The sequence below is a fragment of the Pseudescherichia sp. genome, assembly GCF_031987975.1.
Taxonomy (GTDB): domain Bacteria; phylum Pseudomonadota; class Gammaproteobacteria; order Enterobacterales; family Enterobacteriaceae; genus Pseudescherichia.
This window is the reverse complement of record NZ_DALZYX010000005.1, coordinates 342068-396068: the sequence shown is the minus strand read 5'-3', so window position 1 is coordinate 396068 and position 54001 is coordinate 342068. Positions and strand designations below refer to the sequence as shown.

The window sequence follows — 54001 nt, the reverse complement described above, 5'->3', positions numbered from 1 at the left end:
TATACACACTTTCCAGGCGTGCTCCTTCAGCCACTCGGACACCTCACCATATTGTCTTCCCAGCATCGCTGGGACGGCGCTAATGTAGGGAAATCCGCTCCCACCGTCAATCCTCTTTTTCAATAATTTAGCGCGTTTAGACAAACTTCAAGCAACGTGCTTTCTAAATATCCAGGAACTGTTTTTTTTATCATCAGTAACCTTTATCCCTGAGCGCAGAACAAATTTGTTATCCTCATCAATAGATAACAATTCAACGAAACCAAAGCACGATCGCATCTGGAGTCAGTATGGATATCATCTTCTATCACCCGTCATTCGATACGCAATTTTGGCTGGATAAACTTTCCCAGGCACTTCCCCATTCACGGGTCCGTGAATGGAAGCCAGGCGATAACGAACCCGCCGACTATGCGCTGGTCTGGCATCCTCCGGTAGAAATGTTGCAGGGCCGTAAACTGAAAGCGGTCTTTGCTCTCGGCGCAGGCGTGGACTCCATTCTTAGCCAGCTTAACGCCAACCCGGATATGCTGCCGGAATCCATCCCGCTGTTCCGCCTCGAGGACACCGGCATGGCATTGCAGATGCAGGAGTATGCCGTGAGCCAGGTATTGCACTGGTTCCGACGCTTTGATGATTACCAGGCGCAAAAACAACAGGCCCGCTGGCAGGAGCTGGAGGAGTACCAACGCGAAGACTTTACCATCGGCATCCTTGGCGCAGGCGTGCTGGGGTCGAAAGTAGCTGAAAGCCTTCAGGCATGGGGCTTCCCGCTGCGCTGCTGGAGCCGTAGCCGCAAATCCTGGCCCGGAGTTGAGAGCTTTGCCGGCGAAGCCGAGCTGGGGAATTTCCTGAAAGGAACCCGCGTCTTGATTAACCTCTTGCCTAATACCCCAGAGACCCAGGGCATTATTAATCTACCGCTGCTGAACCAGCTGGTGGATAACGCTTATCTGCTCAACCTTGCCCGCGGCGTGCATGTTGTTGAAGAAGATCTTCTTAAAGCGCTTGATTGCGGCAAAGTGAAAGGAGCCATGCTGGACGTCTTTAGCAAAGAGCCGCTTCCGGCCAGCAGCCCGCTATGGGCGCATCCGCAGGTTGCAATGACCCCACACATTGCTGCCGTGACGCGCCCGAATGAGGCTATCGACTATATTGCCAGGACCATAACAAAGCTGGAGCAGGGCGAGCCGGTAACTGGACAGGTTGACCGGACCCGCGGCTACTAGCACTGGGTTTTCATTAAAAAGGGTAATAATTCCTGTTATCCTTGAGCATTATTAACTGAGGAGAGCGTCATGTACCCCGTTGACCTGCACATGCATACCGTTGCCAGCACCCACGCTTACAGCACCCTCCACGACTATATTGCGATTGCCAAAAGCAAAGGCCTTAAGCTTTTTGCTATCACCGACCACGGCCCCGATATGGCCGATGCGCCGCACTACTGGCACTTCGTGAATATGCGTATCTGGCCGCGGCTGGTGGATGGGGTAGGGATCCTGCGCGGTATTGAGGCCAACATTAAAAATATCGCCGGTGAGATTGACTGCACCGGGCCGATGCTGCCCGCGCTGGATCTGATTATCGCCGGCTTTCATGAACCTGTGTTCGCCCCGCAGGATCAAGACACCCATACCGCAGCAATGATTGCTACTATGGCCAGCGGTAACGTGCATATCATCAGCCACCCGGGAAATCCAAAATATCCTGTGGATATTCCGGCGATTGCCGCAGCGGCGGCGAAGTATGATGTTGCACTGGAGATCAATAACTCCTCTTTCCTCCACTCGCGCAAGGGCAGCGAGGCGAACTGCCGGGCTATCGCCGCCGCCGTGCGTGATGCCGGGGGCTGGGTAGCATTAGGATCCGACTCGCACACCGCCTTTTCGCTGGGTGATTTTACCGAGTGCCGCAAGGTGCTGGATGACGTCGGTTTTCCCGAAGATCGGATCCTTAACGTCTCGCCGCGCCGCCTGTTAAACTTCCTGGAATCGCGCGGAATGCCGCCGATTGCCGAGTTTGCTGAACTTTAATTTTTTAACGGAACCCATAATGAACGAGTTTTCAATCCTCTGCCGCGTGCTTGGCTCACTCTACTACCGCCAGCCTGAGGATCCGCTTTTAGCCCCGCTCTATACGCTGATTCGCGAGGGCAAGCTGGCAGCAAACTGGCCGCTGGAGCAGGATGAGCTGCTGGCCCGTCTGCAAAAGAGCGTTGACGATCCCGCTCTGGTGACGGATTACCACAATCTGTTCATCGGCGACGAGTGCAGCGTTGCGCCATATCGCCATGCGTGGCAGGAGGGGGCAAACGAGGCAGAGGTCAGAGCATTTTTGGCCGCCCGGGGTATGCCGCTGACCGATGTGCCAGCGGATCACTTTGGTACTCTGCTGCTGGCTGCCTCCTGGCTGGAAGATAATGCAGCGGAGGATGAGAGCGAGGCCCTGGAGACCCTGTTTGCTGATTACCTGCTGCCATGGTGCGGGACATTCCTTGGTAAAGTCGAAGCCCATGCGGTAACACCCTTCTGGCGCACCATGGCGTCGCTCACCCGGGACGCTATCGCAGCCATGTGGGATGAGCTTGAGGAAGGAACCGCAGAATAGCGTGATATAAATCACAATATTCATGCAACAATAATCGCCAGATTACAAATAACGTGCGGGCGATCTCACTTCAATGGCACGCTTCTGCTAAGATGCGCGCCATGAACATACTCTTCTCAATTGCATTAACGACCGGCATTCTCTCAGGTCTCTGGGGCTGGGTTGCCGTCTCATTGGGCCTGCTGAGCTGGGCCGGTTTCCTCGGCTGTACGGCCTATTTTGCCTGTCCGCAGGGTGGGGTGAAAGGGCTGTTAATTTCCGCCTTTACGGTAATGAGCGGCGTAGCCTGGGCAGAGGTGATTATCTACGGCAGCGCGTTAAGTCCGCATTTGAGCATCGTTAGCTATCTGCTCACTGGCGTTGTGGCCTTCCTGATGTGCATCCAGGCGAAGAGTCTATTACTCTCCTTTGTTCCTGGCACCTTTATTGGTGCCTGTGCTACCTTTGCCGGGCAGGGCGACTGGCGAACTGTCGTTCCGTCGCTGGCCGTCGGCTTACTGTTTGGCTATGCCATGAAGAACAGCGGCCTGTGGCTGGCCAGCTGGCGCGAAAGAGCGGCCAACGCCAGCGCAAAAAAAAGCGTGGCGGAGTAGTCCGCCACGCTTCGATAGTGCTCAGGAGCAATTACGACTCTGGCGGCGTCGCCATATGGCGGTATTTCACCAGAATCGGATCTTCGCTCTCCGCCTTGTTTTGCAGATCCCACAGCCCGCGATCGATACCATCGTTAATTAGGTAAATCACCCCGGTTTCAATCGCTGACATCAGACACAGCATGACGGGTTCGTTCGCAGTAAAGCCGACCTCACCCTCCAACAGACGCTGGTAGTCAATGAAGCGGAACACCCCGGCCTGCACCTCATAGGAGAGGATCGTCTTGCTGGTGTTGACCGACGACAGGATCTCTCCGGTACTCACATTGACCACGCGCAGGTTAACCGCGACCTGGTCAAGCTGGTACTGGGTGTCGGCCCCGATGCCAAAGTAACGCGCACCCACTCCACCGGACTTCACGTTGCTCTCATAGCCGATAATCGAGCCTTCGACCATCACGTTAGCCGCAGTCAGCGACTGAAGCGGGAAGCGGTTATTAACCGCCACCGTGCCGTTCTCCTGCGCCGCACGAATGATCTTCCGCTCGTTAAGCAGGTTCTGCAGCCCCTGGCGCTCAAGCGGAATAAACCAGCGTGAATCCTTCAGCGCCGTGACAAGCATAGAGGTGGCGCTCTGCGGGACTGCGGTAGAGAAGTTACTCGCCGGATAGGCTTTAAACTGTCCGGTTTCATCCTGAATATTATAAACAGAGACAAATATCTTACCGGTTGGCATCGGCAGATGGGTTAAATCTTGATAACTTTGGGCCCGAGGCATTAATGTTGGTTTGGCTGCTTCTTTCGGTGGTGCCGTTAAGCATCCGCTGAGTAAACAGACAGCCAGCATGGTGAGTAAGCGCTGCATAATTATTATTCCTGTAAAAACGGTAGCTGTGCTTTAAAAGTCGGTTGAACCACTCTGTAAACCCGACACCTCTATAGTGGATGTTTTCCCGGTTTTGCGATCTGTTACGTTGAGCTGAAGCTGCCCGTCGTTATTAGCGATATCAACAATAAAATCACTGGTGATCATTCTTCCCGGCTTGCCAGTATTAATGTTGGTCAGTAATCCTCCCAATACCTGGGACTGAATTGCCTGGGTAAAGTTATCCAGTGCAGAAGGTGTTTCTATTCCGTAAGTATCGTCATAATCCGGATCTTTATAGGAGTTTTGCGCCTGGGCGCTATTTAATAAAAACGCGCCGTTATTGGGGTTGCCACCAAAATTAGGGTTGCGAAACTGGAAGGTCATATTTCCAGCCCATATTGACGGCGAGACAAGCAAAAGCGTGACTATGGCACAGGCAATACGCATGTGAGCCTCCGAAAGAAATTTATCGTGTTTTAGAATTCATCTCGCGCTAAATCGCCAGTACCAAGCAAAGCTTGATCGATCTGCCGGCGATCCAGTGCTTCCTGGGTTTGCGCTATCGCGGCGTTGACGTTGTTGTCAAAGTCGCGTTTAGTAGGAAATAAAAATGTCTGGAATACCACGTCTTGATTGACCGTAATGGTTATCCAACTTCCCCACCGTGCGCTGGGACGTTCATTGATGCTCAGGTTCCCTGTATAACTGCTTTCCCATTTATCACTAAAAGCACGATAAAAATCGTGTCCAACAGAAGAGACCGTACGATCGGTCAGCAATCCGGGAACTTCCACTTCGACAGCGCGCAGGTTCCCGGCAGCCAGCAGAAGACCTGCGGCTGCAAACCATGCAACGAACCGTTTCATGGGATTATCGCCTGAGGTTGTCGTTAGCCCAGGAGACCGCCTGTGTACGATTTTTTACAGATATCTTCTTGAAAAGATTGTAGAGATGGGTTTTTACTGTGTTTTCGCTAATAAACAGCGAACGGGCAATCTCGTTATTCGAGGCACCAATTCGCAGCTTATTTAGGATCTCCTTCTCCCGGTGCGTGAGCAGCGCGGCTTCGGAGCTGTTGTAACGGTAGTTACCGGAGTGGGTAATGAGGTAGCTGGCAAGCTTCTGAGAGAAGTAGCACTCCCCACGCTGCACGCTAAGCAGACCGTCAACGACCCGGGACTGATCTTCCGTCACGTAGAAAACGCCGTTGATGTGTGGCCAGCTCTCTATGTCACGGAACGGGTATTCATCTGGCGTATTGAGCAGTAACAGCTTCACTGCGTTGTTTTTCCTACCTAAATTGTCCTGCCAGTAATGGATCAGCTTTTTATCCGCCTCCATCATGTCGAACAGAATCACGCTTCCGGGCGATATATCATCCAGAGAGCGTTGAATATTATGCACTTTCCCGGACAGAGAGAGGGATTGTTTCAGATGCTGCAGCAAAGCAGCAGCTTGTAAGGAAGGTTTAGTAATCAAGAGAATAGATTGACTTTGAAAACTCTGGACTTCGTTAAACATAATAAACCCCGCTTGTTGGTACACCTGTCTTTTTCCCCAGGTCTTACTGGGGTATCCAGAAGTACTGACAGATGTTGCACTGCTGTGTGTAATCAATAAGAGTGAGCCCTAAGGGCAAAATTTAACAAAACTCAAACATACTGCTGATTTCAATCTAGCCATTACCAATCTTAAATCAAGTGTTAAACATGTAACAAAATGTAAAAGTAAATTTTAAAATGTAATTTAGACGAAATTTTGATGTTTAAATTTCATGGAAAAGTTGTACAAGTTAATACTTTTGCATCACATTTAAAAATCATACAAATTATTTTAACTTATTGTTATTAAAGCAAATATATCTTGAAATTAAACATTTTGATTTTTTTATGCAGTTAAATTTTATGAGTGGGCGTTATCAAAGGCACGCAGAGGGAGAAGAAAGTTGCTTTGGTGATCGCAAAACCACAAAATTTTTATGTATACCTGCATATGGCTGCTACCGGGGCATAACTCAGTTCCGGTTGTTATAACGCTCAAACCTGTACCAAACTTCCGTCGCAAAATTTATTGTATGCATCATTCGACTATTTTTTAGGACGTTAGCACTTTAAGGTGAACATATAGATAAAAATACCACCGCTGGGTGAGATATTATTGATATTTGCCGCTACATACTCTTTTCCGTAACGCAGCGTTAACGGATGTAAAAATACGTTAATTGCAGTGGAGCATAATATTCATCAGTGAGAATAATCCAGGTCCAGGTGACAACATGAAAAACAGAATGTTGATTATGGTGTTAACAATGCTGGGTGCGCCTGGGATAGCCGCCGCGTCAGGTTATGATCTGGCTGTATCGGAATATAACTTCGCGGTAAATGAATTGAGTAAAACGTCTTACAATCAGGCTGCGATAATTGGCCAGGACGGTACCAATAATAGCGCCCAGCTACGTCAGGATGGATCTAAAATGCACGCTGTTATCTCCCAGGAAGGGGCAAATAACCGGGCAAAGATTGATCAGGCAGGAGCCTATAACTTTGCGTATATCGATCAGTCAGGCAGTGCTAATGACGCGAGTATAACGCAGGGTGCATATGGTAATACCGCAATGATTATCCAGAAAGGTTCGGGTAACAAAGCGAATATTACGCAGTATGGTACGCAAAAAACGGCAGTTGTAGTGCAGAGGCAATCACAAATGGCTATTCGCGTTATTCAACGCTAAATCCATTGTGAATCAAATATATCAATCCGATGGGAGTTTACCATGAAATTCATTAAAGTGGCAGCATTGGCAGCGATCGTTATTTCAGGCAGCGCTTTCGCAGGTTCCGTTGGTCAATATGGTGGCGGCAGCTACGGCGGCCCGAATTCTGAATTAAGCATTTTCCAGTACGGCAGCAATAACTCCGCGCTGGCTCTGCAGACCGATGCTCGTGACTCCGATCTGACCGTGACTCAGCATGGCTCACGTAACGCCGCAGACGTAGGCCAGGGTTCTGATGACAGCTCTATCACCCTGTCACAGAACGGTTCTCGTAACAACGCCACTATCGACCAGTGGAATAGCCGCCACTCTGATATCGACGTACGCCAGTACGGTACTGCTAACGGCGCGCTGGTTAACCAGACCGCGTCTCAGTCTTACGTTGAAGTACGTCAGGTTGGCTACGGCAACAACGCAACGGCTAACCAGTACTAATCATATCTGGTACGAAAAAACAGGGCTTCGGCCCTGTTTTTTTATCAGGAGGCCGCTATGCACCCCTTGCTTTTAGTTACCGCCCTTGCCAGCCAGATTACGTTTCTGACCGAGCGTCAGGAGGATATCTATACCATTACGCCACAGGTTGTCCTGTCCCAGCCCTGCGTATGCCAGATCCAGATCCTCACCGTCCACGCAGGCGTAAGCGGGCAGAGTAATACCCAACAGCGAAAGACCCTGACCCTGCAAGCTAACCAGCCAACAAAACTTGCACGCCTGAGTATGAATATCTCGCCAAAAGATACTGTCAAAGTGGTTGTTACGGTCACGGACGGCGATGCCCTGCATCTCGTGCAGCAGTGGCCAGCTGAGCAATAACGCAGCAATATCCGGTGTAAAATCAATCTGCTGTACCGCTATACCGTCTGGCCGAACGCCGTGTAATTTCTCCCGCCTGCCACACCCTGCTATACACTTAGTTGAAAGCGATGAGATAAGAGAGGCAAATATGCAATCGCGTATGGAGGTTATTCAGGGTGACATCACTACATTACAGGTCGATGTCATTGTTAATGCGGCTAACCCTTCCTTAATGGGCGGGGGCGGCGTAGATGGCGCTATCCACCGTGCCGCCGGACCGGCGCTGCTGGCTGCATGTAAAACCGTGCGGGAGCAGCAGGGCGAGTGTCCGCCGGGCCATGCCGTGATCACCCTTGCCGGGGCGCTACCGGCGAAGGCGGTGATCCATACTGTAGGGCCAATCTGGCGCGGCGGTGAGGATCATGAGCAGCGCCTGCTGGAGGATGCCTACCGTAATAGCCTGAAGCTGGCCGAGGCCAACGGCTATCACTCGGTGGCGTTTCCGGCAATCAGTACCGGCATATACGGTTTCCCTAAACCGGCCGCGGCGGAGATTGCTGTCGCTACGGTTTCGGATTATCTAACCCGTCATCCGTCGATTGGTCAGGTATACTTTGTCTGTTATGACGATGAAAATGCCCGGCTTTATCAACGACTACTCACCCAGCAGGGTGACGAACCAGACGCATAATACGCGGCTGGGGCGCGCTATCGCCCCGGCCTGCGCCGCCCATCCTGACGAATGCGGCATTCTGGCCCTGGACAATAGCCTTGACGCTTTTGCCGCACGCTACCGGCTGATTGAGATGGCCGAGAAAAGCCTGGATATCCAGTACTATATCTGGGAAGACGACATGTCCGGGCGGCTCCTGCTGTCACAGCTACTCAAGGCAGCCCGGCGTGGGGTCACGATCCGTCTGCTGCTGGACGATAACAATACCCAGGGACTGGATGATATTCTGCGCAAACTGGATGCCCATGCCAATATCGACGTTCGCCTCTTTAATCCCTTTTCGTTTCGTCTCTTCAGAGCCTTCGGGTATCTTACCGACTTTGCCCGTCTCAATCGGCGTATGCACAATAAAAGCTTCACCGCGGATGGAGAAGTGACCATTGTCGGCGGCAGAAATATCGGCGATGCCTATTTTGGCGCTGGTGAGCAGCCGCTCTTTTCAGATCTTGACGTGCTGGCAATTGGGCCGGTGGTTCAGGATGTGGTCACAGACTTTGAACGCTACTGGACCTGCCAGTCGGTTTCTACCCTGCAAAAGGTGCTCGATATAGAGGACGGGGATATCGACGGGCAGATCCAGGTTCCCGAGTCCTGGTACAACGACGAGACAGCCCAGCGCTACCTCTCCAAGCTTGAAACGTCCCACTTCTCTACTCGGCTTGAGGCGGGAACCCTGCCGCTGCTGTGGGCTAAAACCCGCCTGCTGAGCGACGACCCACGCAAGGGGCAGGGCAGGGCGCGGGAGCATACCCTACTGCCGCAGCGCCTGGTGAAGGTAATGGGGATGCCGCAGCAGCAGATCGATATTATCTCGGCCTATTTTGTCCCGACCCGCGCCGGGGTGGCTCAGCTGCTGCAGATGGTACGCAAGGGCGTGAAAATCGCCATTCTTACCAACTCTCTGGCGGCAAACGATGTGGCGGTGGTGCACGCGGGCTATGCGCGCTGGCGTAAAAAGCTGCTGCGCCACGGCGTGGCGCTATACGAACTCAAGCCAACCCGGGAAGGGGGCCGCCATATTCACGACCGCGGTTTGACGGGGAACTCCGGTTCAAGCCTCCACGCCAAAACCTTTAGCATCGACGGCGCGAAGGTGTTTATCGGCTCGTTTAATTTCGATCCCCGCTCGGCTATGCTCAATACCGAGATGGGCTTTGTGATCGAGAGCGAACCGCTGGCGCAGGTTATTCACCACCGTTTTCAGCAAAGTCAGCGTGAGGCGGCCTGGGAGCTGCGCCTTGACCGCTGGGGGAGAATTAACTGGATCGACACCCAGGACGGTCAGGAGAGAGTATTAAAGAAGGAGCCAAAAACGCGCTTCTGGCAACGGATGCTGGTGCGATTAGCATCCCGGTTGCCGGTGGAATGGCTCCTCTAAGCTAGTTTTGCACCTGTTTCGGCTGCGCTTTAGTGACTTCGGGCTTGCCGGAAAAGAGAAAACGCAGCAGCGGAATGCGGAGATGCACTTCATAAAGCGCAACGGCGCAGCCCACCACAAAAATTAACCCGCAGATAAAGCCCAGCGTATTCGAGTGAATATGGGGGGTGATCCATGCGCCAAAGAGCAGCGTCAGCGGATGGTGCACCAGATAGATAAACAGCGATGCGTTGACGAAGTAGGTCACGCGGGATGACTGGAAGTTAAGCAGTCGATGCCCCAGAGAGAAGACCACGTTCACCATCCACAGCCCCATCACCATCGTAATCACGCTTTCCGTCTCATACATCCACGCATCGCCGCTGCCGTAGCGCTGGTTAAGCAGATAGGCGACAAAGGCCAGTGCCGCGCCCAGAGAGCAACCCCACGACGGCGTGGTGAAGAGCGCCTTCAGCTTAGGCGTAATAAAGGTCAGCGCCCCCAGCACAAAAAACGGCAGATAGAACAGGGTTTGCATCACGGCAAAGTTAAACAGACCATCGCTGAGGAGGGGAGGATAAATAACCAGCAGGCTGCGGCGGATAGCGGCATAGAGCACGCCAAGCAGCAGAAACAGCAGCGTGAGTTTAGGTAGCGTAAGCTGGGCTAGCAGCGCATCCGGGTTAACCGCCACCGCCTGCTTGAGCTTACGGAACAGCACCAGCCCCAGCGTTGTTAGCACCACCAGCACCAGTAAAAACCAGAGGTGGGAAACAAGATCCCATACTAAGGTATTATACTTGTCATAAACCGAGAGGGTGTGCCAGCTGTCGGCCTTGCCTTTAACATGCTGCAGCATCAGAAACTGCGGCAGCGTTAACAGCGGGATAGCGGTCAGCATTGGAATGCCTACGCGCTCGACGCGCACTTTCCACCAGCGCTTCATGGGGTAGCGCAGATAGAGCATATAAGAGAAGTAGCCGGAGATAACAAAGAAGACCTGCATCCGGAAGGCGTGAATAAAGTCGTTGAACAGGGTCAGCCACCACGAAGGCGTAGCGCTGTTCACATGCCAGACGTGGCTTGAGTAGATCAATGAGATATGAAAGGGGATGCCTAACAGCATCAGCCACGCGCGAATGGAATCCAGAAAGTATTCGCGCTGTGCGGGTATTTTACTCATATCACTCCGTGCAATATCAGACTTATCGCCTTATCCCTAAGGCCAGTTATGATTACATTCGTTGGCAACCCTACACTAAGCGTGGCAGCCTGTCTCCAGGAGAAACGCGTAATTGGCAAGGTGTTGCTTTTATTTGCTTATCCACTGAGCCAGTGACCGAACAAAGCGGGGATTAAGTTGTCGGATTGCCTGAAATACCATTAAAATAGATCGGATCGATTTAAGCACACAAAGGGGGAAGTGCTTAGTTATTATGAAACATAATCTACAAGTGATGAAAATGCGTTGGTTAGGCGCAGCGGTGCTGTTATCCCTGTACTCTTCATCGGGTTGGGCCTTTAACATCGATGACGTAGCAAAACAGGCGCAGTCGTTAGCCGCAAAAGGCTATGAAGCCCCGAAAAGCAACCTGCCCTCTGTCTTCCGTGACATGAAATACGCGGACTATCAGCAGATTCAGTTCAATCACGATAAAGCGTACTGGAACAACGTTAAGACCCCATTCAAGCTTGAATTCTATCATCAGGGTATGTACTTCGACCTGCCGGTAACCGTCAATGAAGTGACGGCGACGGCGGTGCATAAGATCAAGTACAGCCCGGACTATTTCAACTTTGGCAACGTCCAGCACGATAAGGACACGGTCAAAGATTTAGGCTTCGCCGGCTTCAAGGTTCTCTATCCTATCAACAGCAAAGACAAGAATGATGAAATTGTCAGCATGCTGGGAGCGAGCTACTTCCGCGTCCTTGGTGCCGGGCAGGTCTACGGACTCTCTGCCCGTGGCCTTGCTATCGACACCGCGCTGCCGTCCGGCGAAGAGTTTCCACACTTCCGTGAATTTTGGGTGGAGCGTCCGAAACCTACCGATAAACGCCTGACCATCTACGCGCTGCTGGATTCGCCGCGTGCGACCGGCGCTTACCGCTTTGTAGTGATCCCGGGGCGTGACACCGTGGTAGACGTGCAGTCAAAGGTCTACCTGCGTGATAAGGTCGGCAAGCTGGGCGTCGCGCCGCTGACCAGCATGTTCCTGTTTGGACCAAACCAGCCGTCACCGGCAACCAACTTCCGTCCTGAGCTGCATGACTCTAACGGTCTCTCTATGCATGCCGGCAACGGCGAGTGGATTTGGCGTCCGCTGAACAACCCGAAACACCTCGCCGTCAGCAGCTATGCGATGGAAAATCCGCAGGGCTTTGGCCTGCTGCAGCGTGGCCGCGAGTTTAACCGCTTCGAAGACCTCGACGATCGCTACGATCTGCGTCCCAGCGCCTGGGTAACGCCTAAAGGCGAGTGGGGCAAAGGCAAAATCGAGCTGGTTGAGATCCCGACCAACGATGAGACCAACGACAACATCGTGGCTTACTGGACGCCGGATCAGCTGCCGGAAGCCGGTAAAGAGATGAACTTCAAGTACACCATCACCTTTAGCCGCGACGAAGACAAACTGCACGCGCCGGATAACGCCTGGGTCACCCAGACGCGCCGCTCAACGGGCGATGTCAAACAGTCCAACCTGATCCGCCAGCCGGACGGCACCCTGGCGTTTATTGTTGACTTCACCGGTGAAGAGATGAAAAAGCTGCCGCAGGACACCCCGGTCTCTGCCCAGGTCAGCATCGGTGATAACGGTGAAATTGTTGAAAATGTTGTGCGCTATAACCCGGTCACTCAGGGATGGCGTTTAACCTTGCGCCTTAAGGTTAAAGACCAGAAAAAGACGACCGATATGCGTGCTGCGCTGGTAAATGCCGAGCAGCCGCTGAGTGAAACCTGGAGCTACCAGCTACCTGCCAATGAATAAGACAACTGAATATATCGACGCGCTGTCTCTCTCTGTTGAAGAGAGAGCGGCGCTGCCGACAACGGATCTGCGCGGCGTGCACGAAGCGCTGGATGCTGAACATCGCCGCTACGAGCGGGACGATGACAGCCCGCTGGGTTCAGTGCAGGCACGTCTTGAGCATGCCTGGCCAGATTCGCTGGCGGAAGGCCAGCTCATCAAGGATCACGAAGGGCGTACCCAGCTGAAGGCCATGCCTGAGGCGAAGCGCTCCTCCATGTTCCCCGATCCGTGGCGTACCAACCCCATTGGCCGCTTCTGGGATCGCTTGCGCGGGCGCGATGTGCCGCCACGTTACCTGTCGCGGCTGACCAAAGAGCAGCAGGCGAGCGAGCAGAAATGGCGTATGGTCGGATCTATCCGCCGTTACATTCTGCTGCTGCTGACCATCGCCCAGACGGTGGTGGCCACCTGGTACATGAAAACCATTCTTCCCTATCAGGGTTGGGCGCTGATTGCCCCGGAAGATATGATGGAACAGGATCTGCTGGTCTCCTTTATGCAGCTTCTACCCTACGTGCTGCAAACCGGGATCCTGATCCTCTTTGCGGTGCTCTTCTGCTGGGTCTCGGCCGGGTTCTGGACGGCGCTGATGGGGTTCCTCCAGCTGCTGATAGGCCGCGACAAATACAGCATCTCAGCCTCCACGGTCGGAGATGAGCCGCTCAACCCGCAGCACCGTACCGCGCTGATCATGCCGATCTGTAACGAGGACGTTGACCGCGTGTTTGCTGGCCTGCGCGCAACCTGGGAGTCGGTGAAGGCGACGGGGAACGCAGAGCACTTTGACGTCTATATCCTCAGCGATAGCTACAACCCCGATATCTGCGTAGCAGAGCAAAAGGCATGGATGGAGCTGATTGCCGAGGTACAGGGTGAAGGGCAGATCTTCTATCGCCGCCGTCGCCGTCGTGTGAAGCGTAAAAGCGGTAACATTGACGACTTCTGCCGTCGCTGGGGCAGCCAGTATAGCTACATGGTGGTGCTGGATGCGGACTCCGTCATGACCGGCGACTGCCTGTGCGGTCTGGTGCGTCTGATGGAAGCTAACCCGAACGCCGGGATTATCCAGTCCTCACCGCGTGCGTCCGGGATGGATACCCTCTATGCACGCTGTCAGCAGTTTGCCACTCGGGTTTACGGGCCGCTGTTTACCGCGGGTCTGCACTTCTGGCAGCTCGGGGAGTCGCACTACTGGGGCCATAACGCCATTATCCGCGTGCAGCCGTTTATCGAGCACTGTGCGCTGGCCCCGCTGCCGGGCGAAGGCTCGTTTGCTGGCTCTATCCTCTCCCACGACTTTGTGGAGGCGGCTCTAATGCGCCGCGCCGGTTGGGGGGTGTGGATCGCCTACGATCTGCCTGGCTCCTATGAGGAGCTGCCGCCGAACCTGCTGGATGAGCTGAAACGCGACCGCCGCTGGTGTCACGGCAACCTGATGAACTTCCGGTTGTTCCTCGTAAAAGGGATGCACCCGGTGCACCGCGCCGTGTTCCTGACCGGGGTAATGTCCTACCTCTCCGCGCCGCTGTGGTTTATGTTCCTCGCGCTCTCTACGGCGCTGCAGGTGGTTCACGCCCTGACCGAGCCGCAGTACTTCCTGCAGCCGCGTCAGCTGTTCCCGGTGTGGCCGCAGTGGCGTCCTGAGCTGGCGATCGCGCTCTTTGCCTCGACCATGGTGCTGCTCTTCCTGCCGAAGCTACTGAGCATTATCCTGATCTGGTGCAAGGGGACGAAAGAGTATGGCGGGTTCCTGCGCGTGACGGCGTCGCTGCTGCTGGAGGTGCTGTTCTCTGTGCTGCTGGCCCCGGTACGTATGCTGTTCCACACCGTGTTCGTGGTCAGTGCCTTCCTCGGCTGGGAAGTGGTCTGGAACTCACCGCAGCGTGACGATGACTCTACCCCGTGGGGCGAGGCGTTTATGCGTCACGGCTCGCAGATGCTGCTGGGCCTGGTCTGGGCAATCGGCATGGCGTGGCTGGATCTGCGCTTCCTGTTCTGGCTGGCACCGATCGTGGTCTCGCTGATCCTCTCCCCATTTGTCTCGGTGATTTCGAGCCGCGCAACGGTAGGCCTGCGTACTAAGCGCTGGAAGCTGTTCCTGATCCCGGAAGAGTACTCGCCGCCGCAGGTGCTGGTGGATACTGACAAGTATCTGACGCTGAACCGTGAGCGGTCGCTGGAAAATGGCTTTATGCACGCGGTGTTTAACCCGTCCTATAACGCCCTTGCCACCGCCATGGCGACGGCCCGTCATCGGGCAAGCCAGGTGCTGGAGATCGCCCGCGACCGTCACGTTGAGCAGGCGCTGAACGAGACGCCGGACAAACTCTCCCGAGACCGCCGCCTGGTGCTGCTGAGCGATCCGGTGACAATGTCACGTTTACACTACCGTGTCTGGTCCTCGCCTGAGCGTTACTCGTCGTGGATTAGCCAATACGACGCGCTGAAGACAAAATAACTGTTTAGTGTTTGATGAATAAATACCGGCTCTACAGCCGGTATTTTTTTATAAGGAGAGGTATGCGGATAATTACTGTTGTAGTAATGGCGATGCTGCTTAGCGGGTGCGGCAGCATAATCAGCCGTACTATTCCGGGACAGGGGCATGGGAACCAGTACTACCCAGGAGTTCAGTGGGACGTACGCGACTCAAAGTGGCGCTACATCACCGTTCTGGATCTCCCTTTCTCTCTGGTTTTTGATACGCTTCTGCTGCCTATTGATGCGCATCACGGTCCCTACGAGTAGTTAGCGCTCGTCCCACTCATCCGCTGCGGTGCGACCCTCTTCGGTATCCAGCGGCGGCTGCAGCTGAAATTCGCCCTCATCCCACTCGTGGAGGGTATTCTCCTCCAGCCACTCCTGGCGCAGCTCAATCTCGTCAAACTCGCCGTCAAACACGCTCTGCGCGGCTTCGCCGGTCAATAACGGCAGACACTCCCCGTCCTCGCCTTCGTCGGCTAAAAATTCCACCTGCCACATGATCTCGCCATCCTGTAGCACGTACTTCTGCATATTAAACTGCTGAATGTTGGCACTCTCTTCGTCCAGCTCAGGACTGTTGGCCAGAAACTCTTCACGAGCAGCATCAATGGCTTCTTCCAGCGTGGCGTACATGGTCATTGGTTTCTCCCTGTGAAATTGACATGTTGTTCAGGGAAAGAATAGTTGAATCTGAGATTTTACAAGAATGATTGCGGAAAATAATTGAGGTGCGGGCGCTGGGGATCGTAGGCCGGATAAGGCATTATGCCGCCATCCGGCGTTACGGGAATCAAAAGTTAGTAGCGTGACGGCACGCCTTCGGGGCGAGTTTTAAAGCGGCGGTGCAGCCACATATACTGCTCAGGTGCCATCAGAATGCACTTCTCGACGATCTTGTTCATCCAGGCGGCGGTGGTTTCAGCATCGTCCAGCGGCGGCGACAGCTCGGGATCCAGCATCACCAGCTCATAGCCCTTACCGTCCGGTTTGCGGCGCGGTACAAAAGGAACCAGCGCCGCACCTGAGAGACGCGAGAGCATCCAGGTTCCCGAGGTGGTGGCGGCCTGATCGACGGCAAACAGCGGCACGAAGACGCTGGCCCGCGGGCCGTAGTCGTGGTCCGGCGCATACCAGACCACCTCACCGCTCTTCAGCGCCTTCACCATCCCTTTCAGATCCTTGCGATCGAGCATGGTTTTATTGGAGCGCAGACGCCCCCAGGTTTGCAGCCAGTCAATCACCGGATTATCGTTGGGACGGTAAACGCCAATGCCTGGCGACTGCATGCCAAACATGCGCGCCCCCAGCTCCAGCGTCAAAAAGTGAACGCCGATCAGCAAAATACCGCGTTTTTGCCGTTGCAGTTCATAAACAGGCTCAAAGTTAATGACATCCATCCAGCGGGCAACGCGCCTGTTTGACCAGAACCAGGCCATGCCGGTCTCCAGCAGACCCATGCCGGTAGACTCAAAGTTTTTTACCACCAGCGCGTGACGCTCGTCAGGGGGCATATCAGGAAAGCACAGCTCAAGATTGCGCGTGGCGACGTGCACACGACGCTTCATAAAACGCATTGCCAGCCGCCCCAGACCACAGCCCAGGCGATAGAGAATCGGATAGGGGAGCTGAACAATAAGCCATAAAAGGCCTACGCCGAACCACGTCAGCCAGTAGCGGGGGTGCAGCAATGCCGCTGAAAATTGAGGTAAATGCGTTATCTCTTTCCTGTTTTCCAACACCTGTTCTCCTTATGATCGTTACGGTGTGCAATGTAACGTAAACGCCGGGGATGTAAATTAACAGTATTTGCTTTATGATGCTGCCCGATTTTAATTCATCATTCATAGATTGCAGGAAACGTACACCATGCCAGTGTTACACAACCGCATTTCGAATGAGGAGCTGAAGGCGCGTATGCTCGCTGAAACCGAGCCGCGCATCACTGTCTCATTCTATCAGTACTTTACCATTGTTGATCCGCAGGCTACCCGCGACGAGCTGTACAAGGCGTTAACCGCCCTGAACGTATTCGGCCGCGTCTACCTGGCCCACGAAGGGATTAACGCCCAGATCAGCGTCCCGGAGAGCCAGTTTGATGCCCTGCGTGACTGCCTCTACGCGTTTGACCCGGCATTAGACGGTCTGCGCCTGAACGTGGCGCTCGATGACGACGGTAAATCGTTTTGGGTGCTACGCATGAAGGTGCGCGATCGCATCGTCGCTGACGGTATTGACGATCCTACCTTTGACGCCAGCGACGTCGGTGAGTACTTGAAGGCCGCCGAGGTCAATGCCATGCTTGACGATCCCGACGCAATCTTTATTGATATGCGTAACCACTATGAATATGAGGTGGGGCACTTTGAGCAGGCGCTGGAGATCCCAGCGGATACCTTCCGCGAGCAGCTGCCGAAGGCAGTGGAGATGATGCAGGAGCATAAAGATAAGAAGATCGTTATGTACTGCACCGGTGGCATCCGCTGTGAGAAAGCCAGCGCGTGGATGAAGCATAACGGCTTCAATAAGGTATGGCATATCGAGGGCGGCATCATTGAGTATGCGCGCCGGGCGCGGGAGCAGGGCCTGCCGGTGCGCTTTATCGGCAAGAACTTTGTTTTCGATGAGCGGATGGGAGAGCGCATCTCTGAAGATGTCATTGCCCACTGCCACCAGTGCGGCACGCCGTGCGATAGCCATACCAACTGTCTGAACGATGGCTGCCATCTGCTGTTTATTCAGTGCCCATCATGTGCTGAGAAATATAAGGGCTGCTGTAGCGAACTGTGTCAGACGGAGCGTGAGCTGCCGGAAGAGGAGCAGCGCCGCCGCCGGGCAGGGCGTGAGAACGGGAATAAGATCTTTAATAAATCTCGCGGTCGTCTGAATACTAAACTGGGCATTCCGGACCCGGAGTAAGCGTTACAAGCCTGCCGGGGAGACCCGGCAGGCCATTTGCGAAGCGGCGTTATTTCTGGCGCACGCCTTCAACAGAGATAATCAGATCCACTTCCTGCGATGCCGGACCCAGATCGGTATTGATATTGAAGTCCTTCAGCTTGATTTTACCTTCTGCTTCAAAGCCAGCGCGAACGCCGCCCCACGGATCGTCGCCCTGACCAATCAGCTTCGCTTCCAGCGTAACCGGCTTAGTGACGCCGTTCAGAGTCAGATTACCGGTGATGTCCAGCTCGTCGCCATCTTTCTTCACGCCGGTTGAGGCAAAGGTTGCCTGCGGAAATTTCGCTACGTTGAGGAAATCTGCGCTGCGCAGGTGTTTATCACGCTCGGCGTGGTTGGTATCGACGCTGTTGGTGTTGATGGTGACGTTAACCTTATCCGCAGCCGGATTTTGTTCGTCAAAGGTAAAGGTCCCGTCGAAGTCTTTGAAGGTGCCGTAGAGCCAGCTGTAGCCCAGATGCTGAATACGGAAGTTAACGAAGGCGTGCTGGCCCTCTTTATCGATTTTGTAGTCAGCGGCTACAGCAGAACCGGTTGTGAACAGCAGCGCACCAAAGGTTAATGCCAGCAGGTTTTTCTTCATCTTATGCTCCAGAGTCAGGGGACGATTTACCCAGCATTCGTTTGAGGGTGTCGTCTTTATCAATAAAATGGTGTTTAAGGGCTGCCAGAGCGTGCAGGACCGAGAGAATAACCACGCTCCATGCCAGCCACAGATGTAGGGTGCCCGCCAGATCGGCCTGCGCGCCCGCGTCGGCCAGCGTCGCCGGGATCTCAAACAGGCCAAAAACGCTGATGGGCTTACCGTCGGCGGTAGAGATCAGATACCCGCTGATGACAATGGCAAACAGCAGGGCGTAAAGGGTGATATGCGCGCCAATGGCGGCGACATGGGTAAGGCGTGAGTAGGAGGCCAGTGCCCTGGGTGGCGGTGAGAAATGACGCCAGATCAGGCGTACCACCAGGCCCATCATCAGCAGCACGCCAATGCTTTTATGCAGCTCCGGAGCCTGATGATACCAGCCGTCATAGTAGCTGAGAGTCACCATCCATAGGCCAAGGGCAAACATGCCATAAACCACCACCGCAATCAGCCAGTGTAACGCAATAGAGACCGCGCCATAGCGGCGAGCAGAATTACGCAGTTGCATAAAGTTAACCATACTCAAATATAAAGTTAACTTAAAATGGCCTGCAAAAAATATTAATGCAACTTAAAAATAACAAAATAGAGCGCTATTTTATTTTATTCAATTTATTTGCATTGATTTGACTTAGGATTGTCAATGATTTCGTCTTAATTCCACAGGCTATGCTATGTCACTGCTGTTGTGGGCAAATTAGCCTGCTTACTATCATTCAAAAAAACTGCTTTAAATGAAGTTTGATTAAAGTAGTGTCAACTTTTGTCAATATAACTTATCCGGCATAAATTATATAAATAAAATCAATTAACGCCAGCAGCGACCAGAAGACAATATAGGCCATCAAATGTTCACGGACGTTTTCAGTTAACCAGGTAAATAGCCAGCGCATGTTCTCTCCATGGACAATAAGCATGAACAGGCCCGCAAGGGGCCTTTTTCTTATCCTGCCATGAAACGCCGTAGCGAAAACGGGGTTAAATCAAACGTTGACGTTTTACCCGCCGCAAAGTCGGCTGCAATTTCACCCAGCACGGAGGCAAATTTAAAGCCGTGCCCGCTCAGTCCGGTAACCACCAGCGTACTGGCGTTATCCGGCAGCGTATCGATGATAAAGTCCTCATCCGGCGAGTTATCGTAAGTGCAGGCCGCGCCATAGAGACAGCCGCCGATGCCGGGAAGGCACTGACGCAGGAAGGGGAAACATTCAGAGCCATCGGTAGCGACGCGGCCAAATGGCAGGCGCTCATCCTCGCTGCTGATAGGTTGTCCACCGTTATGCCTGCCGATTTTAAGCGCATCATCTTCCGCCGGGAAACCGTAGTATTGGTCGCCGTTAGCCAGCTCACCGGTAAAGGCCGGGAAGTTGTTTTTGCGACTGTAGCGGCCATCGGCCTGATACCAGGCAAACACCTTACGTACAGGCTGAACAGGTAAAGAGGAGAGTAGCTGCTTCACCCAGGTTCCGGCGCTCACCAGCAGCTTCGCGCCCCGATACTCACCGTCGGCCGTCTCAATGGTCACGCCATCATCATGGTGATGGATGGCCGTTACCGGACAATTAAACAACTGCGCGCAGCCAGCCTCCCGGGCGAGACGGATCCAGGTTTTTATCGCCAGTTCGCTTTTCAACACGCCAGAGTTAGCCTCAAACAGGGCGATATAGTCATCAGGCACGCGAAATTCAGGCCAGCGGGCCATTAGCGCCGTGGCGTCGAGCTGCTCAACGTTAAGGTTAAACTGCTTAGCGCTCTGCGCAACGTTGCGCAAAAAATCAGAGTTAGCGGGACCAAGATTAACCACGCCGCTGCGGATAAACACCTCTTCACCGCTCTCCGCTGCCAGCTGCTCCCATAGCGCCTGCGCTCTAAGCACTAGCGGGACATACTTCTCGCCCTCGCCGTAGGCGTGGCGGATCAGCCGCGTATCGCCATGGTGGCTACCCTGCTGGTGGGGCGGCATATGGGCATCGGTCATCAGCACCTTTAGCCCCGCTCGGGTGGCATAATAGCCCGCCGCCGCGCCGACTGAACCGCTGCCGATAATAATGAGATCGTATTTCATAAGGCTCTCCTGGCAAAAACTGTGCTCAGGAGAGTAATTAACCCGTCGACGTTATACAAGCCACAAATAAATAAGGCACCCTAAGGGTGCCTGGTGGTTGAAAAATGAGCATTCATTAATGCCGCTTGTACTCGTTTTCCTGGTAGTCGCCAGATTCAATCTTGGCAATGCCGGCTTCTAAAATCGATATAAATTGACGAGCAACGTCGGTCGTTAACCACAGAGTCTGTCCGACCTCCGTGTCGTCATGGTCGGCATGATTTGGGGTCTGGTAGTGCAAGCGCAGCATCAGCGCATCGTAGCTGTCCACGGTGCTGATGTCCCACCCTACAAGCGGATGGGTTTGAATGACTTCATTATTTTTTACCATTTTAACCCCCTAAATGCGTGTTTAAAGACAACGACTCTTGAGGTTCAATGCGTGTTTATTGAAGCAACTTAAGTATATCAATAATTAAGCAGATTGCGCTAATAAAAAAACAGGGGTCAGTTTTTCTGAACTTTCTTAGAATTTTTTGAACAAGAAAACGCCAAATTACAGCTTATTTATTACGGAGATAAGCGGCACCATCAGAATAATGCCTAAAAGTGAAAAAAAGCCGGGGCGACCCGGCAAAAGCACAATAGGGAAACAACCATTAATCCTGCGTAAACCAGTCGTCAGCGCTCTCCCAGGTTTGCTGAAGGATCTCGCTAACGCGTTCTTTATCCCCTTTAGCACCGCCGAGAACAGACAGATTGTTGGCGGCTGCATAGCGGACGGTCACCTTGCCTTCGGTATCGGGATAGTCGCTCTGCAGACGGCGGGAGAGTTCGCTTGCCAGCGCGTCAATCGCGCCCGGCGGTAAGGGTGTTGTTTTAGCGATGGTCACTTCGATACGCATGATTGCCCCCTGAATGATGTACTGTGTTTTTATACAGTATAGACAGCAAACTTACAACAGGGGGCAGACTATTTTTTAGCGGCGGATCCGCCAGTTAACGCGCTCACCTGCCAGGAAAGGGATCAGGGTGTCATCGCTCAGGGCGATGCTTTCCGGCACCTGCTCCTCTTCCCGCACTAGCTCAACGTAACCCTCGTTGACCGGCAGACCATAGAAGCGCGGGCCGTTAAGTGAGCAGAAGGCTTCAAAGTGTTGCAGGGCGTGCATCTCTTCAAAGACGGTGGCGTAGCTGGCTAACGCCGTCGGGGCGTTAAAACAGCCTGCGCAGCCGCAGCTGCTCTCTTTACGCAGGCGGGTATGTGGGGCGGAGTCGGTGCCGAGGAAGGCACGCTCGAAGCCGCTGGCCACCAGCTCGCGCAGCGCCTGCTGATGGATGTTACGCTTTAGGATCGGCAGGCAGTAGAGGTGAGGGCGCACGCCGCCCACCAGCATATGGTTACGGTTGAACATCAGATGCTGCGGGGTAATGGTGGCCGCCAGCCGCTCGTTGCCCTCGCGCACATAGTCGGCTGCATCTTTAGTCGTGATGTGCTCAAACACCACTTTTAGCTCCGGCAGGCGCTGGCGCAGCGGCTCCATTACCGTTTCAATAAAGCGTGCCTCGCGATCGAAAATATCGATCTCAGCGTGGGTCACTTCGCCATGTACCAGCAGCGGCATGCCCAGGGTCTGCATGCGCTCAAGCACCGGCATAATAGCGTCAATGCTGGTGACCCCGTGGCTGGAGTTGGTGGTAGCGTTAGCCGGATAGAGTTTGGCAGCGGTGAACACGCCCTCTTTAAAGCCGCGCTCGACCTCGTTGGGATCCAGCGAGTCGGTAAGATAGCAGGTCATCAGCGGGGTGAAGTCGTGGCCGGCAGGAACAGCAGCCAGAATACGCTGGCGATAGGCGATAGCGGCATCAACGGTAGTCACCGGCGGTGCCAGGTTTGGCATCACAATAGCGCGGCCATAGGTTTCACTGGTGTTGGGCACGACAGTCTTTAACATATCGCCGTCGCGCAGATGTACGTGCCAGTCGTCAGGGCGGCGAATTTTTAAAACCTGGGGTTGTGCTGTCATGAAAGTGCTCCGGCTGAGGTGAAATCAGTTATGGCTGGTTTTATGCCGGGCACTAAGGATATGCGTAAACGTTTTCGTTTGCACTCTTTTCCTGCGAGGATAACAAAATTGGGCGCGCGCTGCGCCCGCCATGTCAGTTAACAAACGGAATAACAATTTCGCCTGCTTTGATCTCTAGCCCTTTGGCATATTTTTTTGCCAGCGCTTCACCTTTGCTGCTGTCTTCGCTCAGTACGTAGGCTGGCTGCTGATTAAAGTATTTTTGCAGCGCCTGGTTCAGATAGGGGAGTAGGGTCTGTACGACCGGCTGCATTTTCTGCGGCATTACCGAGGCGTCTACCACCTCCATCTGCTGAAGAAAGATGGCCCCTTGCTCTTTATTGAAGACCGGCAGCGCCTTGAGCTTTAGCTTGACGGTAGCCTGCTGGCTGCCAAACAGCGAGTTAAGATCCAGCCCGGCGTCCCCGGAGAGGGTAACCTTGTCCGGCTCCTCACGGCCAATGGCGCTGACCAGGTTATTTAGCACAATATGCGCATCCGCTACCCCCGGCAAACCAATGTCGCGGGAGAAGTTATTATGTTTTTGCAGCGCCTGGTTGATCTCTTGCTCGCTGACGGTGTACTGGGTGAGCTGGTTGCAGCCCGCCAGCAGGCCGCCTGCGACAAGGGCGGCGGCAAATAAAATCTTCTTCATGGGATCCCTCAAAAGCCATCCATTGTGCCATCGTGACACAAAGCAGTCTGGCGTGCCAGCAGGAGACGCAATAGCAGAAAAGGCTGAAAGCGGTGGCGGAAACCTGCGCTTCCGCCAGACCTGAGGTTAAATAGCGATAGATGACAGGAGGTTAATTTGCGTCTGCTTGGCCATATTGTCGCGATAGTCGGCGACGCGCGTTGGCCAAACGATACCGGGCACGATGGTCAGGTTACGCAGCAGTGGGAAGAGGTGGATATCATCCTCGGAGAGTTCACCGTTAACCGCGTTGGGCTGAACAATGTGCTTATCCAAATCGCGCAGATCGTCACTGATTTTTTTAACTAGTCCTGGGGTATGGGCAAGATGCTCGCTAAAGTCACCGATAGCAGCCTCTTTCTTATTGGTAAAATAAGCCCGCGCTTCAGGGGTAGCAAACTCATCAAATGGCGCTTTAGCAAAGCGGGGGAGCAGCAGGCGGTTGGTATACTCGTTAACTTTACGCAGCCACGTCTCAATGGCGGGCTTACGTGCGCCGGTCAGCAGCGGTTCGCCGTCGAGCTGGTCAACATACTTCACGATGTCCAGGCTCTCGGCCATGTAGCGGCTGTCATCTTTTTGCAGGATCGGCGCCATCTTCTGGCCAATCATGCGGGTGGGCGTGGCTTCATCATCGCTAAGCAATACGTTAAGTTCTACGGGCAGATTCTTCAGGCCGAAGATCATGCGGGCTTTAAGGCAGTACGGGCAGTGATCGTAAATATAGAGCTTCACGTTTCCCCTCCAGGTGATGGTTGTCCGTAACCATCAGTATGGAAGAGAAAAAAGCGCCTTTCAAATCAGGCCTCGGGTTCGAGCACGCCTGTCTGGGTATCTCTGGGGCTGAACTGCCACCAGAGTGCAAAGAGAGTGACAAGGCCAATAGCCGACAGCATCATCCACGGTAGCTCGGGCTGGCTGAACGCTTTCCCGGCGTCGAATAGCCAGCCACCCCCCGCGTAGCCAAGGAAACCGCCGAAGGCGAGACCGAGGCGGCTAAAGCCCATATAGCTGCCCCGTGCCCGGGCATCCGCCAGTTCGGCGCTCAGGGTTTCGCGCGCCGGTTCGGCAATAATCGAGCCGATGTAGAACGTGCAAATTAATGTAAAGAGCTGCTGTAGCGAGCTGACCATGCCAATCGGCAGCAGGCTGAGGGCCATAAACAGCAGGCCAGCCATCAGGCGCTGCTCAAGGCGAAAGCGTTTTTCGCTCCAGCGGGCAAGCGGGTAGAGAAGCGTCAGCGACAGGCTCGCTTCAATGGCATACATCCACTTCACCGCCGCCGGAGAGCCAGCAATGTCGTTAACCATGATCGGCAGCATCAGCATCACCTGCACCGCCAGCATGTAGTAGCCGGTTAGGGTCAGCACGTAGGTCACGAAGCGTTTATCGCGCATTACGCGATTTAGCCCCTCCCGCACCGGTGTTTTTACCGTTGAGAGTTTCCAGGCCGGCAGCAGCCAGGCGTTGAAAGCGGCGCAGAGGACAAATATCACCGCCCCGGTGGCGCACACCAGGCGGAAATCATACTGCAATAGCCAGCTGCCGAGCAGAGCGCCGATCACCGCCCCGGCGCTGTCCTGCATCATCAGCAGCGAGAAGAAGCGTCCGCGCAGATGAGGGCGGATCAGCTTGACCACCAGCGCCGAACGCGGCGGATCAAACAGGGTGCCGCCGAGGCCCGAGAGGATACACGAGCTCCAGAGCAGCCATGGCTCCTGCGCCACCGCCATGGTGGCGAAACCGGCGGCTCGCATCAGCATGCCGGTGACGATCATCGGCTTGGCACCGAAGCGATCCGCGATAGCGCCACCGAAGATCCCCAGCCCCTGCTGGATAAGCTGCCGCAGGCCGAGGGCAATACCCACCATTAAGGCGGCCCAGCCAAGCTGATCAACAAAGCGAATGGATATAAGCGGGAAGACAACGAAAAAACCTAACACAACCAGCATATTATCGATGAGCAGGAAATATTTACCCAGGCGCCTGGCCTGCGATACGCGGGACATCTCCCCTCCCGGGAATGTCAAAATAGTTACCCTGCTATTCTGCGTTGTTACTGGCCATTTTCCCACCGTTACGGCGACGATATTTTTTTATCAAAGCAACGCTTTGATTGATGCTCTTTATCGTAATAGTGGCGTGCCACAGGTATAGTTATCTGCAGGGGTAATAAGACGTTTCGACAGGAGTGGTGATTAATGTTCGGCTATCGTAACAACGTTCCAAAAGCGCGCTTGACGACGGACCGGCTGGTGGTGCGTTTAGTGCACGAGCGCGATGCATGGCGTCTGGCGGACTACTACGCAGAAAACCGCCAGTTTTTAAAACCCTGGGAACCCATTCGTGATGAGAGCCACTGCTATCCGTCCGGCTGGCAGGCGCGTCTCAGCATGATTAACGAATTTCATAAGCAGGGAAGTGCCTTCTACTTTGCGCTGCTCGATCCTGAAGAGAAAGAGATCATGGGCGTAGCTAACTTCTCTAACGTGGTACGCGGCTCGTTTCACGCTTGCTACCTGGGCTACTCTATCGGGCAGAAGTGGCAGGGGCAGGGGCTGATGTTTGAGGCGCTGACCGCCGCCATCCGCTATATGCAGCGCACCCAGCATATTCACCGCATCATGGCTAATTACATGCCCCACAACCAGCGCAGCGGCGGCCTGCTGGCACGGCTGGGCTTTGAAAAAGAGGGCTATGCCAAAGCCTATCTGCTGATTGATGGGCAGTGGCGCGATCATGTGCTGACGGCGTTGACAACGCAGGAATGGACCGCAGGCCGCAACTAAGGAAATAATAAGATGAAAATCCTGTTAAGCCCCGCCGAAGCGCGGATTATCGGCTGCCTGCTGGAGAAGCAGGTAACCACCCCGGAGCAGTACCCCCTCTCCCTGAATGCGGTAGTCAGCGCCTGCAACCAGAAAACCAACCGTGAGCCCGTGATGTCGCTGGACGACGCTGAGGTACAGGATCTCCTCGACACGCTGGTCAAGCGCCACTACCTGCGCAACGTCAGCGGCTTTGGCAACCGGGTAACGAAATATGAGCAGCGCTTCTGCAACTCTGAGTTTGGTAACCTCAGGCTCAGCAGCGGCGAGACGGCGCTCATCACCACGCTGCTGCTGCGGGGCGCTCAGACGCCGGGCGAACTGCGAACGCGGGCGGCGAGAATGCATGAGTTTGCCGACGTGCCGGAAGTTGAACAGACCTTAGAAACGCTGGCAAGTCGGGAGGATGGTCCCTTTGTGGTCCGTCTGCCGCGCGAGCCGGGCAAGCGAGAAAGCCGCTATATGCACCTGTTTAGCGGCGAATCGGTTCCGGAGGCAACAGCCGCAGCGAGCGAAGCGCCACAGCCAGAGGATCTTGCTGCGCGAGTAACGGCGCTGGAGAGCGAAGTCGCTGAACTGAAGCAGCGTCTCGATTCACTGCTGGCACACCTGGGAGATTAACCATGACACAGTTACGTATAGGCGTGGTAGGGCTGGGCGGCATTGCCCAGAAGGCCTGGCTGCCGGTACTGGGGGCGGCCACTGACTGGACGCTTCAGGCCGCCTGGTCGCCGTCGCGGGAGAAAGCGTTAGCTATTTGCCAGCGCTGGCGGGTGCCCTATGCCGGGTCGCTGCCGGAGCTAGCCGCCCAGTGCGATGCGGTATTTGTCCACACCTCTACCGCCTCGCACTATGCGGTGGTGAGCGAGCTGCTGAACGCGGGGGTACACGTCTGCGTCGATAAGCCGCTGGCGGAGGATCTTGCCGACGCCGAGCGGCTGGTGGCGCTGGCCGCGCGCAAAAATCTGATCCTGATGGTCGGCTTTAACCGCCGCTTCGCGCCGCTCTACCGCGATCTGAAAACCCGGCTGGCAAACGGGGCATCGCTGCGCATGGACAAGCACCGCAGCGACAGCGTCGGCCCGCAGGATCTGCGCTTCACGCTGCTGGATGACTACCTCCACGTGGTAGACACCGCCCTGTGGCTGGCAGGCGGCGAAGGACAGCTCAACGGTGGCACGCTGCTCACCAACGACGACGGGGCGATGATCTACGCCGAGCATCACTTTAGTCATGACGCCCTGCAAATCACCACCAGCATGCATCGCCGGGCGGGCAGCCAGCGCGAGTGGGTGCAGGCGGTAACCGACGGCGGCCTGTATGACGTGACCGACATGCGTGAGTGGCGGGAAGAGCAGGGCAGCGGCATTTCGCTGCGTCCCATTCCCGGCTGGCAGAGTACCCTTGAGCAGCGCGGCTTCGTGGGCTGCGCCCAGCACTTTATCACCTGCGTGAAAAATCAGACTGCGCCTGAAACCTCCGGCGAGCAGGCGGTGCTGGCCCAGCGCGTCATTAACAGGCTCTGGCGCGAGGCGATGGCTGAATAATTCACTGTAACATCTGGATGTAGTATTTCATTGCAATCCAGGTAGACTAAGCGCTTCTTCTAACGCCTGCTATGCAGGCGTTTTGCCGCAGGGTTTCGGATTAATACAGTAATGAATTTATTAAAATCGCTGGCTGCGGTCAGCTCGATGACTCTCTTTTCCCGCGTGCTGGGGTTTGCTCGCGACGCCATTGTGGCAAGGGTGTTTGGCGCAGGGATGGCAACCGACGCCTTCTTTGTGGCGTTTAAGCTCCCTAACCTGCTGCGCCGCATCTTTGCGGAAGGCGCGTTCTCCCAGGCCTTCGTGCCAATTCTGGCCGAGTACAAAAGCAAGCAGGGCGAAGAGGCTACCCGCGTCTTTGTCGCCTACGTTTCCGGTCTGTTGACGCTGGTGCTGGCCATCGTCACCATCGCCGGGATGCTGGCCGCGCCCTGGGTGATCATGGTCACCGCGCCGGGCTTTGCCGATACCGCCGACAAGTTTGTGCTCACCACCCAGCTGCTGAAGATCACCTTTCCCTACATTCTGCTGATTTCGCTGGCCTCGCTGGTGGGGGCGATCCTTAACACCTGGAACCGCTTCTCGGTGCCGGCCTTTGCGCCAACCCTGTTAAACGTCAGCATGATTGGCTTTGCGCTCTTTGCCGCTCCGCTGTTTAACCCGCCGGTGCTGGCGCTGGCCTGGGCAGTCACCGTCGGCGGCGTCCTACAGCTCTTCTATCAGCTGCCACATCTCAAAAAGATCGGCATGCTGGTATTGCCGCGCATCAGCTTTCGCGATGCAGGAGCGATCCGCGTCGTCAAGCAGATGGGCCCGGCTATTCTTGGCGTCTCGGTCAGCCAAATCTCACTGATCATCAACACCATTTTCGCCTCGTTCCTCGTCTCCGGCTCGGTCTCGTGGATGTACTACGCTGACCGCCTGATGGAGTTTCCCTCCGGCGTGCTGGGCGTGGCGCTGGGCACCATCCTGCTGCCGTCGCTCTCCCGCAGCTTCGCCAGCGGCAACCACGACGAGTACTGCCGCCTGATGGACTGGGGCCTGCGCCTCTGCTTCCTGCTGGCGTTGCCGAGCGCCGTGGCGCTGGGGATCCTCGCCAAACCGCTAACGGTCTCGCTGTTCCAGTACGGCAAGTTCACCGCCTTTGACGCGATGATGACCCAGCGGGCGTTGATCGCCTACTCCGTGGGGCTGATGGGGTTAATTGTGGTGAAAGTGCTGGCGCCAGGGTTCTACTCGCGGCAGGACATTAAAACCCCGGTCAAGATCGCTATCGTCACGCTGATTATGACCCAGCTGATGAACCTGGCCTTTATCGGCCCGCTCAAACATGCCGGGCTGTCGCTGTCCATTGGTCTGGCCGCCTGCCTCAACGCCAGCCTGCTCTACTGGCAGCTGCGCAAGCAGAAAATCTTTACCCCGCAGCCGGGCTGGCAGCGTTTTCTGCTGCGTCTGGTGATTGCTGTGGTGGTGATGGCCGCAGCGCTGCTGGGTGTGCTCTCGGTGATGCCGGAGTGGTCGCAGGGAACGATGGCCTGGCGTTTGCTGCGCCTGATGGCGGTGGTGGCGGTGGGAGCCATAGCCTACTTCGCCACGCTGGCGCTGCTGGGCTTTAAAGTGAAGGAGTTTGCGCGCCGGACGGCGTAAAACGGTTCAGGCCCGGGCAGCGATGCCCGGGCCTGAACGATAAGAGGTCAGATGGAGATTTTCTTGCCGCCGCGGTGGGATACCGAAGTCTGGCCATTCGCGCCGTAAAGGGCAGGCTCCTGATGCGGTTTTAACACCTCCAGTGCCTGTCGGTTGCGCTGGATCTGATCTTCCAGCAGCCAGCCGTTGTGCTGGTTTAGCTCACGCAGGTGCTGCGTTTTTTTGGTAATCGTCAGCCAGCGGCCTGCGATATCATCGTTTGCGCTCTGCTCCATATTCTGTTCGGCACGACGCTGCTGTTCAAGATAGTCCAGCGAGGCGAGCAACGAACTCTTCTCTTCGGTGATACGCTGTAGCGCGCTGCCGTTAATCTGGCCCGCCGAAAGGTGTTGTTGCTCAGCATCCATCACGCCTTTCAGCGCGTTCAGGATAACTGTCATTTGATCAAGAACTTCTGACAGTTTGCTCATACGCTCACTTACTCTGTAGGAAACTCTGCGCTTCGCTAATCAGGGCGTCGGCAATTTTGCCGGTATCCATTTTCAGCTCGCCGTTGCGGATCGCGGTTTTCAGTGCTTCCACGCGCTCCATGTTAATATCGTCGCTGCCCGCCTGGGTCAGTTTGGTCTGCGCATTGCTAATAGTGACGCTGGTGCTATTCGCCGTAGCGGATTTTTCCAGACGCGTTTTTGGAGTCTGAGTGTCGTTGGTTTCGCGCGGCTGAACAGTGCTAACCGACTTTAAAGGCGATGTACGATCAATGCTCATAGTGTTGTCCTCATCGAGGGTTCGCGGCGTTAGGGCTTGCCATCATCATATATTGCTTAATTATCGGCAAGGGCCGCAAAATCTTTAAAAAGATTACAGATTAATAAGAATATTCCCATCAGGCGCTACCGTGCCGCTTACCACCTGGCCTGACGCCATGCGCACGCGGGCATTTTGCGCCACCGAGGCATTGTTCAGCGCCTTACCTTCACCGTTTACGCTAAAGCCATCGCCGCTGGCGATCACCTGTACACGCTCACCGGCCTTAACCCGCCACGATTGGCGCAGCATGGAGAGCTGAATCGCCTGGCCTGGGGCGACATCGCGCAGGCTTACCGCATCCTGAGCCTGGTTAATGTCCAGCATGGTGCGCGGCGGGAGACGATCCAGACGGCCGCGCTTCAGGGTCACGCTGCCCGGCTCCAGCGTGCTGCCACGGGTAATCGCCTGGGCGGCGACCACGTAGTTTCCGGTCGCCGCTACCGTCACCTGCAGATAGCGTTTCTCATTGGCGCACTGGGCCAGCACGTTAACGTTGCCCCACAGCTTCGCGCTACCCGCAACGCTCAGCGCGGGTTGCTCACAGGCAGGCAGCAGATTTGCCGGGGTTCGCAGCGTAACGGCGACCTCATCGCTAAAGCCCGCCAGCCGTTGGGCAAAAAAGGTGGTCAGCTGGGCGGTGAGATCCTGCGCCGCTGCCAGGGGACTGGCAAACAGCAAAATTGCGGCGCATACGCTTTTCACACCGTGCATGGTTAGCTCCTGCCTGGATTAACAAGTGAGGGGATTTTACCCGTAGCGCCGATCTATCAACGCAATAAATAGCGACGCATTTTGCGTTTATTCCAACGATAAGGCGTGCCTCATGCCCTTTAAGCTGTCATCTGTCATTTTCTCATCAGCGTAACGTCATCAGCGGGGGAGACATGCTCGATAAACTCGATGCCGCGCTACGATTTCAGCAAGAAGCATTAAACCTGCGCGCCCAGCGCCAGGAAGTTCTGGCCGCCAATATTGCTAACGCCGATACCCCGGGGTATCAGGCGCGCGATATGGATTTTGCCAGCGAACTTAAAAAAGTGATGGAGCGCGGCCGGGCCGAAACCAGCGGGGTATCGCTGGCGCTGACCTCTGCCCGCCATATTCCTGCCCAGACCATCGCCGCACCGTCTACTGAACTGCTTTATCGCATTCCCGATCAGCCATCGCTGGACGGTAACACCGTCGATATGGACCGGGAGCGTACCCAGTTTGCCGATAACAGCCTGCAATACCAGACCGGGCTGAACGTTCTGGGTGGACAGATTAAAGGCATGATGAGCGTGCTGCAGGGGGGGAATTAATAGATGGCACTACTGAACATTTTTGATATCGCCGGCTCGGCGCTGACTGCGCAGTCCCAGCGGCTAAACGTGGCAGCCAGTAACCTGGCGAACGCCGACAGCGTCACCGGGCCAGACGGCCAGCCCTACCGCGCTAAGCAGGTCGTGTTTCAGGTGAACGCGGCGCCAGGCGCGGCCACCGGCGGCGTCAAGGTCGCCAATGTCATTGAGAGCCAGGCTCCGGACAAGCTGGTCTTTGAGCCAGGCAACCCGCTTGCCGATGCGAAAGGCTACGTGCGGATGCCCAACGTGGACGTCGTCGGTGAGATGGTTAACTCCATGTCCGCCTCGCGCAGCTACCAGGCCAACGTTGAAGTACTTAACACCGTGAAAAGCATGATGCTGAAAACGCTCACGCTTGGCTCGTAAAGGAGAGTCGCATGTCTATCGCTGTAAATCTCAACGACACTACCAGCACTACCGCTACCTCGACAGCTACCAGCGCAGCGGCCGGCAGTAGCGCAACGGATCTGCAGAGCAGCTTCTTAACGCTGCTGGTTGCCCAGCTCAAAAACCAGGATCCCACCAATCCGATGGAGAACAACGAGCTGACCACCCAGCTGGCGCAGATCAACACCGTCAGCGGCATTGAGAAGCTCAATACCACCCTGGGCGCTATCTCTGGTCAGATCGACAACAGCCAGTCGCTGCAGGCGAGCACGCTGATTGGCCACGGGGTGATGATCCCGGGCACCACCGTGCTGGCGGGCAGCGAGACCACTACGCCGTTTGGCGTTGAGCTGACCCAGGCGGCGGATAAAGTCACCGCAACCATCACCGATAAAAACAACGTGGTGGTTCGCACCATCGATATTGGCGGCCTGAGCGCGGGTGTTCACACCTTTAGCTGGGACGGCAAGATGACCGACGGCACTGCTGCCCCGGACAGCGCCTATACCGTTTCCATCAGCGCCAGCAGCGGATCCACCCAGCTGGTGGCCCAGCCGCTGCAGTTTGCGCTGGTGCAGGGCATTACCAAAGGCAGCACCGGTAACACCTTAGATTTGGGTACCTACGGTACCACCACCCTCGACGAAGTACGGCAGATTATATAAGCCTTTACACTTATCAGGAGTAAGTCATGGCCTTCTCACAAGCGGTCAGCGGCCTGAATGCTGCGGCCACCAACCTCGATGTCATTGGTAACAACATCGCCAACTCCGCCACCTATGGCTTTAAATCTGGCACCGCGTCCTTCGCCGATATGTTTGCCGGTTCTAAAGTCGGTCTTGGCGTGAAGGTTGCGGGTATTACCCAGGACTTCACCGACGGCACGACCACCAACACCGGTCGTGGCCTGGACGTTGCTATCAGCCAGAACGGTTTCTTCCGTCTGGTCGATAATAGCGGCTCGGTGTACTACAGCCGCAACGGCCAGTTCAAGCTGGATGAAAACCGCAACATCGTTAACATGCAGGGTCTGCAGCTGACCGGCTTCCCGGCCACCGGCACCCCGCCGACCATTCAGCAGGGCGCAAACCCGACGGCGATCTCCATCCCGAACACCCTGATGGCGGCGAAAACCACCACTACCGCCGCGATGCAGATCAACCTGAACTCCACTGACGCTGCGCCGACCGTGGCTTTCGATCCGACTAACGCCGACAGCTATAACAAAAAAGGCTCGGTTACCGTCTTTGACAGCCAGGGTAACTCCCACGACATGAACGTCTATTTCGTGAAGAGTGGAACCAGCAACACCTGGAATGTCTACACCCAGGACAGCAGCGTGGCGAACAGCGCCGCGACGCTTTCCACCACTCTGGGCTTCAGCGAGACCGGGATGCTGACCTCCGGTGGTACCGCTAACGTGACGACGGCGACCATCCCAGGCGCGGATCCGGCGTCCTTTAGCCTGAGCTTCCTGAACTCCATGCAGCAGAACACCGGCGCGAACAACATCGTGGCTACCAGCCAGAACGGCTACAAGCCGGGTGACCTGGTGAGCTATCAGATCAACGACGACGGCACCGTAGTGGGTAACTACTCCAACGAGCAGAACCAGCTGCTGGGCCAGATCGTGCTGGCTAACTTCGCGAACAACGAAGGCCTGGCGTCCGAAGGCGATAACGTCTGGTCGGCAACCCAGTCCTCCGGCGTGGCGCTGCTCGGCACCGCAGGCACCGGTAACTTCGGTACCCTGACCAACGGCGCGCTGGAAGCCTCTAACACCGATCTGAGTAAAGAGCTGGTCAATATGATCGTCGCGCAGCGTAACTACCAGTCGAACGCGCAGACCATCAAAACCCAGGATCAGATCCTCAACACCCTGGTTAACCTGCGCTAAGCGCCTGACGGGACGGCTTCATGGATCACGCAATATATACCGCGATGGGCGCGGCCAGCCAGACGCTCAACCAGCAGGCGGTTACGGCCAGCAACCTCGCGAACGCCTCCACGCCAGGCTTTCGTGCGCAGCTCAACGCGCTGCGCGCCGTGCCGGTAGAGGGCCTGTCGCTGCCTACCCGCACGCTGGTAACCGCGTCTACCCCCGGCGCGGATATGACCCCTGGCCAGATGGATTACACTTCCCGCCCGCTGGACGTTGCGCTGCAACAGGACGGCTGGCTGGCGGTACAGACGCCGGACGGTACCGAGGGCTATACCCGCAACGGTAACATGCAGGTCAGCCCGACGGGTCAGCTGACCATTCAGGGTAACCCGGTGATGGGCGACGCAGGTCCGATTGCCGTGCCGGAAGGGGCGGAGATCACCATCGCAGCGGACGGCACCATCTCGGCGCTCACCCCGGGAGATCCGCCCAATACGGTATCGCCAATCGGCAAGCTGAAGCTGGTCAAGGCAACCGCTGCTGAAGTGGTGCGTGGCGATGACGGCATGTTCCGTCTCAGCCAGGCCACCCAGGCTACCCGGGGCGCAACCCTGCAGGCCGATCCCACCATCCGCGTGATGTCGGGCGTGCTGGAGGGGAGCAACGTGAAGCCAGTTGAAGCGATGACCGATATGATCGCCAGCGCGCGTCGCTTTGAGATGCAGATGAAGGTCATCAGCAGCGTTGATGAAAATGAGCAGCGTGCTAACTCACTGCTGTCGATGAGCTAATACAGGACTATTTATGATCAACTCCTTATGGATTGCCAAGACCGGCCTCGACGCCCAGCAAACCAATATGGACGTCATCGCCAACAACCTGGCGAACGTCAGCACCAACGGTTTTAAGCGTCAGCGCGCAGTCTTTGAAGATCTGCTCTACCAGACCGTTCGCCAGCCAGGCGCGCAGTCTTCCGAGCAGACCACGCTGCCGTCAGGCCTGCAGATTGGTACCGGCGTGCGTCCGGTGGCTACCGAGCGCCTGCACAGCCAGGGTAACCTTTCCCAGACCAACAACAGCAAAGACGTGGCGATTAAAGGCCAGGGCTTCTTCCAGGTGATGCTGCCGGACGGTACCGCCGCCTATACCCGCGACGGTTCTTTCCAGGTGGATCAGAACGGCCAGCTGGTCACCGCAGGCGGTTTCCAGGTGCAGCCAGCCATTACCATTCCGGCAAACTCCCTGAGCATCACCATCGGCCGTGACGGCGTGGTGAGCGTGACCCAGCAGGGGCAGGCCGCGCCGGTGCAGGTGGGGCAGCTGAACCTGACCACCTTTATGAACGATACCGGTCTGGAAAGCATCGGTGAGAACCTCTACACCGAGACCCAGTCCTCCGGCGCGCCGAACGATACGACGCCCGGCCTGAACGGTGCGGGGCTGCTCTACCAGGGGTATGTTGAAACCTCTAACGTGAACGTGGCTGAAGAGCTGGTGAATATGATCCAGGTTCAGCGCGCTTACGAAATTAACAGTAAAGCCGTATCGACTACCGATCAGATGCTGCAAAAACTGACGCAACTCTAAGGCGCGCTCCGGCGCGGTGGTCATCGCCGCGCCGGGCCCCTGATTTCGAAGATGAAAGCAATGCATAAATCCGCCGCGTTTCGTTATCCGCTTATGGCTTTGGTGGCACTCACCCTGAACGGGTGTGCCTGGATCCCCTCGACGCCGCTGGTGCAGGGCGCAACCACCGCGCAGCCTACGCCAGGCCCGCAGCCCATTGTCAACGGCTCCATTTTTCAGACTGCCCAGCCGATCAACTACGGCTATCAGCCGCTGTTTGAGGATCGCAGACCGCGTAACGTAGGCGATACGCTGACCATCGTGCTGCAAGAGAACGTCAGCGCCAGTAAAAGCTCGTCGGCCAACGCCAGCCGCGACGGCAAAACCAATTTCGGCGTCGGGACTGCGCCGCGCTACTTAGAAGGCCTGTTCGGCAACGCCCGTGCGGATGTCGATGCCTCCGGCAGCAACAGCTTTAACGGTAAGGGTGGGGCTAACGCCAGCAACACCTTCAGCGGAACGCTGACCGTAACGGTTGACCAGGTATTAGCCAACGGTAACTTACACGTCGTGGGTGAAAAACAGATCGCCATTAACCAGGGCACTGAGTTTATCCGCTTCTCGGGGGTCGTGAACCCACGCACCATCAGCGGCAGCAACTCCGTTCCGTCCACCCAGGTGGCGGATGCGCGCATCGAATATGTCGGCAACGGCTATATCAATGAAGCGCAGAATATGGGCTGGCTGCAACGCTTCTTCCTTAACCTCTCGCCGATGTAACGGGGTGACCAATGTTTAAATATCTGGCAGGGATCGCGCTGGTGCTGGTAGCTACAATTGCCCAGGCCGAGCGCATCCGCGACCTCACCAGCGTACAGGGCGTACGACAGAACTCACTGATTGGCTACGGGCTGGTTGTCGGCCTCGATGGCACGGGTGACCAGACCACCCAGACGCCGTTTACCACCCAGAGCCTGAACAACATGCTCTCCCAGATGGGGATCACCGTCCCCGCCGGGACCAACATGCAGCTGAAAAACGTGGCGGCGGTAATGGTTACCGCTCAGTTCCCGGCCTTTGCCCGCCAGGGGCAGACCATCGACGTGGTGGTCTCCTCAATGGGTAACGCCAAGAGCCTGCGCGGCGGTACGCTGCTGATGACCCCGCTGAAAGGGGTCGATAACCAGGTCTATGCCCTGGCACAGGGTAACGTGCTGGTGGGCGGCGCGGGTGCGGCAGCAGGCGGCAGCAGCGTGCAGGTTAACCAGCTCAACGGCGGCCGTATCACCGGCGGCGCGGTTGTCGAGCGCGAGCTGCCGACTCAGTTCGGCTCCGGGAACACCATCAACCTGCAGCTGAACCAGGAAGATTTCACCCTCGCGCAGCAGATCACCGACACCATCAACCGTGCGCGCGGCTACGGCAGCGCTTCCGCGCTGGATGCGCGTACTATCCAGATCCGTGTCCCGAGCGGTAACAGCTCGCAGGTGCGTTTCCTGGCCGATATCCAGAATATGGAAGTGGGCGTGACGCCGCAGGATGCGAAGGTAGTGATCAACTCCCGCACCGGCTCGGTGGTCATGAACCGCGAAGTCACCCTCGACAGCTGTGCAGTGGCCCAGGGTAACCTCTCGGTGACGGTAAACCGTCAGGCCAACGTCAGCCAGCCGGATACGCCGTTCGGCGGTGGCCAGACCGTGGTCACGCCGCAGACGCAGATCGACCTGCGCCAGAGCGGCGGTTCGCTGCAGAGCGTTCGCTCCAGCGCCAACCTGAACAACGTTGTCCGGGCGCTGAATGCGCTGGGTGCGACGCCGATCGATCTGATGTCGATCCTTCAGTCAATGCAGAGCGCAGGCTGCCTGCGCGCGAAACTGGAAATTATCTAATGCTAACTGACAGCCGGATGATGGCGAGCGCGGCATGGGATGCGCAATCGCTGAATGAACTGAAAACCCAGGCCGGACAGGATCCGCAGGCTAACCTGCGGCCGGTGGCCCGCCAGGTGGAAGGGATGTTCGTGCAGATGATGCTGAAGAGCATGCGTGAAGCCCTGCCAAAAGACGGCCTGTTCAGCAGCGACTCCAGCCGCATGTATACCAGCATGTATGACCAGCAGATTGCCCAGCAGATGACCGCAGGCAAGGGGCTGGGGCTGGCGGAGATGATGGTGAAGCAGATGTCCGGCGGCCAGAGTGAACCCACAGAGGCACCTTCACAGGTGCCGATGAAGTTTCCGTTGGAAACGGTGACCAGTTATCAAAACCAGGCCCTGACCCAGATGGTGCGCAAGGCCGTGCCGAAAACCCCAGATGGTGCGAGCAACGATGCCGCGCTCTCTGGTGATAGCAAAGAGTTCCTTGCCCAGCTTTCGCTGCCGGCGCGGCTGGCCAGTCAGCAGAGCGGGGTGCCGCATCACCTGATCCTCGCCCAGGCGGCGCTGGAGTCAGGCTGGGGCCAGCGGCAGATCAAGCGGGAAAACGGTGAGCCAAGCTTTAACCTGTTTGGCGTTAAGGCCAGCGGCAGCTGGAAGGGACCCACCACTGAGATCACCACTACCGAATATGAGAACGGTGAGGCGAAAAAGGTGAAGGCGAAGTTCCGCGTCTACGGCTCCTATCTTGAGGCGCTGTCGGACTACGTCGGCCTGCTGTCGCGCAATCCGCGCTACGCCGCCGTGACCACCGCAGCAACCGCCGAGCAGGGGGCGCAGGCGTTGCAAAGCGCGGGCTACGCTACCGATCCAAACTATGCCCGCAAGCTCACCAGCATGATCCAGCAGCTGAAATCCCTTAGCGATAAGGTGAGCAAAGCCTACAGCAACGATATTGAAAATCTGTTCTGACAGCTCTCAAGTTCAGCAAGGCGCTGCCGATAATCGTTAGCAGGACTTATGTCTAAAAGTGTATAAGGAATCTCCATGTCCAGTAGCTTGATTAACAGCGCCATGAGCGGGCTGAGTGCAGCCCAGGCCGCGCTGAATACCGTCAGTAATAACATCTCCAGTTATAACGTCGCGGGCTATACCCGTCAGACGACGGTGCTGGCACAGGCAAACAGTACGCTGGGTGCAGGCGGTTGGGTTGGCAACGGGGTGAACGTCACCGGCGTCCAGCGCGAATATGACGCCTTCATCACCAATCAGCTGCGTGCCGCGCAGACCCAGAGCAGCGGCCTGACCACGCGCTACGAGCAGATGTCAAAGATTGATGACATGCTCTCCGGCTCGACTAATACTCTCGCCACCACCATGCAGGACTTCTTCACCAGCCTGCAAACGCTGGTGAGCAACGCCGAAGATCCGGCCTCTCGCCAGACGCTGCTGGGCAAGGCCGATGGCCTGGTAAACCAGTTCAAGGTGACCGATCAGTATCTCCGCGATCAGGATAAGCAGGTTAACCTGTCGATCTCCTCCAGCGTGGATCAGATCAACAACTACACCACCCAGATCGCGAACCTTAACGACCAGATTTCCCGTCTGACTGGCGTAGGCGCAGGCTCCTCGCCAAACAACCTGCTGGACCAGCGCGATCAGCTGGTAAGCGAACTGAATAAAATTGTTGGCGTGGAAGTGAGCGTTCAGGACGGCGGCACCTATAACATCAGCATGGCGAACGGCTACACCCTGGTGCAGGGCAGCTCTGCCCGTCAGCTGGCTGCCGTACCGTCCAGCGCCGATCCATCCCGTACCACCGTGGCCTATGTTGACGCGACCGCGGGTAACGTCGAGATCCCGGAGAAGCTGCTCAACAGCGGCTCTCTCGGCGGGCTGCTGACCTTCCGCAGCCAGAACCTCGATCAGACCCGCAACTCGCTGGGTCAGCTGGCGCTCTCCTTTGCTGACGCCTTCAACACCCAGCACGCCAAAGGCTATGACGCTAACGGCGACCAGGGCGGTGACTTCTTTAAAATTGGATCGCCTTCTACGCTGAGCAACGCGCGGAACACTGGCGATGCATCGCTGACCACCACGGTGAGCGACAGCAGCAAGGTACAGGCCACCGACTATAAGGTGGTCTACGACGGGTCGAAGTGGCAGGTGACGCGCCTGTCAGACAACACCTCGTTTACCGCGACCCCGGATGCTACCGACGGCAGCCTGAACTTCGACGGCCTGAAGGTGAACATCAGCGCCACCAACGGTGCGGGTAATAACGATAGCTTTATCATCAAGCCGACGGCCAACGCCATCGTCAATATGGATCTGGCCTTCCAGGATGAATCAAAAATCGCTATGGCGGCGTCAGACACCAGCGGCGACAGCGATAACGTCAATGGCCAGGCGCTGCTGGATCTGCAAAAGAGCAAGAGCGTCGGCGGCAACAAGAGCTTCAACGATGCCTATGCCGCGCTGGTCAGCACCGTGGGCAGTACCACGGCCACGCTGAAGAGCAGCGCCACCACCCAGGATAACGTGGTGACCCAGCTGAGCAATCAGCAGCAGTCGATCTCCGGCGTTAACCTCGACGAAGAGTACGGTAACCTGCAACGTTACCAGCAATATTATCTCGCTAACGCACAGGTTTTACAGACAGCAAGCTCGCTGTTTGATGCGTTACTGAACATCCGCTAAGCAAGAGGTTAATGATGCGCGTTAGCACTCAGATGATGTATGAACAAAACATGCGTGGTGTCACCAGTTCGCAGAGCAAATGGTTAAGCTATGGCGAGCAGATGTCTACCGGCAAGCGCGTAAACCGTGCTTCCGACGATCCCATTGCCGCCTCGCAGGCAGTGGTGCTCTCTCAGGCGCAGGCGCAGAATAATCAATACCAGCTGGCCCGCACCTTCGCGAGCCAAAAAGTATCGCTGGAAGACAGCATTCTGGACCAGGTCTCTACCGCGATCCAGTCAGCGCAGTCCAAAGTGATCAACAGCGGCAACGGCTCTCTGAGCGATGATGACCGCGCCTCGCTGGCTACCGATCTTCAGGGTATTCGCGATCAGATCATGAACCTGGCCAACAGCACCGACGGCAACGGCCGCTATATCTTTGGTGGCTACAAAACCGAAAGCGCACCGTTCGACCAGACCTCCGGCCAATACGGCGGCGGCACGCAGCCGATTACCCAGCAGGTAGACGCCGCGCGGACCATGGTGATTGCTCATACCGGGAAACAGGTCTTTGATAGCGTCACCAGCAATGCGGTGCCCGAGCCTGCTGGCTCTCAGCAGGAAACGAACCTGTTTGCGATGCTGGACTCGGCCATCGCCTCGCTGAACACGCCGGTAAGTGGAGATGAAACCGCCCAGGCCACCGCTCAGGACGTGATGGATAAAACCAACCGCGGCCTGCGCAATGCCCTTAACAACGTTCTGACCGTACGTGCCGAAGTCGGTACCCAGCTTAATGAGCTGGATAACCTGGACGCGCTCGGTACCGATCGTGCTCTGGGTCAGACCCAGCAGATGAGCGATCTGATTGACGTTGACTGGAACGCGGCGATCTCCTCATACACCATGCAGCAGGCGGCGCTACAGGCTTCCTACAAAGCGTTCTCCGATATGCAGGGTATGTCGCTGTTCCAGATTAATTCCTAAAAAAAAGAAAACCTGTCCGGCTAAATGGACAGGTCTCGGCTCTTTTTGCAGGCCGCCCTCATTGACCGGGGCGGCTTTTTTTTATCCGATGTTTGCCACTGCGGCCTGACGACTACCCGCCGCAAGACGGATCCCCAGAGCTATGAGTCCTGAAGCCGTGGCCAGCGCGACCACGCCAGGCCAGCCCGCCAGGGTGTAGATTTTGCTGCCGAGGGCAGAGCCAGCCGCCATGCCAATAAATACCACGGTAAACAGCAGGGCGTTGAGACGACCCCGCGCCTGCGGCTCCAGGCTGTAAACCAGGTTCTGGTGAGCAACGAGGCTCGACTGCAATCCGAGATCAAAGCCTACCGCCGCAATGGCAATCAGCACCAGTTGCATCTGGGTAGAGAGCAGCGGCAGGGCAAACATCAGGGCAAAGGAGACGGTAACCAGCGCTGCACCCAGCTGGGTGACTTTCGCCGCCCCGACCCGGTCAGCCAGGCCGCCGGCCAGCGGTGCGGCCAGTGCGCCTGCCGCGCCGGCAATGCCGAAGGTTCCTGCTACCGCACTACCAAGGTGAAAACGATCCAGCAACATCACCGCCAGGGTAGACCAGAAGGCGCTAAAGGCCACCGAGAGAAAGCCCTGGGCCAGCGCGGCGCGGCGCAGGGCAGGGTAGCGCCCCCACAGCTGGGCCATGGAGCGCATCAGCGCCGGGTAGCTGAGGGTAGAGTGGACAGCAAAGCGCGGCAGCACGGCCCACATCACCACACCGATAAAGGCAATGCTCGCCGCTGCCAGCTGATACATTACACGCCAGCCAAAGGCCGCACCCACGAAACCGCTAACCGTTCGGGAGAGCAGGATCCCCAGCAGCAGGCCGGTCATCACGGTACCGACGGTTTTCCCCTGTTTGCCTTCCGGCGCAAGGATCGCCGCCGCCGGCACGATATCCTGCGCCATAGTCGCCGCCATCCCCAGCAGCAGACTAACTGCCAGCAGAGTATTGAGGTGGCTGGTCAGGCTACAGGCCAGTAGAAAGAGCGCCAGCGCAGCACATTTCACCAGGATCAGTGTCCGGCGATCGTAGCGGTCCCCCAGCGGCAGCAGAAACAGAATGCCCAGCGCATAGCCTGCCTGAGTGAGCGTGGGCACCAGCCCCATGCCGTTAACGGTTAAGTGGAGATCGCTCCCCATCAGCGGCAGCAGTGGTTGCGCGTAATAGATAGCAGCAACGCTAAATCCGGCCCCCATTGCCAGGATGAAGATAATCCAGCGCGGTACGTCAAAGGGTGATGCCTGGCGGTTCATAATAGAGTCCTCAAAGATGGTGTGAGGACATTTTTGCTGAAGATGGCGTGACGCGGTAGCCAGCCCAATGGTAAAAAGCTTATACGCGAAACGTATAGGCAAAAACAAGATGAAGCGAACTGAACGTATAGACCGGGTTGACCTGATGCACACCTATGTGCGCATCGTCGAGAGCGGAACCCTGTCGGCGGCCGCCAGACTGATGGAGACGACGCAGGCGACGGTCAGCCGCCGTCTTCAGTCGCTGGAGGCGCTGCTGGGGGTGAAGCTGATCCTGCGCACGACCCACGCCATGAAACTTACCGACGATGGCGAGCGCTGCTATCAGCATGCCCGACAATTAATAGCGGCCTGGTCAACGCTTGAGGATGAAGTAAGCCACGCCAGCGATGAGCCGGTCGGCACCCTGCGGGTACGCGCCCCCCATGCTTTCGGCCAGGAGCAACTGCTCGCGCCGCTGACCCATTTTCTTAGCCAGCATCCCCAACTGTCGGTTGAGTGGATGCTAAACGATAAAAACGTCGATTTTCTGAGCGCTAACATTGATTGCGCTATCCGCGTCGGCGCGGAGATTGATCCGAGTACGGTGTCGGTGCTGCTGGCGGAGGTGCCGCGCAGCGTAGTGATTGCGCCGACGCTGCTTGCTCGCTACCCAGCCATGACCGGGCCGCAGCAGCTTGCGGCCCTGCCGTGGGTAGCGCTCAGTACTTTCTACCAGCATAGTATTAGCCTGACCCATACCTCCGGGGAGGTTGAGCAGGTGACCATAGCTCCGCGGCTCTATACCGACAGCCTCTATGTGGCGCGCAGTACGGCCCTGCAGGGATTAGGGGCGGTGATAATCTCAAGCTGGGCAGTGGCGGAGGATCTGCGTGAGGGCAGACTGGTGCAACTGTTGCCCGATTGGGAGCCGACCCCGCTGCCGGTGCATCTGGTCTACCCGTGGGCGCGTTACTATCCGGCCCGTCTGCGGGCCTTTTTACAAATGATGCGTGAGGCGGTACCCGGCATCACCGGAATGCGCCTTCCTGGCGACAAGGCATAAAAAAGCCGACCCGGAGGTCGGCTTATTATTGGCAGAGCGTGTTATTCAGGCTGCTGCGGGCGCGTTGCAGGCGCGGTGGCCTGATGGGTGGCGCTATGGCCGCCCGCAGAACCCTTGCCCGAGAACTCAAACGCCGGGCGAACCCAGTCGCTGTGACGCGGCTGCTCAGGAACGTATTCCGGAGCTGGCGCACGGGTCATCGGTGCGGTCGCAAAACTGTGCAGCGGCTTAGCGGCGACAGGCTCAGCGGTAATGACCGGCTTCACCTTAACCTCAGGTTTCGGCTCAACCACAGGTTTCGCTTCCGGTTCCGGCTGCGCTTCGACAACAGGCTCAGCGGCTTTTACCTCTTTAACCTCTTCGACAGGGGTTTCAGCAGGCTCGGCGATCTCGGCGATGTGCTCGGCAACCGGCACGTCTTCCTGAGCAATCAGCTGCGGCTGCTCATCAACCGGGGTCTCAATCACTTCTGGATGCGTTGTTTCCACTGCGGCAGGCTGCGGCTCGCTCACGGCGGCCTCCGGCTCAACTGCGGTAGGTTCAGCGGCGACTGATTCAACAGCGACAGGTTCCGCAGCGGCAGGTTCAACGCTGACGGATGCAGCAATTGGCTCGGCTACTGGCTCAACGATCGGCTGCTGGGTAGCTTCCGGTGCGGTCTCAACGTTGGCTTCATCCTGAACCGGCTCGACGCTCTGAGCGACCGGGTAGCTGATCCACACTTTACCTGACGCCATCTCCGGCGATGCACAGGCTACGGTCAGCGGCATCGGCGACTGGGTCGGGTAGCGCTCGTCACGGTAGCGGCGGCGGCGCTGGCCGCTAACGCGCAGGTGACGTGGGGAACGGCGTGAGCGGCGCGGCATACCGGCGTTGTCACGGTTCTCGGCAGACTCGTCCTGCTCCTGAACTGGCTGCTCAACGACCGCAGGCAGATCAACCTTCGCCAGCTCGGTATGGGATGCCTGAGCATCAGTTACCGGGGCAGCGGTCTCTTCAACGATAGCATCAGCAGACGGTGCAGATTCAAACCGTACCTTCTGGCTCAGCTGGCGCTGTTTACGGCGCGGCATCACCTGAACGCGATCTTCCTGTTCTGCTTCCACTTCCGCTACAGGCTGCTCTTCACGGTTCAGGGCTTTCACTTCCTGCTGGGCCTGACGCTTCTCGTCGTTGCGGCGACGGTTGCGCTCGCGGCGAGACTGCTGCTGCTCGTCACGAGATTTAGCTTTATCTCCATCGTCAGCGGCGGCCTGCGGCTGGCGCGCTTCACGAACGTCACCGTTCGGCTGCTGCTTTTCACGGCGGCTACGGCGATTTTCATCACGCTCACGATTATCACGATTATCGCGGCCTTCGCGTGCTTCCGCTCCCTCGCTACGGCTATCGCGACGCTCATTACGATCGCCACGGTCACCGCGCTCGTTGCGGTCACGACGGTTGTTCTGGCGCGGCTTGCGACGCTCCTGGGAACGGGCCGGTTTCTCTTCTTTAACTTCTTCTTGCGCTTTGACTTCAACCGGCTGGCTGGCAGGCTCGCTGGCGAACATTTTCTTCAGTGCGCCAAAGAGGCGGCCCAGCAGGCCAGTTTCCGCTGCGGCGGCAGGCTGTGCGGCGATCGGCTGCACTTTCTCTTCAGCGACAGGAGCCGGCTGCGGCGCAGGCGCTGGCGGAATGTCAGGCATCACGAAGGTCGCCAGCGCAGGCTGTTCAGGCTGTTTGCGCTCGGCGTACTCCTCTTCGGACGGCAGCGCCATCGCCTCTTCATGCAGCTTCGGCAGCTTGTAGCTCAGGGTGGATGTCTCTTCACCTTTACGCACGCGCAGCACGGAGTAGTGCGGGGTTTCCATCTGGTCGTTCGGCACGATAACGCACTTAATGCCGCCCTGACGCGCTTCGATCGCGCTTACCGCGGCACGTTTTTCGTTGAGCAGGTAGGAGGCAATCGGTACGGGAACAATAGCGTGAACTTCCTGGGTGTTCTCCTTCAGCGCTTCCTCTTCGATCAGGCGCAGAATTGAGAGCGACAGAGATTCGTTGTCACGAATGGTCCCGGTACCGCTACAGCGTGGGCAGACGTGGTGGCTGGACTCGCCCAGAGAGGGGCTGAGACGCTGACGGGACATCTCCAGCAGGCCGAAGCGGGAAATATGGCTGATCTGGATACGGGCACGGTCCTGGCGCACCGCTTCGCGCAGGCGGTTTTCTACCGCGCGCTGGTGGCGAACCGGCGTCATATCGATAAAGTCGATAACGATCAGGCCACCGAGGTCGCGCAGGCGTAGCTGGCGGGCAATTTCATCTGCCGCTTCCAGGTTGGTGTTAAACGCCGTCTCTTCGATATCGCCACCGCGGGTAGCGCGGGCGGAGTTGATATCAATCGCGGTCAGCGCTTCGGTGGAGTCGATGACGATGGAGCCGCCGGAGGGGAGGCGCACTTCACGCTGGAAGGCGGACTCGATCTGCGACTCGATCTGGTAGTGGCTGAACAGCGGGATCTCACCGGTGTAGAGCTTGATTTTGCTGCTGAAGTCCGGACGGCCCAGCGCGGCGATATGCTGGCGAGCCAGCTCCAGCACCTTCGGGTTATCGATGAGGATCTCACCGATATCCTGGCGCAGGTAGTCGCGGAAGGCGCGAACGATAACGTTGCTCTCCTGGTGGATCAGGAACGGAGCAGGGCGGTTTTCAGCCGCTTTCTGGATCGCTTCCCAGTGTTTCAGGCGGAAGCTAAGGTCCCACTGCAGCGCTTCGGCAGATTTGCCCACGCCTGCGGTGCGAACGATTAACCCCATGCCGTCCGGCATGTTCAGGCTTGCCAGCGCCTCTTTCAGCTCGGTACGGTCATCGCCTTCGATACGGCGAGAGATGCCGCCCGCACGCGGGTTGTTAGGCATCAGAACCAGGTAGCTACCGGCAAGACTGATAAAGGTGGTTAAGGCTGCGCCTTTGTTACCGCGCTCTTCTTTATCGATCTGGACAATGACCTCCTGGCCTTCGCGCAGCACATCTTTGATGTTCGGGCGGCCATGGGCACTGTAGTTAGCGGGGAAGTATTCGCGGGCGATCTCTTTGAGAGGAAGGAAACCGTGACGCTCAGCACCGTAGTCAACAAATGCGGCTTCAAGGCTCGGTTCGATACGGGTAATTTTGCCTTTGTAGATGTTCGCTTTTTTCTGTTCGTGTCCCGGGCTTTCGATATCCAGGTCGTACAGGCGCTGCCCATCAACAAGGGCGACGCGCAACTCTTCCTGCTGAGTTGCGTTAATTAACATTCTTTTCATCGTAACTTACTCATTATTCTTACATTGACGACTAGGCTGCGGGCATAGTTAACGCCTTTCCGGGGTGAACCGATGGCCTCGTGTCTGTTCACGTCGCCAACCTCACGGTTATCGCACGCTTAAGAGGCGCAGAGTGTCGGTTGCCTGTATTTCATACGGAAAAACAGCGCAATTATCAGGGGAACTGCCTGGGTATTACTCTCCAGAGTCGATCCCTTTACCGGTAAGGACTGCAACCCGCAGCCCGCTAAGTGCCTGAAGGATCAATACGTCTTACGCCATTGCTGCGTGGATGATCGGACAGGCAAAACTGGTCATTCCGCAAATTTCCTTGTTTAACAAGATTCAAGCGGAAAACTGCATCATTATTCCTTGCTAAATCTGTTATAGCAAGATGACTTTTGCCATTTATCACCCGGTTACTAACAGTTTTTTCACGTTTGCCCAGGGATTGTTCTAAAACCCAGCGAAAAGCGTGATGACGGTCAACAAGACACCGCCAGACATAAATATAAGCATAGAAAAATGAGTGGCGCTAATCGGGCTGGGCTTTTAGAATCGCCACCCATGAAAACAGAGACCCCATCCGTAAAAATTGTTGCTATTGCGGCCGACGACGCCGGGCAACGCATCGATAACTTTTTGCGCACCCAGCTCAAGGGCGTGCCGAAAAGTATGATCTACCGCATCCTGCGTAAAGGCGAAGTGCGGGTTAACAAGAAACGCGTGAAGCCCGAGTATAAGCTGGAAGGCGGGGACGAGGTGCGTATCCCACCGGTGCGCGTGGCCGAGCGCGAAGAGGAGGCGGTATCGCCGCATCTGAATAAGGTTGCCGCGCTGGCGGATGTTATTCTTTATGAAGACGATCACATCCTGGTGCTGAACAAGCCCTCCGGTACCGCTGTACACGGTGGCAGTGGGCTGAGCTTCGGCGTCATCGAGGGCCTGCGCGCTCTGCGTCCAGAGGCGCGCTTCCTGGAGCTGGTTCACCGTCTGGACCGGGACACCTCCGGCGTGCTGCTGGTCGCTAAGAAGCGCTCGGCGCTGCGCTCCCTGCACGAGCAGCTGCGCGATAAGGGCATGCAGAAGGACTATCTGGCGCTGGTGCGCGGCCAGTGGCAGTCGCATGTTAAAGCAGTACAGGCTCCGCTGCTGAAAAATATTCTGCAGAGCGGGGAGCGGATCGTCCGCGTGAATAGCGAAGGCAAACCCTCAGAGACGCGCTTTAAGGTTGAAGAGCGCTATGCCTTTGCCACCCTGGTGCGCTGTAGCCCGATTACCGGCCGTACCCACCAGATCCGCGTCCATACTCAGCACGCCGGGCATCCTATCGCCTTTGACGATCGCTACGGCGACCGCGAGTTTGATAAGCAGCTGGCAGGTACCGGGCTAAACCGTCTCTTCCTGCACGCGGCGGCGCTGAAGTTCACCCATCCGGGGACCGGCGAAACCCTGCGTATTGAAGCCCCGCTGGATGAGCAGCTCAAACGCTGCCTGAAGGTGTTGCGCGGTTAACGTAACGCCCGGCGTGCCTGCCGGGCATTATTTACGCTAACAGCGGATTTGCGTGCTCCCGGCGTAGCATCTGGCAGAGTGCAATCAGCGGCAACCCCACCAGCGTATTGGGATCCCGGCCCTCGAGGCGATCGAACAGCGCAATTCCCAGCCCCTCGCTTTTAAAGCTGCCAGCGCAGTTCAACGGCCGCTCTTTACGCAGATAGTCTGTAATCTCCTGCTCGCTCAGGCGGCGAAAGTGAACGTCAAACGGCTCGCACTCGGTTTGCAGGTGGCCGGTGGCGGAGTTATAGAGCGCCAGCCCGGTATAGAAGGTGATGATATTGCCCCGCGCCTTCATTAATTGCTGAAAGGCTTTCTCCTCCGTTAACGGCTTGCCGGCGATCTCACCGTCCAGCACGCACACCTGATCGGAGCCAATAATCAGGTGGTTAGGGTAGCGGTGCGCCAGCGACTGGGCTTTAGCCTGCGCCAGGCGTAGCACCAGGTGACGGGGCGCTTCGCCTGGCTGTGGCGTCTCGTCCACGCCCGGCGCGGCACACTCGAAGGCCAGGCCGAGCTTTTCCAGCAGCGCGCGGCGGTATGGTGACGTGGACGCAAGAATAATATTCGACATATTTTTTCCACCCTATATGGCATAACGAGGTCAGGCATTTTAAACTACAGGCCGCAATGTGTGCGAATAATTGGCAAAAGGCAATTGCAGACTGCCTTTTTCTTTGACTCCAGAACGTTACAAAGTTAATATGCGCGCCCTATGCAAAAGGTAAAATTACCCCTGACTCTTGATCCGGTTCGTACCGCTCAAAAACGCCTTGATTACGAGGGTGTATACACTCGTGAGCAGGCCGAGCGCGTCGCTGAATCCGTAGTCAGTGTAGACAGTGATGTGGAATGCTCCATGTCGTTCGCTATCGATAACCAGCGGCTGGCGGTGTTAACCGGCGATGCGAAGGTGTCGGTAACGCTCGAATGCCAGCGTTGCGGTAAGCCGTTTGCCCATCAGGTCTACACACAATATTGTTTCAGCCCGATCGTCAAAGACGAGCAGGCCGAAGCACTCCCGGAAGCGTATGAACCGATTCAGGTTAACGAATTCGGTGAAATCGACCTGCTGGCATTGGTCGAGGATGAAATTATCCTCTCCCTGCCGGTAGTGCCGGTGCATGATTCTGAACACTGTGAAGTGTCCGACGCGGACATGGTCTTTGGTGAACTGCCTGAAGAGGCACAGAAGCCAAACCCATTTGCCGTATTAGCCAGCTTAAAGCGTAAGTAACAGGTCTCTCCGTAGTAATGGAGTTACCGTAATTGAGGAGTAAGGTCCATGGCCGTACAACAAAATAAACCAACCCGTTCCAAACGTGGCATGCGTCGTTCCCATGACGCGCTGACCGCAGTCACCAGCCTGTCTGTAGACAAAACCTCTGGTGAGTCTCACCTGCGTCACCACATGACCGCTGACGGTTTCTACCGCGGTCGCAAGGTTATCACTAAGTAATCACGCGCAAGCGTGAGGCTTAGTGAGGAAATCCCCGTGTAAGCGGGGGTTAACCGAACCAGGCTCGACGATACCTTGACACGTCTAACCCTGGCGTTAGATGTCATGGGGGGCGATTTTGGCCCTTCCGTGACGGTGCCTGCAGCATTGCAGGCACTGCATTCTAACCCGCAGCTCACACTTCTGTTAGTCGGTCATCCCGACGCTATCACGCCATTACTTGCCAAAGCCGATTTTGACCAGCGTTCGCGCCTGCAGATTATCCCTGCCCAGTCGGTTATTGCCAGTGATGTCCGTCCCGCCCAGGCCGTGCGCAACAGCCGGGGCAGCTCTATGCGCATGGCGCTGGAGCTGGTCAAAGAGGGGCGCGCCGAGGCCTGCGTTAGCGCAGGCAATACCGGAGCGCTGATGGGGCTGGCTAAGCTACTGCTTAAGCCCATTGAAGGTATTGAACGTCCGGCGCTGATGACGGTGCTGCCGCATCAGCAGAAGGGCAGAACCGTAGTGCTGGATCTCGGCGCTAACGTTGACTGTGACAGTACCATGCTGGTGCAGTTTGCCATTATGGGTTCGGTGATGGCTGAAGAGGTAATCGGTATTGAACATCCGCGCGTGGCGCTGCTCAATATCGGTGAGGAAGAAGTTAAGGGTCTCGATAGCATCCGCGACGCCTCGGCGCTACTAAAATCGATCCCATCGATCAACTATATTGGCTATCTTGAAGCCAATGAGCTGCTCACTGGCAAAACCGACGTGCTGGTCTGTGATGGCTTCACCGGTAACGTGACGTTGAAGACGATGGAAGGCATGGTCAGAATGTTCCTGTCATTGCTGAAATCACAGGGCGAGGGCAAAAAACGGTCGTGGTGGCTGCTTTTATTAAAGCGTTGGTTACAAAAAAGCCTGACAAGGCGATTCAGTCACCTCAACCCCGACCAGTATAATGGTGCCTGTCTGTTAGGATTGCGCGGCACGGTGATTAAGAGTCATGGTGCAGCCAATCAGCGCGCGTTTGCTGTCGCGATTGAACAGGCAGTGCAGGCGGTGCAGCGGCATGTCCCCGAACGGATTGCCGCTCGCCTGGAATCTGTGTTACCGGAAAAAGACTGAGCGTATATGTATACGAAGATTAGTGGTACCGGCAGCTACCTGCCCGAGCAAGTGCGAACCAACGCCGACCTGGAAAAGATGGTCGATACCTCTGACGAGTGGATCGTTACCCGCACGGGTATCCGCGAGCGCCGCATTGCTGCCCCGAATGAGACCGTGGCCACGATGGGCTTCGAAGCCGCTAAGCGTGCCCTTGAGATGGCAGGCGTTGATAAAAACGAGATCGGTCTGATCATCGTTGCGACTACCTCGGCGACCCATGCTTTCCCAAGCGCGGCTTGCCAGGTGCAGAACCTGCTGGAGATCAAAGGCTGCCCGGCATTTGACGTGGCCGCCGCCTGCGCAGGCTTTACCTATGCCCTGAGCATCGCCGATCAGTATGTTAAAAGCGGTGCGGTGAAGCATGCGCTGGTGATCGGCTCCGACGTATTAGCCCGTACCTGCGATCCTGCCGATCGCGGAACAATTATTATCTTCGGTGATGGCGCGGGCGCAGCAGTGCTGAGCGCATCTGAAGAGCAGGGTATCATCTCTACCCATCTGCACGCGGACGGCAGCTACGGTGAGCTGCTGACGCTGCCGAACCTGGATCGCGTTACCCCGGACAGCCCAACCTACCTGACCATGACCGGTAACGAAGTCTTTAAAGTGGCCGTGACCGAGCTGGCGCACATCGTTGAAGAGACGCTGACCGCCAATAATATCGATCGTTCCGAGCTGGACTGGCTGGTTCCGCACCAGGCGAACCTGCGCATTATCAGCGCGACGGCGAGAAAGCTGGGCATGGAGATGGATAAAGTGGTTGTGACCCTTGACCGTCACGGCAATACCTCGGCGGCGTCCGTGCCTTGTGCGCTGGATGAGGCCGTGCGCGACGGACGTATCAAGCCGGGTCAGCTGGTGCTGCTCGAGGCCTTCGGCGGCGGTTTCACCTGGGGCTCTGCGCTGGTTCGTTTCTAGTATTAAGGATAAATAAGATGACGCAATTTGCTTTTGTCTTCCCGGGACAGGGTTCTCAGACCGTGGGTATGCTCGCCGATGTGGCAGCGCAGTTTCCACAGGTGGAAGAGACCTTCCGCGAAGCCTCTGCGGCGCTGGGCTATGACCTGTGGGCGCTGACCCAGCAGGGTCCGGCAGAAGAGCTGAACAAAACCTGGCAGACCCAGCCTGCACTGCTGACGGCCTCCGTCGCACTGTGGCGCGTCTGGCAGCAGCAGGGCGGTAAAACGCCGGCCTTGCTGGCTGGTCATAGCCTGGGTGAATACTCCGCGCTGGTATGCGCTGGCGTGATTGATTTCGCCGATGCCGTACGCCTGGTTGAGCTGCGTGGCAAATTTATGCAGGAAGCGGTGCCGGAAGGGACCGGCGGCATGTCGGCCATTATCGGCCTTGACGATGCAGCCATTGCCAAAGCCTGTGAAGAGGCCGCTGAAGGCCAGATCGTCTCGCCGGTGAACTTCAACTCCCCGGGCCAGGTGGTGATCGCCGGGCATAAAGAGGCGGTTGAGCGTGCAGGCGCGGCCTGTAAAGCAGCGGGTGCCAAGCGTGCGCTGCCGCTGCCGGTGAGCGTCCCGTCCCACTGCGCGCTGATGAAGCCCGCAGCCGAGAAACTGGCCGCCGAGCTGGAAAAAATCACCTTCAACGCCCCGGCTATTCCGGTAGTAAACAACGTTGATGTGAAGTGTGAAACCACGCCGGAAGCGATTCGCGACGCGTTGGTGCGCCAGCTCTACAGCCCAGTTCAGTGGACAAAAAGCGTAGAATTTATGGCTTCTCAGGGCGTTGAGCACCTGTATGAAGTCGGTCCGGGCAAAGTGCTGACTGGCCTGACCAAACGTATTGTTGACACCCTGACCGCCTCGGCCATCAACGAGCCTGCGGCACTGTCAGCGGCGGCTGAGCAATAAACAAGGAACCCAAAACCATGAGTTTTGAAGGAAAGATCGCACTGGTTACCGGTGCAAGCCGTGGCATTGGCCGCGCAATTGCTGAAACCCTCGTTGCCCGCGGCGCGAAGGTGATCGGTACCGCGACCAGCGAAAGCGGTGCGCAGGCCATCAGCGACTATTTAGGTGCAAACGGCAAAGGTTTACAATTAAACGTGACCGATCCTGCATCTATTGAATCTGTGCTGGAAAATATCCGTGCAGAGTTTGGCGAAGTGGACATTCTGGTAAATAATGCCGGGATTACACGCGACAACCTGCTGATGCGGATGAAAGACGACGAGTGGAACGATATCATCGAAACCAATCTCTCTTCTGTTTTCCGCCTGTCAAAAGCGGTAATGCGGGCTATGATGAAGAAGCGTCATGGCCGCATTATCACTATCGGTTCTGTGGTGGGTACCATGGGAAATGCTGGTCAGGCTAACTACGCTGCGGCGAAAGCAGGCCTGATTGGCTTCAGTAAGTCACTGGCGCGTGAAGTCGCGTCCCGTGGCATTACTGTGAACGTTGTTGCTCCGGGCTTTATTGAAACGGACATGACGCGTGCGCTGACTGAAGATCAGCGTGCGGGTACGCTGGCGGCAGTTCCGGCGGGTCGCTTAGGCGAGCCAAAAGAGATCGCCAGTGCGGTTGCATTCTTAGCTTCTGATGAGGCGGGTTACATCACTGGTGAGACCCTGCACGTCAACGGCGGAATGTATATGGTTTAACCACGTTATTTCCTAAAGCACTATATGGGAATAATTTTATTTGCGTTATTAGGGCAAAAGGCCTCAGAATAGCGCAAAATCGTGGTAGGACCTGCCGGGATTTAGTTGCAAATTTTTCAACATTTTATACACTACGAAAACCATCGCGAAAGCGAGTTTTGATAGGAAATTTAAGAGTATGAGCACCACTATCGAAGAACGCGTTAAGAAAATTATTGGCGAGCAGCTGGGCGTTAAGCAGGAAGAAGTGACTAACAATGCTTCTTTCGTTGATGACCTGGGCGCGGATTCTCTTGACACCGTTGAGCTGGTAATGGCTCTGGAAGAAGAGTTTGATACTGAGATTCCGGACGAAGAAGCTGAGAAGATCACTACTGTTCAGGCTGCCAT

60 protein-coding genes (1 of these 60 only partly in view) are annotated in these 54001 nt (G+C 56.4%); 37 read left to right on the top strand and 23 right to left on the bottom strand.

What is annotated here, in order from left to right:
- The first annotated feature begins 290 nt into the window (after positions 1 to 290).
- From ghrA to RTN40_RS11670, 4 genes are all read left to right on the top strand, one after another.
- Positions 291 to 1229 (top strand): glyoxylate/hydroxypyruvate reductase GhrA, encoded by a 939-nt coding sequence (gene ghrA, locus RTN40_RS11685; RefSeq protein ID WP_312228601.1) that lies wholly within the window; start codon positions 291 to 293, stop codon positions 1227 to 1229.
- Positions 1230 to 1298: 69 nt separating this feature from the next.
- On the top strand, positions 1299 to 2036 hold the full coding sequence (locus RTN40_RS11680; protein ID WP_312228600.1) for a phosphatase: 738 nt from the start codon (positions 1299 to 1301) through the stop codon (positions 2034 to 2036).
- A gap of 19 nt (positions 2037 to 2055) precedes the next feature.
- Entirely contained in the window at positions 2056 to 2610 is a 555-nt protein-coding gene (locus RTN40_RS11675; RefSeq protein WP_312228599.1) for a molecular chaperone, read from the top strand.
- Between the two features lie 101 nt (positions 2611 to 2711).
- The gene (locus RTN40_RS11670) at positions 2712 to 3203 is read left to right on the top strand and encodes a DUF1097 domain-containing protein (protein WP_312228598.1); all 492 of its coding nucleotides are present in this window, start codon (positions 2712 to 2714) and stop codon (positions 3201 to 3203) included.
- Positions 3204 to 3234: 31 nt separating this feature from the next.
- Here the strand turns inward: RTN40_RS11670 and csgG are convergent, their stop codons facing one another.
- The 4 genes from csgG to csgD are packed head-to-tail and all read right to left on the bottom strand — an operon-like array spanning position 3235 to position 5592.
- Positions 3235 to 4068 carry a curli production assembly/transport protein CsgG gene (gene csgG, locus RTN40_RS11665; protein ID WP_312228597.1) on the bottom strand — a complete coding sequence of 278 codons (834 nt, stop codon included), beginning with the start codon at positions 4066 to 4068 and terminating at the stop codon, positions 3235 to 3237.
- Between the two features lie 33 nt (positions 4069 to 4101).
- The gene (gene csgF / locus RTN40_RS11660; RefSeq protein WP_312210714.1) at positions 4102 to 4518 is read right to left on the bottom strand and encodes a curli production assembly/transport protein CsgF; all 417 of its coding nucleotides are present in this window, start codon (positions 4516 to 4518) and stop codon (positions 4102 to 4104) included.
- Between the two features lie 29 nt (positions 4519 to 4547).
- The gene (gene csgE, locus RTN40_RS11655; protein WP_312228596.1) at positions 4548 to 4937 is read right to left on the bottom strand and encodes a curli production assembly/transport protein CsgE; all 390 of its coding nucleotides are present in this window, start codon (positions 4935 to 4937) and stop codon (positions 4548 to 4550) included.
- 4 nt (positions 4938 to 4941) lie between these two features.
- Positions 4942 to 5592 (bottom strand): biofilm master transcriptional regulator CsgD, encoded by a 651-nt coding sequence (csgD, locus tag RTN40_RS11650; protein WP_042392665.1) that lies wholly within the window; start codon positions 5590 to 5592, stop codon positions 4942 to 4944.
- Between the two features lie 754 nt (positions 5593 to 6346).
- Here csgD and csgB point away from each other — a divergent pair.
- The 5 genes from csgB to RTN40_RS11625 all read left to right on the top strand — a co-directional run bounded on the left by csgB (position 6347) and on the right by RTN40_RS11625 (position 9753).
- Positions 6347 to 6802 carry a curli minor subunit CsgB gene (gene csgB / locus RTN40_RS11645; protein ID WP_312228595.1) on the top strand — a complete coding sequence of 152 codons (456 nt, stop codon included), beginning with the start codon at positions 6347 to 6349 and terminating at the stop codon, positions 6800 to 6802.
- 42 nt (positions 6803 to 6844) lie between these two features.
- The gene (gene csgA, locus RTN40_RS11640) at positions 6845 to 7279 is read left to right on the top strand and encodes a curli major subunit CsgA (protein ID WP_103819492.1); all 435 of its coding nucleotides are present in this window, start codon (positions 6845 to 6847) and stop codon (positions 7277 to 7279) included.
- Between the two features lie 57 nt (positions 7280 to 7336).
- The gene (csgC, locus tag RTN40_RS11635; RefSeq protein WP_312228594.1) at positions 7337 to 7660 is read left to right on the top strand and encodes a curli assembly chaperone CsgC; all 324 of its coding nucleotides are present in this window, start codon (positions 7337 to 7339) and stop codon (positions 7658 to 7660) included.
- A 130-nt stretch (positions 7661 to 7790) separates the two neighbouring features.
- Entirely contained in the window at positions 7791 to 8333 is a 543-nt protein-coding gene (gene ymdB / locus RTN40_RS11630) for an O-acetyl-ADP-ribose deacetylase (protein ID WP_312228593.1), read from the top strand.
- On the top strand, positions 8266 to 9753 hold the full coding sequence (locus tag RTN40_RS11625; RefSeq protein ID WP_312228592.1) for a phospholipase D family protein: 1488 nt from the start codon (positions 8266 to 8268) through the stop codon (positions 9751 to 9753). Before ymdB ends, RTN40_RS11625 begins: the two co-directional genes overlap by 68 nt.
- Before the next feature lies 1 nt (position 9754).
- On the opposite strand, the gene mdoC is transcribed toward RTN40_RS11625, so the two are convergent.
- The gene (gene mdoC, locus RTN40_RS11620) at positions 9755 to 10915 is read right to left on the bottom strand and encodes a glucans biosynthesis protein MdoC (protein ID WP_312228591.1); all 1161 of its coding nucleotides are present in this window, start codon (positions 10913 to 10915) and stop codon (positions 9755 to 9757) included.
- Between the two features lie 271 nt (positions 10916 to 11186).
- Here mdoC and mdoG point away from each other — a divergent pair, with 271 nt between their 5' ends.
- From mdoG to RTN40_RS11605, 3 genes are all read left to right on the top strand, one after another.
- On the top strand, positions 11187 to 12722 hold the full coding sequence (mdoG, locus tag RTN40_RS11615) for a glucans biosynthesis protein MdoG (protein ID WP_312228616.1): 1536 nt from the start codon (positions 11187 to 11189) through the stop codon (positions 12720 to 12722).
- Positions 12715 to 15222, top strand: a complete 2508-nt coding sequence (gene mdoH / locus RTN40_RS11610) for a glucans biosynthesis glucosyltransferase MdoH (RefSeq protein ID WP_312228590.1) — start codon at positions 12715 to 12717, stop codon at positions 15220 to 15222. The genes mdoG and mdoH overlap by 8 nt, the downstream gene beginning before the upstream one ends.
- A 62-nt stretch (positions 15223 to 15284) precedes the next feature.
- On the top strand, positions 15285 to 15512 hold the full coding sequence (locus tag RTN40_RS11605) for a YceK/YidQ family lipoprotein (protein ID WP_312228589.1): 228 nt from the start codon (positions 15285 to 15287) through the stop codon (positions 15510 to 15512).
- Here RTN40_RS11605 and RTN40_RS11600 read toward each other — a convergent pair whose 3' ends face one another.
- Both RTN40_RS11600 and RTN40_RS11595 read right to left on the bottom strand, forming a co-directional pair.
- Positions 15513 to 15887, bottom strand: a complete 375-nt coding sequence (locus RTN40_RS11600) for a MysB family protein (RefSeq protein ID WP_312228588.1) — start codon at positions 15885 to 15887, stop codon at positions 15513 to 15515.
- Positions 15888 to 16045: 158 nt separating this feature from the next.
- A complete protein-coding gene (locus RTN40_RS11595) occupies positions 16046 to 16966 on the bottom strand; it encodes a Kdo(2)-lipid IV(A) acyltransferase (RefSeq protein ID WP_312228615.1) in 921 nt (306 codons plus the stop codon).
- Positions 16967 to 17114: 148 nt separating this feature from the next.
- Here RTN40_RS11595 and RTN40_RS11590 point away from each other — a divergent pair, with 148 nt between their 5' ends.
- Entirely contained in the window at positions 17115 to 18164 is a 1050-nt protein-coding gene (locus RTN40_RS11590) for a rhodanese-related sulfurtransferase (RefSeq protein ID WP_312228587.1), read from the top strand.
- 49 nt (positions 18165 to 18213) lie between these two features.
- On the opposite strand, the gene RTN40_RS11585 is transcribed toward RTN40_RS11590, so the two are convergent.
- The 10 genes from RTN40_RS11585 to mdtH form a co-directional block, all read right to left on the bottom strand.
- Positions 18214 to 18789, bottom strand: coding sequence for a YceI family protein (locus tag RTN40_RS11585; RefSeq protein WP_238084310.1), 576 nt, complete (start codon positions 18787 to 18789; stop codon positions 18214 to 18216).
- Between the two features lies 1 nt (position 18790).
- Positions 18791 to 19357, bottom strand: a complete 567-nt coding sequence (locus tag RTN40_RS11580) for a cytochrome b (protein ID WP_312228586.1) — start codon at positions 19355 to 19357, stop codon at positions 18791 to 18793.
- Positions 19358 to 19625: 268 nt separating this feature from the next.
- Entirely contained in the window at positions 19626 to 19742 is a 117-nt protein-coding gene (locus tag RTN40_RS11575; protein WP_312228585.1) for a DUF2770 family protein, read from the bottom strand.
- 50 nt (positions 19743 to 19792) lie between these two features.
- On the bottom strand, positions 19793 to 20914 hold the full coding sequence (gene solA, locus RTN40_RS11570) for an N-methyl-L-tryptophan oxidase (protein WP_312228584.1): 1122 nt from the start codon (positions 20912 to 20914) through the stop codon (positions 19793 to 19795).
- Between the two features lie 115 nt (positions 20915 to 21029).
- The gene (gene bssS, locus RTN40_RS11565) at positions 21030 to 21284 is read right to left on the bottom strand and encodes a biofilm formation regulator BssS (RefSeq protein WP_312228583.1); all 255 of its coding nucleotides are present in this window, start codon (positions 21282 to 21284) and stop codon (positions 21030 to 21032) included.
- 268 nt (positions 21285 to 21552) lie between these two features.
- Positions 21553 to 21798 carry a DNA damage-inducible protein I gene (gene dinI / locus RTN40_RS11560; RefSeq protein WP_042392697.1) on the bottom strand — a complete coding sequence of 82 codons (246 nt, stop codon included), beginning with the start codon at positions 21796 to 21798 and terminating at the stop codon, positions 21553 to 21555.
- 75 nt (positions 21799 to 21873) lie between these two features.
- Positions 21874 to 22920 carry a dihydroorotase gene (pyrC, locus tag RTN40_RS11555; RefSeq protein WP_312228582.1) on the bottom strand — a complete coding sequence of 349 codons (1047 nt, stop codon included), beginning with the start codon at positions 22918 to 22920 and terminating at the stop codon, positions 21874 to 21876.
- Positions 22921 to 23053: 133 nt separating this feature from the next.
- A complete protein-coding gene (locus RTN40_RS11550) occupies positions 23054 to 23614 on the bottom strand; it encodes a lipoprotein (RefSeq protein ID WP_312228581.1) in 561 nt (186 codons plus the stop codon).
- A 126-nt stretch (positions 23615 to 23740) separates the two neighbouring features.
- Entirely contained in the window at positions 23741 to 24388 is a 648-nt protein-coding gene (gene grxB, locus RTN40_RS11545) for a glutaredoxin 2 (RefSeq protein ID WP_312228580.1), read from the bottom strand.
- A 65-nt stretch (positions 24389 to 24453) separates the two neighbouring features.
- A complete protein-coding gene (mdtH, locus tag RTN40_RS11540; protein WP_312228579.1) occupies positions 24454 to 25662 on the bottom strand; it encodes a multidrug efflux MFS transporter MdtH in 1209 nt (402 codons plus the stop codon).
- 192 nt (positions 25663 to 25854) lie between these two features.
- On the opposite strand from mdtH, the gene rimJ reads away from it, so the two are divergent.
- The 4 genes from rimJ to murJ all read left to right on the top strand — a co-directional run bounded on the left by rimJ (position 25855) and on the right by murJ (position 29675).
- Positions 25855 to 26442 (top strand): ribosomal protein S5-alanine N-acetyltransferase, encoded by a 588-nt coding sequence (rimJ, locus tag RTN40_RS11535; RefSeq protein WP_312228578.1) that lies wholly within the window; start codon positions 25855 to 25857, stop codon positions 26440 to 26442.
- Positions 26443 to 26454: 12 nt separating this feature from the next.
- The gene (locus tag RTN40_RS11530; RefSeq protein WP_312228577.1) at positions 26455 to 27102 is read left to right on the top strand and encodes a YceH family protein; all 648 of its coding nucleotides are present in this window, start codon (positions 26455 to 26457) and stop codon (positions 27100 to 27102) included.
- A gap of 2 nt (positions 27103 to 27104) precedes the next feature.
- Complete coding sequence (locus tag RTN40_RS11525; RefSeq protein ID WP_312228576.1) at positions 27105 to 28028, top strand: Gfo/Idh/MocA family oxidoreductase; 924 nt, start codon at positions 27105 to 27107, stop codon at positions 28026 to 28028.
- A 111-nt stretch (positions 28029 to 28139) separates the two neighbouring features.
- The gene (gene murJ, locus RTN40_RS11520; protein WP_312228575.1) at positions 28140 to 29675 is read left to right on the top strand and encodes a murein biosynthesis integral membrane protein MurJ; all 1536 of its coding nucleotides are present in this window, start codon (positions 28140 to 28142) and stop codon (positions 29673 to 29675) included.
- A 47-nt stretch (positions 29676 to 29722) separates the two neighbouring features.
- Here the strand turns inward: murJ and flgN are convergent, their stop codons facing one another.
- The 3 genes from flgN to flgA all read right to left on the bottom strand — a co-directional run bounded on the left by flgN (position 29723) and on the right by flgA (position 31196).
- Positions 29723 to 30145, bottom strand: coding sequence for a flagella biosynthesis chaperone FlgN (gene flgN, locus RTN40_RS11515; RefSeq protein WP_312228574.1), 423 nt, complete (start codon positions 30143 to 30145; stop codon positions 29723 to 29725).
- Positions 30146 to 30149: 4 nt separating this feature from the next.
- Complete coding sequence (gene flgM / locus RTN40_RS11510; protein WP_312228573.1) at positions 30150 to 30443, bottom strand: flagellar biosynthesis anti-sigma factor FlgM; 294 nt, start codon at positions 30441 to 30443, stop codon at positions 30150 to 30152.
- Between the two features lie 93 nt (positions 30444 to 30536).
- A complete protein-coding gene (gene flgA, locus RTN40_RS11505; protein WP_312228572.1) occupies positions 30537 to 31196 on the bottom strand; it encodes a flagellar basal body P-ring formation chaperone FlgA in 660 nt (219 codons plus the stop codon).
- A 173-nt stretch (positions 31197 to 31369) separates the two neighbouring features.
- Between flgA and flgB the strand changes: the two genes are divergently transcribed.
- From flgB to flgL, 11 genes are all read left to right on the top strand, one after another.
- Positions 31370 to 31786 (top strand): flagellar basal body rod protein FlgB, encoded by a 417-nt coding sequence (gene flgB / locus RTN40_RS11500; RefSeq protein WP_312228571.1) that lies wholly within the window; start codon positions 31370 to 31372, stop codon positions 31784 to 31786.
- A gap of 3 nt (positions 31787 to 31789) precedes the next feature.
- On the top strand, positions 31790 to 32194 hold the full coding sequence (flgC, locus tag RTN40_RS11495; RefSeq protein ID WP_103821235.1) for a flagellar basal body rod protein FlgC: 405 nt from the start codon (positions 31790 to 31792) through the stop codon (positions 32192 to 32194).
- An 11-nt stretch (positions 32195 to 32205) separates the two neighbouring features.
- Positions 32206 to 32880, top strand: coding sequence for a flagellar hook assembly protein FlgD (flgD, locus tag RTN40_RS11490; protein WP_312228570.1), 675 nt, complete (start codon positions 32206 to 32208; stop codon positions 32878 to 32880).
- A 26-nt stretch (positions 32881 to 32906) separates the two neighbouring features.
- Complete coding sequence (flgE, locus tag RTN40_RS11485) at positions 32907 to 34112, top strand: flagellar hook protein FlgE (protein WP_312228569.1); 1206 nt, start codon at positions 32907 to 32909, stop codon at positions 34110 to 34112.
- A gap of 20 nt (positions 34113 to 34132) precedes the next feature.
- Positions 34133 to 34888 carry a flagellar basal body rod protein FlgF gene (locus tag RTN40_RS11480; RefSeq protein ID WP_312228568.1) on the top strand — a complete coding sequence of 252 codons (756 nt, stop codon included), beginning with the start codon at positions 34133 to 34135 and terminating at the stop codon, positions 34886 to 34888.
- Between the two features lie 13 nt (positions 34889 to 34901).
- Positions 34902 to 35684 (top strand): flagellar basal-body rod protein FlgG, encoded by a 783-nt coding sequence (flgG, locus tag RTN40_RS11475; protein ID WP_090459294.1) that lies wholly within the window; start codon positions 34902 to 34904, stop codon positions 35682 to 35684.
- Positions 35685 to 35744: 60 nt separating this feature from the next.
- Complete coding sequence (gene flgH / locus RTN40_RS11470; protein WP_312210770.1) at positions 35745 to 36443, top strand: flagellar basal body L-ring protein FlgH; 699 nt, start codon at positions 35745 to 35747, stop codon at positions 36441 to 36443.
- Between the two features lie 11 nt (positions 36444 to 36454).
- A complete protein-coding gene (locus RTN40_RS11465) occupies positions 36455 to 37552 on the top strand; it encodes a flagellar basal body P-ring protein FlgI (RefSeq protein ID WP_312228567.1) in 1098 nt (365 codons plus the stop codon).
- On the top strand, positions 37552 to 38508 hold the full coding sequence (gene flgJ / locus RTN40_RS11460; protein ID WP_312228566.1) for a flagellar assembly peptidoglycan hydrolase FlgJ: 957 nt from the start codon (positions 37552 to 37554) through the stop codon (positions 38506 to 38508). Before RTN40_RS11465 ends, flgJ begins: the two co-directional genes overlap by 1 nt.
- 75 nt (positions 38509 to 38583) lie before the next feature.
- The gene (gene flgK / locus RTN40_RS11455; protein WP_312228565.1) at positions 38584 to 40236 is read left to right on the top strand and encodes a flagellar hook-associated protein FlgK; all 1653 of its coding nucleotides are present in this window, start codon (positions 38584 to 38586) and stop codon (positions 40234 to 40236) included.
- Positions 40237 to 40250: 14 nt separating this feature from the next.
- Positions 40251 to 41204 (top strand): flagellar hook-associated protein FlgL, encoded by a 954-nt coding sequence (gene flgL, locus RTN40_RS11450; RefSeq protein WP_312228564.1) that lies wholly within the window; start codon positions 40251 to 40253, stop codon positions 41202 to 41204.
- A gap of 81 nt (positions 41205 to 41285) precedes the next feature.
- Here the strand turns inward: flgL and RTN40_RS11445 are convergent, their stop codons facing one another.
- Complete coding sequence (locus RTN40_RS11445; protein ID WP_312228563.1) at positions 41286 to 42497, bottom strand: MFS transporter; 1212 nt, start codon at positions 42495 to 42497, stop codon at positions 41286 to 41288.
- A gap of 109 nt (positions 42498 to 42606) precedes the next feature.
- Here RTN40_RS11445 and RTN40_RS11440 point away from each other — a divergent pair, with 109 nt between their 5' ends.
- On the top strand, positions 42607 to 43542 hold the full coding sequence (locus tag RTN40_RS11440; RefSeq protein ID WP_312228562.1) for a LysR family transcriptional regulator: 936 nt from the start codon (positions 42607 to 42609) through the stop codon (positions 43540 to 43542).
- Between the two features lie 41 nt (positions 43543 to 43583).
- On the opposite strand, the gene rne is transcribed toward RTN40_RS11440, so the two are convergent.
- The gene (rne, locus tag RTN40_RS11435; protein WP_312228561.1) at positions 43584 to 46826 is read right to left on the bottom strand and encodes a ribonuclease E; all 3243 of its coding nucleotides are present in this window, start codon (positions 46824 to 46826) and stop codon (positions 43584 to 43586) included.
- A 567-nt stretch (positions 46827 to 47393) separates the two neighbouring features.
- Between rne and rluC the strand changes: the two genes are divergently transcribed.
- Entirely contained in the window at positions 47394 to 48341 is a 948-nt protein-coding gene (rluC, locus tag RTN40_RS11430) for a 23S rRNA pseudouridine(955/2504/2580) synthase RluC (protein ID WP_312228560.1), read from the top strand.
- A 31-nt stretch (positions 48342 to 48372) separates the two neighbouring features.
- Here rluC and RTN40_RS11425 read toward each other — a convergent pair whose 3' ends face one another.
- A complete protein-coding gene (locus RTN40_RS11425; protein ID WP_312228559.1) occupies positions 48373 to 48957 on the bottom strand; it encodes a nucleoside triphosphate pyrophosphatase in 585 nt (194 codons plus the stop codon).
- Between the two features lie 141 nt (positions 48958 to 49098).
- Here RTN40_RS11425 and yceD point away from each other — a divergent pair, with 141 nt between their 5' ends.
- The 7 genes from yceD to acpP all read left to right on the top strand — a co-directional run.
- Entirely contained in the window at positions 49099 to 49620 is a 522-nt protein-coding gene (gene yceD, locus RTN40_RS11420) for a 23S rRNA accumulation protein YceD (protein WP_312210789.1), read from the top strand.
- 48 nt (positions 49621 to 49668) lie between these two features.
- On the top strand, positions 49669 to 49842 hold the full coding sequence (gene rpmF, locus RTN40_RS11415; protein WP_042392755.1) for a 50S ribosomal protein L32: 174 nt from the start codon (positions 49669 to 49671) through the stop codon (positions 49840 to 49842).
- Between the two features lie 75 nt (positions 49843 to 49917).
- Positions 49918 to 50952: a phosphate acyltransferase PlsX gene (plsX, locus tag RTN40_RS11410; RefSeq protein WP_312228558.1), complete on the top strand. Its 1035-nt coding sequence runs from the start codon at positions 49918 to 49920 to the stop codon at positions 50950 to 50952.
- A gap of 6 nt (positions 50953 to 50958) precedes the next feature.
- Positions 50959 to 51912 (top strand): beta-ketoacyl-ACP synthase III, encoded by a 954-nt coding sequence (locus RTN40_RS11405; RefSeq protein ID WP_312228557.1) that lies wholly within the window; start codon positions 50959 to 50961, stop codon positions 51910 to 51912.
- 17 nt (positions 51913 to 51929) lie between these two features.
- Positions 51930 to 52859, top strand: coding sequence for an ACP S-malonyltransferase (gene fabD / locus RTN40_RS11400; RefSeq protein WP_312228556.1), 930 nt, complete (start codon positions 51930 to 51932; stop codon positions 52857 to 52859).
- Between the two features lie 17 nt (positions 52860 to 52876).
- Complete coding sequence (gene fabG, locus RTN40_RS11395) at positions 52877 to 53611, top strand: 3-oxoacyl-ACP reductase FabG (protein WP_312228555.1); 735 nt, start codon at positions 52877 to 52879, stop codon at positions 53609 to 53611.
- Between the two features lie 178 nt (positions 53612 to 53789).
- Positions 53790 to 54001, top strand: partial view of an acyl carrier protein gene (gene acpP / locus RTN40_RS11390; RefSeq protein WP_042392766.1) — the 5' portion only. It continues 28 nt past the right edge of the window; the window shows 212 of its 240 coding nt (coding positions 1–212); the start codon lies at positions 53790 to 53792; its stop codon lies off the right edge, out of view.

What these genes read in the sequence shown, in the direction of transcription:
- ghrA (WP_312228601.1), top strand. Translation starts at nt 291, where the DNA reads ATGGATATCATCTTCTATCACCCGTCATTCGATACGCAATTTTGGCTG.
- RTN40_RS11680 (WP_312228600.1), top strand. Translation starts at nt 1,299, where the DNA reads ATGTACCCCGTTGACCTGCACATGCATACCGTTGCCAGCACCCACGCT.
- RTN40_RS11675 (WP_312228599.1), top strand. Translation starts at nt 2,056, where the DNA reads ATGAACGAGTTTTCAATCCTCTGCCGCGTGCTTGGCTCACTCTACTAC.
- RTN40_RS11670 (WP_312228598.1), top strand. Translation starts at nt 2,712, where the DNA reads ATGAACATACTCTTCTCAATTGCATTAACGACCGGCATTCTCTCAGGT.
- csgG (WP_312228597.1), bottom strand. Translation starts at nt 4,068, where the DNA reads ATGCAGCGCTTACTCACCATGCTGGCTGTCTGTTTACTCAGCGGATGC.
- csgF (WP_312210714.1), bottom strand. Translation starts at nt 4,518, where the DNA reads ATGCGTATTGCCTGTGCCATAGTCACGCTTTTGCTTGTCTCGCCGTCA.
- csgE (WP_312228596.1), bottom strand. Translation starts at nt 4,937, where the DNA reads ATGAAACGGTTCGTTGCATGGTTTGCAGCCGCAGGTCTTCTGCTGGCT.
- csgD (WP_042392665.1), bottom strand. Translation starts at nt 5,592, where the DNA reads ATGTTTAACGAAGTCCAGAGTTTTCAAAGTCAATCTATTCTCTTGATT.
- csgB (WP_312228595.1), top strand. Translation starts at nt 6,347, where the DNA reads ATGAAAAACAGAATGTTGATTATGGTGTTAACAATGCTGGGTGCGCCT.
- csgA (WP_103819492.1), top strand. Translation starts at nt 6,845, where the DNA reads ATGAAATTCATTAAAGTGGCAGCATTGGCAGCGATCGTTATTTCAGGC.
- csgC (WP_312228594.1), top strand. Translation starts at nt 7,337, where the DNA reads ATGCACCCCTTGCTTTTAGTTACCGCCCTTGCCAGCCAGATTACGTTT.
- ymdB (WP_312228593.1), top strand. Translation starts at nt 7,791, where the DNA reads ATGCAATCGCGTATGGAGGTTATTCAGGGTGACATCACTACATTACAG.
- RTN40_RS11625 (WP_312228592.1), top strand. Translation starts at nt 8,266, where the DNA reads ATGACGATGAAAATGCCCGGCTTTATCAACGACTACTCACCCAGCAGG.
- mdoC (WP_312228591.1), bottom strand. Translation starts at nt 10,915, where the DNA reads ATGAGTAAAATACCCGCACAGCGCGAATACTTTCTGGATTCCATTCGC.
- mdoH (WP_312228590.1), top strand. Translation starts at nt 12,715, where the DNA reads ATGAATAAGACAACTGAATATATCGACGCGCTGTCTCTCTCTGTTGAA.
- RTN40_RS11605 (WP_312228589.1), top strand. Translation starts at nt 15,285, where the DNA reads ATGCGGATAATTACTGTTGTAGTAATGGCGATGCTGCTTAGCGGGTGC.
- RTN40_RS11600 (WP_312228588.1), bottom strand. Translation starts at nt 15,887, where the DNA reads ATGACCATGTACGCCACGCTGGAAGAAGCCATTGATGCTGCTCGTGAA.
- RTN40_RS11590 (WP_312228587.1), top strand. Translation starts at nt 17,115, where the DNA reads ATGCCAGTGTTACACAACCGCATTTCGAATGAGGAGCTGAAGGCGCGT.
- RTN40_RS11585 (WP_238084310.1), bottom strand. Translation starts at nt 18,789, where the DNA reads ATGAAGAAAAACCTGCTGGCATTAACCTTTGGTGCGCTGCTGTTCACA.
- RTN40_RS11580 (WP_312228586.1), bottom strand. Translation starts at nt 19,357, where the DNA reads ATGCAACTGCGTAATTCTGCTCGCCGCTATGGCGCGGTCTCTATTGCG.
- RTN40_RS11575 (WP_312228585.1), bottom strand. Translation starts at nt 19,742, where the DNA reads ATGCGCTGGCTATTTACCTGGTTAACTGAAAACGTCCGTGAACATTTG.
- solA (WP_312228584.1), bottom strand. Translation starts at nt 20,914, where the DNA reads ATGAAATACGATCTCATTATTATCGGCAGCGGTTCAGTCGGCGCGGCG.
- bssS (WP_312228583.1), bottom strand. Translation starts at nt 21,284, where the DNA reads ATGGTAAAAAATAATGAAGTCATTCAAACCCATCCGCTTGTAGGGTGG.
- dinI (WP_042392697.1), bottom strand. Translation starts at nt 21,798, where the DNA reads ATGCGTATCGAAGTGACCATCGCTAAAACAACACCCTTACCGCCGGGC.
- pyrC (WP_312228582.1), bottom strand. Translation starts at nt 22,920, where the DNA reads ATGACAGCACAACCCCAGGTTTTAAAAATTCGCCGCCCTGACGACTGG.
- RTN40_RS11550 (WP_312228581.1), bottom strand. Translation starts at nt 23,614, where the DNA reads ATGAAGAAGATTTTATTTGCCGCCGCCCTTGTCGCAGGCGGCCTGCTG.
- mdtH (WP_312228579.1), bottom strand. Translation starts at nt 25,662, where the DNA reads ATGTCCCGCGTATCGCAGGCCAGGCGCCTGGGTAAATATTTCCTGCTC.
- rimJ (WP_312228578.1), top strand. Translation starts at nt 25,855, where the DNA reads ATGTTCGGCTATCGTAACAACGTTCCAAAAGCGCGCTTGACGACGGAC.
- RTN40_RS11530 (WP_312228577.1), top strand. Translation starts at nt 26,455, where the DNA reads ATGAAAATCCTGTTAAGCCCCGCCGAAGCGCGGATTATCGGCTGCCTG.
- RTN40_RS11525 (WP_312228576.1), top strand. Translation starts at nt 27,105, where the DNA reads ATGACACAGTTACGTATAGGCGTGGTAGGGCTGGGCGGCATTGCCCAG.
- murJ (WP_312228575.1), top strand. Translation starts at nt 28,140, where the DNA reads ATGAATTTATTAAAATCGCTGGCTGCGGTCAGCTCGATGACTCTCTTT.
- flgN (WP_312228574.1), bottom strand. Translation starts at nt 30,145, where the DNA reads ATGAGCAAACTGTCAGAAGTTCTTGATCAAATGACAGTTATCCTGAAC.
- flgM (WP_312228573.1), bottom strand. Translation starts at nt 30,443, where the DNA reads ATGAGCATTGATCGTACATCGCCTTTAAAGTCGGTTAGCACTGTTCAG.
- flgA (WP_312228572.1), bottom strand. Translation starts at nt 31,196, where the DNA reads ATGCACGGTGTGAAAAGCGTATGCGCCGCAATTTTGCTGTTTGCCAGT.
- flgB (WP_312228571.1), top strand. Translation starts at nt 31,370, where the DNA reads ATGCTCGATAAACTCGATGCCGCGCTACGATTTCAGCAAGAAGCATTA.
- flgC (WP_103821235.1), top strand. Translation starts at nt 31,790, where the DNA reads ATGGCACTACTGAACATTTTTGATATCGCCGGCTCGGCGCTGACTGCG.
- flgD (WP_312228570.1), top strand. Translation starts at nt 32,206, where the DNA reads ATGTCTATCGCTGTAAATCTCAACGACACTACCAGCACTACCGCTACC.
- flgE (WP_312228569.1), top strand. Translation starts at nt 32,907, where the DNA reads ATGGCCTTCTCACAAGCGGTCAGCGGCCTGAATGCTGCGGCCACCAAC.
- RTN40_RS11480 (WP_312228568.1), top strand. Translation starts at nt 34,133, where the DNA reads ATGGATCACGCAATATATACCGCGATGGGCGCGGCCAGCCAGACGCTC.
- flgG (WP_090459294.1), top strand. Translation starts at nt 34,902, where the DNA reads ATGATCAACTCCTTATGGATTGCCAAGACCGGCCTCGACGCCCAGCAA.
- flgH (WP_312210770.1), top strand. Translation starts at nt 35,745, where the DNA reads ATGCATAAATCCGCCGCGTTTCGTTATCCGCTTATGGCTTTGGTGGCA.
- RTN40_RS11465 (WP_312228567.1), top strand. Translation starts at nt 36,455, where the DNA reads ATGTTTAAATATCTGGCAGGGATCGCGCTGGTGCTGGTAGCTACAATT.
- flgJ (WP_312228566.1), top strand. Translation starts at nt 37,552, where the DNA reads ATGCTAACTGACAGCCGGATGATGGCGAGCGCGGCATGGGATGCGCAA.
- flgK (WP_312228565.1), top strand. Translation starts at nt 38,584, where the DNA reads ATGTCCAGTAGCTTGATTAACAGCGCCATGAGCGGGCTGAGTGCAGCC.
- flgL (WP_312228564.1), top strand. Translation starts at nt 40,251, where the DNA reads ATGCGCGTTAGCACTCAGATGATGTATGAACAAAACATGCGTGGTGTC.
- RTN40_RS11445 (WP_312228563.1), bottom strand. Translation starts at nt 42,497, where the DNA reads ATGAACCGCCAGGCATCACCCTTTGACGTACCGCGCTGGATTATCTTC.
- RTN40_RS11440 (WP_312228562.1), top strand. Translation starts at nt 42,607, where the DNA reads ATGAAGCGAACTGAACGTATAGACCGGGTTGACCTGATGCACACCTAT.
- rne (WP_312228561.1), bottom strand. Translation starts at nt 46,826, where the DNA reads ATGAAAAGAATGTTAATTAACGCAACTCAGCAGGAAGAGTTGCGCGTC.
- rluC (WP_312228560.1), top strand. Translation starts at nt 47,394, where the DNA reads ATGAAAACAGAGACCCCATCCGTAAAAATTGTTGCTATTGCGGCCGAC.
- RTN40_RS11425 (WP_312228559.1), bottom strand. Translation starts at nt 48,957, where the DNA reads ATGTCGAATATTATTCTTGCGTCCACGTCACCATACCGCCGCGCGCTG.
- yceD (WP_312210789.1), top strand. Translation starts at nt 49,099, where the DNA reads ATGCAAAAGGTAAAATTACCCCTGACTCTTGATCCGGTTCGTACCGCT.
- rpmF (WP_042392755.1), top strand. Translation starts at nt 49,669, where the DNA reads ATGGCCGTACAACAAAATAAACCAACCCGTTCCAAACGTGGCATGCGT.
- RTN40_RS11405 (WP_312228557.1), top strand. Translation starts at nt 50,959, where the DNA reads ATGTATACGAAGATTAGTGGTACCGGCAGCTACCTGCCCGAGCAAGTG.
- fabD (WP_312228556.1), top strand. Translation starts at nt 51,930, where the DNA reads ATGACGCAATTTGCTTTTGTCTTCCCGGGACAGGGTTCTCAGACCGTG.
- fabG (WP_312228555.1), top strand. Translation starts at nt 52,877, where the DNA reads ATGAGTTTTGAAGGAAAGATCGCACTGGTTACCGGTGCAAGCCGTGGC.